57 protein-coding genes, 3 tRNA genes, 2 rRNA genes and 2 pseudogenes (2 of these 64 running past the window's edge) are annotated in these 56,252 nt (G+C 45.4%); 40 read left to right on the top strand and 24 right to left on the bottom strand.

Going from position 1 to position 56,252, the window contains the following annotated elements; genetic code table 11:
* The 3 genes from ubiD to PPIS_RS15535 all read left to right on the top strand — a co-directional run.
* Positions 1-410, top strand: the 3' end of a protein-coding gene (ubiD, locus tag PPIS_RS15545; RefSeq protein ID WP_010378157.1) for a 4-hydroxy-3-polyprenylbenzoate decarboxylase. Its footprint begins 1,063 nt before the window's first position; 410 of the gene's 1,473 nt are visible here — the last part of the coding sequence; its start codon lies off the left edge, out of view; the stop codon is at positions 408-410.
* Positions 411-487: 77 nt separating this feature from the next.
* Positions 488-1,201: an NAD(P)H-flavin reductase gene (gene fre, locus PPIS_RS15540; protein ID WP_010378155.1), complete on the top strand. Its 714-nt coding sequence runs from the start codon at positions 488-490 to the stop codon at positions 1,199-1,201.
* Positions 1,202-1,553: 352 nt separating this feature from the next.
* On the top strand, positions 1,554-1,964 hold the full coding sequence (locus tag PPIS_RS15535) for a CBS domain-containing protein (RefSeq protein WP_407873786.1): 411 nt from the start codon (positions 1,554-1,556) through the stop codon (positions 1,962-1,964).
* 20 nt (positions 1,965-1,984) lie between these two features.
* On the opposite strand, the gene add (PPIS_RS15530) is transcribed toward PPIS_RS15535, so the two are convergent.
* The gene (gene add / locus PPIS_RS15530; RefSeq protein ID WP_321527299.1) at positions 1,985-2,635 is read right to left on the bottom strand and encodes an adenosine deaminase; all 651 of its coding nucleotides are present in this window, start codon (positions 2,633-2,635) and stop codon (positions 1,985-1,987) included.
* A gap of 172 nt (positions 2,636-2,807) precedes the next feature.
* Here add (PPIS_RS15530) and PPIS_RS15525 point away from each other — a divergent pair, with 172 nt between their 5' ends.
* A complete protein-coding gene (locus PPIS_RS15525) occupies positions 2,808-3,218 on the top strand; it encodes a CBS domain-containing protein (RefSeq protein ID WP_407873786.1) in 411 nt (136 codons plus the stop codon).
* 20 nt (positions 3,219-3,238) lie between these two features.
* On the opposite strand, the gene add (PPIS_RS15520) is transcribed toward PPIS_RS15525, so the two are convergent.
* The 7 genes from add (PPIS_RS15520) to cyaY form a co-directional block, all read right to left on the bottom strand.
* Positions 3,239-4,234 carry an adenosine deaminase gene (add, locus tag PPIS_RS15520; RefSeq protein ID WP_010378151.1) on the bottom strand — a complete coding sequence of 332 codons (996 nt, stop codon included), beginning with the start codon at positions 4,232-4,234 and terminating at the stop codon, positions 3,239-3,241.
* A 132-nt stretch (positions 4,235-4,366) separates the two neighbouring features.
* Complete coding sequence (locus PPIS_RS15515) at positions 4,367-5,470, bottom strand: heme biosynthesis HemY N-terminal domain-containing protein (protein ID WP_010378149.1); 1,104 nt, start codon at positions 5,468-5,470, stop codon at positions 4,367-4,369.
* Positions 5,467-7,284 carry a uroporphyrinogen-III C-methyltransferase gene (locus PPIS_RS15510; RefSeq protein WP_010378146.1) on the bottom strand — a complete coding sequence of 606 codons (1,818 nt, stop codon included), beginning with the start codon at positions 7,282-7,284 and terminating at the stop codon, positions 5,467-5,469. The genes PPIS_RS15515 and PPIS_RS15510 overlap by 4 nt, the downstream gene beginning before the upstream one ends.
* A complete protein-coding gene (hemC, locus tag PPIS_RS15505; protein ID WP_010378145.1) occupies positions 7,285-8,223 on the bottom strand; it encodes a hydroxymethylbilane synthase in 939 nt (312 codons plus the stop codon).
* Positions 8,224-8,326: 103 nt separating this feature from the next.
* Positions 8,327-9,772 carry a DUF2914 domain-containing protein gene (locus PPIS_RS24915; protein ID WP_145957335.1) on the bottom strand — a complete coding sequence of 482 codons (1,446 nt, stop codon included), beginning with the start codon at positions 9,770-9,772 and terminating at the stop codon, positions 8,327-8,329.
* Between the two features lie 45 nt (positions 9,773-9,817).
* Positions 9,818-10,474 (bottom strand): alpha/beta hydrolase, encoded by a 657-nt coding sequence (locus PPIS_RS15475; RefSeq protein WP_010378143.1) that lies wholly within the window; start codon positions 10,472-10,474, stop codon positions 9,818-9,820.
* The gene (gene cyaY / locus PPIS_RS15470; RefSeq protein ID WP_010378141.1) at positions 10,474-10,794 is read right to left on the bottom strand and encodes an iron donor protein CyaY; all 321 of its coding nucleotides are present in this window, start codon (positions 10,792-10,794) and stop codon (positions 10,474-10,476) included. The genes PPIS_RS15475 and cyaY overlap by 1 nt, the downstream gene beginning before the upstream one ends.
* Before the next feature lie 155 nt (positions 10,795-10,949).
* On the opposite strand from cyaY, the gene lptM reads away from it, so the two are divergent.
* The 8 genes from lptM (at position 10,950) to PPIS_RS15430 (ending at position 18,285) form a co-directional block, all read left to right on the top strand.
* Entirely contained in the window at positions 10,950-11,126 is a 177-nt protein-coding gene (lptM, locus tag PPIS_RS15465) for an LPS translocon maturation chaperone LptM (protein ID WP_010378139.1), read from the top strand.
* Between the two features lies 1 nt (position 11,127).
* A complete protein-coding gene (gene lysA, locus PPIS_RS15460) occupies positions 11,128-12,381 on the top strand; it encodes a diaminopimelate decarboxylase (protein ID WP_010378137.1) in 1,254 nt (417 codons plus the stop codon).
* A gap of 127 nt (positions 12,382-12,508) precedes the next feature.
* Positions 12,509-13,339 (top strand): diaminopimelate epimerase, encoded by an 831-nt coding sequence (gene dapF / locus PPIS_RS15455; RefSeq protein WP_010378136.1) that lies wholly within the window; start codon positions 12,509-12,511, stop codon positions 13,337-13,339.
* Complete coding sequence (locus PPIS_RS15450; RefSeq protein ID WP_010378135.1) at positions 13,336-13,962, top strand: DUF484 family protein; 627 nt, start codon at positions 13,336-13,338, stop codon at positions 13,960-13,962. Before dapF ends, PPIS_RS15450 begins: the two co-directional genes overlap by 4 nt.
* Positions 13,959-14,882 (top strand): tyrosine recombinase XerC, encoded by a 924-nt coding sequence (locus tag PPIS_RS15445; RefSeq protein WP_010378134.1) that lies wholly within the window; start codon positions 13,959-13,961, stop codon positions 14,880-14,882. The genes PPIS_RS15450 and PPIS_RS15445 overlap by 4 nt, the downstream gene beginning before the upstream one ends.
* A 2-nt stretch (positions 14,883-14,884) precedes the next feature.
* The gene (locus tag PPIS_RS15440) at positions 14,885-15,586 is read left to right on the top strand and encodes an HAD-IA family hydrolase (RefSeq protein WP_010378133.1); all 702 of its coding nucleotides are present in this window, start codon (positions 14,885-14,887) and stop codon (positions 15,584-15,586) included.
* Between the two features lie 84 nt (positions 15,587-15,670).
* Entirely contained in the window at positions 15,671-16,990 is a 1,320-nt protein-coding gene (locus tag PPIS_RS15435; protein ID WP_010378130.1) for a peptide MFS transporter, read from the top strand.
* Between the two features lie 425 nt (positions 16,991-17,415).
* The gene (locus PPIS_RS15430; protein WP_010378129.1) at positions 17,416-18,285 is read left to right on the top strand and encodes a dTDP-4-dehydrorhamnose reductase family protein; all 870 of its coding nucleotides are present in this window, start codon (positions 17,416-17,418) and stop codon (positions 18,283-18,285) included.
* Positions 18,286-18,288: 3 nt separating this feature from the next.
* On the opposite strand, the gene PPIS_RS15425 is transcribed toward PPIS_RS15430, so the two are convergent.
* A complete protein-coding gene (locus PPIS_RS15425) occupies positions 18,289-18,594 on the bottom strand; it encodes a DUF6482 family protein (protein ID WP_010378127.1) in 306 nt (101 codons plus the stop codon).
* 81 nt (positions 18,595-18,675) lie between these two features.
* On the opposite strand from PPIS_RS15425, the pseudogene PPIS_RS15420 reads away from it, so the two are divergent.
* Positions 18,676-19,367 (top strand): annotated as a pseudogene (locus PPIS_RS15420) (pseudouridine synthase).
* Between the two features lie 23 nt (positions 19,368-19,390).
* On the opposite strand, the gene PPIS_RS15415 reads toward PPIS_RS15420, so the two are convergent.
* The gene (locus PPIS_RS15415; protein ID WP_010378123.1) at positions 19,391-19,777 is read right to left on the bottom strand and encodes an MAPEG family protein; all 387 of its coding nucleotides are present in this window, start codon (positions 19,775-19,777) and stop codon (positions 19,391-19,393) included.
* Between the two features lie 304 nt (positions 19,778-20,081).
* On the opposite strand from PPIS_RS15415, the gene PPIS_RS15410 reads away from it, so the two are divergent.
* A complete protein-coding gene (locus PPIS_RS15410) occupies positions 20,082-20,951 on the top strand; it encodes a DMT family transporter (protein WP_010378122.1) in 870 nt (289 codons plus the stop codon).
* Here PPIS_RS15410 and PPIS_RS15405 read toward each other — a convergent pair.
* From PPIS_RS15405 to PPIS_RS15395, 3 genes and pseudogenes are all read right to left on the bottom strand, one after another.
* Complete coding sequence (locus PPIS_RS15405; RefSeq protein WP_010378121.1) at positions 20,938-21,252, bottom strand: DMT family transporter; 315 nt, start codon at positions 21,250-21,252, stop codon at positions 20,938-20,940. The genes PPIS_RS15410 and PPIS_RS15405 overlap by 14 nt on opposite strands.
* Position 21,253: 1 nt before the next feature.
* A pseudogene (locus tag PPIS_RS15400) lies at positions 21,254-22,363 on the bottom strand (carbon-nitrogen hydrolase family protein); the annotation flags it as partial.
* 15 nt (positions 22,364-22,378) lie between these two features.
* On the bottom strand, positions 22,379-23,905 hold the full coding sequence (locus PPIS_RS15395) for a carbon-nitrogen hydrolase family protein (RefSeq protein WP_010378119.1): 1,527 nt from the start codon (positions 23,903-23,905) through the stop codon (positions 22,379-22,381).
* Between the two features lie 157 nt (positions 23,906-24,062).
* On the opposite strand from PPIS_RS15395, the gene PPIS_RS15390 reads away from it, so the two are divergent.
* Positions 24,063-25,133, top strand: coding sequence for a GGDEF domain-containing protein (locus PPIS_RS15390; RefSeq protein WP_010378117.1), 1,071 nt, complete (start codon positions 24,063-24,065; stop codon positions 25,131-25,133).
* 27 nt (positions 25,134-25,160) lie between these two features.
* Here the strand turns inward: PPIS_RS15390 and PPIS_RS15385 are convergent, their stop codons facing one another.
* Entirely contained in the window at positions 25,161-27,446 is a 2,286-nt protein-coding gene (locus PPIS_RS15385; protein WP_010378115.1) for a penicillin acylase family protein, read from the bottom strand.
* A 195-nt stretch (positions 27,447-27,641) separates the two neighbouring features.
* On the opposite strand from PPIS_RS15385, the gene PPIS_RS15380 reads away from it, so the two are divergent.
* The 6 genes from PPIS_RS15380 (at position 27,642) to folX (ending at position 34,335) form a co-directional block, all read left to right on the top strand.
* The gene (locus PPIS_RS15380; RefSeq protein WP_010378113.1) at positions 27,642-30,998 is read left to right on the top strand and encodes an ATP-binding protein; all 3,357 of its coding nucleotides are present in this window, start codon (positions 27,642-27,644) and stop codon (positions 30,996-30,998) included.
* Between the two features lie 95 nt (positions 30,999-31,093).
* Complete coding sequence (locus tag PPIS_RS15375) at positions 31,094-31,720, top strand: YceH family protein (RefSeq protein WP_010378111.1); 627 nt, start codon at positions 31,094-31,096, stop codon at positions 31,718-31,720.
* A gap of 60 nt (positions 31,721-31,780) precedes the next feature.
* A complete protein-coding gene (gene nadE, locus PPIS_RS15370; protein ID WP_010378109.1) occupies positions 31,781-32,617 on the top strand; it encodes an ammonia-dependent NAD(+) synthetase in 837 nt (278 codons plus the stop codon).
* A 70-nt stretch (positions 32,618-32,687) separates the two neighbouring features.
* On the top strand, positions 32,688-33,404 hold the full coding sequence (gene folM / locus PPIS_RS15365) for a dihydromonapterin reductase (protein ID WP_010378107.1): 717 nt from the start codon (positions 32,688-32,690) through the stop codon (positions 33,402-33,404).
* A gap of 6 nt (positions 33,405-33,410) precedes the next feature.
* Positions 33,411-33,965 carry a GTP cyclohydrolase I FolE gene (gene folE / locus PPIS_RS15360; RefSeq protein ID WP_010378105.1) on the top strand — a complete coding sequence of 185 codons (555 nt, stop codon included), beginning with the start codon at positions 33,411-33,413 and terminating at the stop codon, positions 33,963-33,965.
* A 7-nt stretch (positions 33,966-33,972) separates the two neighbouring features.
* Positions 33,973-34,335, top strand: coding sequence for a dihydroneopterin triphosphate 2'-epimerase (folX, locus tag PPIS_RS15355; protein ID WP_010378103.1), 363 nt, complete (start codon positions 33,973-33,975; stop codon positions 34,333-34,335).
* A 44-nt stretch (positions 34,336-34,379) separates the two neighbouring features.
* Here folX and PPIS_RS15350 read toward each other — a convergent pair whose 3' ends face one another.
* Complete coding sequence (locus PPIS_RS15350; protein WP_010378101.1) at positions 34,380-34,808, bottom strand: YqaA family protein; 429 nt, start codon at positions 34,806-34,808, stop codon at positions 34,380-34,382.
* A gap of 106 nt (positions 34,809-34,914) precedes the next feature.
* On the opposite strand from PPIS_RS15350, the gene PPIS_RS15345 reads away from it, so the two are divergent.
* The 3 genes from PPIS_RS15345 (at position 34,915) to PPIS_RS15335 (ending at position 36,452) form a co-directional block, all read left to right on the top strand.
* Positions 34,915-35,427 (top strand): TlpA family protein disulfide reductase, encoded by a 513-nt coding sequence (locus PPIS_RS15345; RefSeq protein WP_010378099.1) that lies wholly within the window; start codon positions 34,915-34,917, stop codon positions 35,425-35,427.
* A gap of 12 nt (positions 35,428-35,439) precedes the next feature.
* Positions 35,440-35,904: a DUF2721 domain-containing protein gene (locus PPIS_RS15340; RefSeq protein WP_010378098.1), complete on the top strand. Its 465-nt coding sequence runs from the start codon at positions 35,440-35,442 to the stop codon at positions 35,902-35,904.
* Between the two features lie 101 nt (positions 35,905-36,005).
* Positions 36,006-36,452 (top strand): c-type cytochrome, encoded by a 447-nt coding sequence (locus PPIS_RS15335; protein WP_010378096.1) that lies wholly within the window; start codon positions 36,006-36,008, stop codon positions 36,450-36,452.
* Between the two features lie 189 nt (positions 36,453-36,641).
* Here PPIS_RS15335 and PPIS_RS15330 read toward each other — a convergent pair whose 3' ends face one another.
* The gene (locus PPIS_RS15330) at positions 36,642-36,827 is read right to left on the bottom strand and encodes a PA3496 family putative envelope integrity protein (RefSeq protein ID WP_010604204.1); all 186 of its coding nucleotides are present in this window, start codon (positions 36,825-36,827) and stop codon (positions 36,642-36,644) included.
* A 288-nt stretch (positions 36,828-37,115) separates the two neighbouring features.
* Between PPIS_RS15330 and PPIS_RS15325 the strand changes: the two genes are divergently transcribed.
* Positions 37,116-37,901, top strand: a complete 786-nt coding sequence (locus tag PPIS_RS15325; protein ID WP_010378093.1) for a DUF2884 family protein — start codon at positions 37,116-37,118, stop codon at positions 37,899-37,901.
* A gap of 38 nt (positions 37,902-37,939) precedes the next feature.
* On the opposite strand, the gene PPIS_RS15320 is transcribed toward PPIS_RS15325, so the two are convergent.
* On the bottom strand, positions 37,940-39,499 hold the full coding sequence (locus PPIS_RS15320) for an aminotransferase-like domain-containing protein (protein WP_010378090.1): 1,560 nt from the start codon (positions 39,497-39,499) through the stop codon (positions 37,940-37,942).
* Here PPIS_RS15320 and PPIS_RS15315 point away from each other — a divergent pair.
* On the top strand, positions 39,498-40,412 hold the full coding sequence (locus PPIS_RS15315) for a DMT family transporter (protein ID WP_010378088.1): 915 nt from the start codon (positions 39,498-39,500) through the stop codon (positions 40,410-40,412). The two genes, PPIS_RS15320 and PPIS_RS15315, sit on opposite strands and share 2 nt — an antisense overlap.
* Before the next feature lie 41 nt (positions 40,413-40,453).
* On the opposite strand, the gene PPIS_RS15310 is transcribed toward PPIS_RS15315, so the two are convergent.
* The gene (locus tag PPIS_RS15310; protein ID WP_010378086.1) at positions 40,454-41,296 is read right to left on the bottom strand and encodes a diacylglycerol/lipid kinase family protein; all 843 of its coding nucleotides are present in this window, start codon (positions 41,294-41,296) and stop codon (positions 40,454-40,456) included.
* A 285-nt stretch (positions 41,297-41,581) separates the two neighbouring features.
* Here PPIS_RS15310 and PPIS_RS25155 point away from each other — a divergent pair, with 285 nt between their 5' ends.
* The 6 genes from PPIS_RS25155 to PPIS_RS15285 all read left to right on the top strand — a co-directional run bounded on the left by PPIS_RS25155 (position 41,582) and on the right by PPIS_RS15285 (position 44,122).
* Positions 41,582-41,728 carry a hypothetical protein gene (locus PPIS_RS25155; protein WP_017219379.1) on the top strand — a complete coding sequence of 49 codons (147 nt, stop codon included), beginning with the start codon at positions 41,582-41,584 and terminating at the stop codon, positions 41,726-41,728.
* Positions 41,729-41,952: 224 nt separating this feature from the next.
* Positions 41,953-42,043: transfer RNA gene (locus PPIS_RS15305), tRNA-Ser, on the top strand.
* Between the two features lie 18 nt (positions 42,044-42,061).
* Positions 42,062-42,154 (top strand) — tRNA-Ser (locus PPIS_RS15300).
* 127 nt (positions 42,155-42,281) lie between these two features.
* Positions 42,282-43,031, top strand: a complete 750-nt coding sequence (locus PPIS_RS15295) for an MBL fold metallo-hydrolase (protein WP_010378083.1) — start codon at positions 42,282-42,284, stop codon at positions 43,029-43,031.
* 121 nt (positions 43,032-43,152) lie between these two features.
* Positions 43,153-43,245, top strand: a tRNA-Ser gene (locus PPIS_RS15290).
* Positions 43,246-43,372: 127 nt separating this feature from the next.
* Positions 43,373-44,122, top strand: a complete 750-nt coding sequence (locus PPIS_RS15285) for an MBL fold metallo-hydrolase (protein ID WP_010378083.1) — start codon at positions 43,373-43,375, stop codon at positions 44,120-44,122.
* On the opposite strand, the gene PPIS_RS15280 is transcribed toward PPIS_RS15285, so the two are convergent.
* Together PPIS_RS15280 and PPIS_RS15275 are read right to left on the bottom strand one after the other, a co-directional pair.
* A complete protein-coding gene (locus PPIS_RS15280; RefSeq protein ID WP_010378081.1) occupies positions 44,119-45,231 on the bottom strand; it encodes an aminotransferase class V-fold PLP-dependent enzyme in 1,113 nt (370 codons plus the stop codon). The genes PPIS_RS15285 and PPIS_RS15280 overlap by 4 nt on opposite strands.
* Positions 45,218-46,405, bottom strand: a complete 1,188-nt coding sequence (locus PPIS_RS15275; RefSeq protein ID WP_010378079.1) for a PrnB family protein — start codon at positions 46,403-46,405, stop codon at positions 45,218-45,220. Before PPIS_RS15275 ends, PPIS_RS15280 begins: the two co-directional genes overlap by 14 nt.
* A gap of 116 nt (positions 46,406-46,521) precedes the next feature.
* On the opposite strand from PPIS_RS15275, the gene PPIS_RS15270 reads away from it, so the two are divergent.
* The 3 genes from PPIS_RS15270 (at position 46,522) to PPIS_RS15260 (ending at position 49,450) form a co-directional block, all read left to right on the top strand.
* The gene (locus tag PPIS_RS15270; protein WP_026001098.1) at positions 46,522-46,989 is read left to right on the top strand and encodes an Lrp/AsnC family transcriptional regulator; all 468 of its coding nucleotides are present in this window, start codon (positions 46,522-46,524) and stop codon (positions 46,987-46,989) included.
* Between the two features lie 63 nt (positions 46,990-47,052).
* Entirely contained in the window at positions 47,053-48,327 is a 1,275-nt protein-coding gene (locus PPIS_RS15265) for an alpha/beta hydrolase (protein ID WP_010378075.1), read from the top strand.
* Positions 48,320-49,450: a GNAT family N-acetyltransferase gene (locus PPIS_RS15260; RefSeq protein WP_010378073.1), complete on the top strand. Its 1,131-nt coding sequence runs from the start codon at positions 48,320-48,322 to the stop codon at positions 49,448-49,450. The genes PPIS_RS15265 and PPIS_RS15260 overlap by 8 nt, the downstream gene beginning before the upstream one ends.
* Here the strand turns inward: PPIS_RS15260 and PPIS_RS15255 are convergent.
* On the bottom strand, positions 49,430-50,020 hold the full coding sequence (locus tag PPIS_RS15255; protein WP_010378071.1) for a DUF938 domain-containing protein: 591 nt from the start codon (positions 50,018-50,020) through the stop codon (positions 49,430-49,432). The genes PPIS_RS15260 and PPIS_RS15255 overlap by 21 nt on opposite strands.
* Before the next feature lie 166 nt (positions 50,021-50,186).
* Here PPIS_RS15255 and PPIS_RS15250 point away from each other — a divergent pair, with 166 nt between their 5' ends.
* The 5 genes from PPIS_RS15250 (at position 50,187) to PPIS_RS15230 (ending at position 53,279) form a co-directional block, all read left to right on the top strand.
* Positions 50,187-50,369: a hypothetical protein gene (locus tag PPIS_RS15250; RefSeq protein WP_010378070.1), complete on the top strand. Its 183-nt coding sequence runs from the start codon at positions 50,187-50,189 to the stop codon at positions 50,367-50,369.
* A 117-nt stretch (positions 50,370-50,486) separates the two neighbouring features.
* Positions 50,487-50,897: a hypothetical protein gene (locus PPIS_RS15245; protein WP_010378067.1), complete on the top strand. Its 411-nt coding sequence runs from the start codon at positions 50,487-50,489 to the stop codon at positions 50,895-50,897.
* An 8-nt stretch (positions 50,898-50,905) separates the two neighbouring features.
* Positions 50,906-52,282 carry a class II fumarate hydratase gene (locus PPIS_RS15240; RefSeq protein WP_010378065.1) on the top strand — a complete coding sequence of 459 codons (1,377 nt, stop codon included), beginning with the start codon at positions 50,906-50,908 and terminating at the stop codon, positions 52,280-52,282.
* A 107-nt stretch (positions 52,283-52,389) separates the two neighbouring features.
* Positions 52,390-52,890 carry a hypothetical protein gene (locus PPIS_RS15235; protein ID WP_010378063.1) on the top strand — a complete coding sequence of 167 codons (501 nt, stop codon included), beginning with the start codon at positions 52,390-52,392 and terminating at the stop codon, positions 52,888-52,890.
* A gap of 8 nt (positions 52,891-52,898) precedes the next feature.
* A complete protein-coding gene (locus tag PPIS_RS15230) occupies positions 52,899-53,279 on the top strand; it encodes a hypothetical protein (protein WP_010378061.1) in 381 nt (126 codons plus the stop codon).
* Between the two features lie 17 nt (positions 53,280-53,296).
* On the opposite strand, the gene PPIS_RS15225 is transcribed toward PPIS_RS15230, so the two are convergent.
* The 3 genes from PPIS_RS15225 to PPIS_RS15215 all read right to left on the bottom strand — a co-directional run.
* The gene (locus PPIS_RS15225) at positions 53,297-53,482 is read right to left on the bottom strand and encodes a hypothetical protein (protein WP_010378060.1); all 186 of its coding nucleotides are present in this window, start codon (positions 53,480-53,482) and stop codon (positions 53,297-53,299) included.
* A 430-nt stretch (positions 53,483-53,912) separates the two neighbouring features.
* Positions 53,913-54,026 (bottom strand): 5S ribosomal RNA (gene rrf, locus PPIS_RS15220).
* 166 nt (positions 54,027-54,192) lie between these two features.
* A 23S ribosomal RNA gene (locus PPIS_RS15215) occupies positions 54,193-56,252 on the bottom strand (it continues 824 nt past the right edge of the window).

Genomic DNA, 56,252 nt, shown 5'->3' with positions numbered 1-56,252 from the left:
CAGAAGGCTGCTCATACCGCATGGCGGTCGTCACCATGAAAAAGCAGTATCCAGGGCATGCTAAACGCGTGATGATGGGCGTATGGTCTTTCCTTAGACAATTTATGTACACCAAGTTTGTCATTGTTTGCGATGATGATGTAAATGCTCGCGACTGGAATGATGTAATTTGGGCGATAACCACACGTATGGATCCCGCAAGAGACACCACCTTAGTTGAAAGCACGCCTATCGATTATCTCGATTTTGCTTCCCCTGTGTCCGGACTTGGTTCTAAAATGGGTATGGACGCAACCAACAAATGGCCGGGTGAGACCGACCGTGAATGGGGCGAGCCTATCGTTATGGATCCCGAGGTTAAACAACGCGTTGACGAAATTTGGGATACCCTAGGGATCACCATCAAATGACATATATCATCTAACATTGTGCACTCAGCTATGCTAGAGTGCACAGACTTTAGCCACGTGCTTAATAAAGGTAACACATGCAAGTATTAGCAGCAGAGGTTGTCTCAATTACACCTCTTACGGAATTTGTTCACAAAGTTATATTAAAACCTGAAGAAGCGGTGCAATTTGAAGCCGGCCAGTATCTGCAATTGGTACTTGGTGAAAAAGACAAACGTGCTTTCTCGATTGCCAGCAGTCCTTCAAAAACAGAGCAGTTAGAGTTACATATCGGTGCTTCTGGCGCTGACTCTTATGCCATGCAGTCACTAGATCACCTACGTAACGCTTTTGATACAAAGCAAACCGTTGCATTAGAAGTTGGTCTTGGCGTATCTCAGATCCGTGTTGATCAAGCGCGTCCACTAGTACTACTTGCCGGCGGCACAGGGTTTTCTTATGTCAAATCTATGGCCGATCACTTGGCTGAAACGGGTTACGACCAACCAGTATTATTTTACTGGGGTGTAAAAGAAGAAGCTGCGCTTTATGCAAAAGCGGAGATGGAAGCTTGGGCCGCCTCAAATAAACATTTCCAGTTTATTCCTGTGGTAGAAAATGCCAGTGAAGCATGGAAAGGCCATCGTGGTTTCGTTCATCAGGCTGTGATGAAAGATATCGTTTCTTTAGAGCCGTACAGCATCTATATGGCAGGCCGCTTTGACATGATTGGCATCGTGCGTGATGACTTTATCAATCATGGTGCTGAGCGTGACTTTATGTACGCCGACGCTTTTGCGTTTATTAAGTAACCTGAGCTGCGGATAATTAATGCCTTTCTAGCAGCCAGTTTTAGCGCTAACTGCGTTGAATTCACTTCCAATAGCCAGCTATTGGTGCGTAAATTCGCCTTGTTTTCCCTAAAACTCTCTGGCTAGACAAGGAAAAAACTAAGTTGTGCTTTAGAAACAATGAGTTGGAACATTCCTTATCCAAACCTCAGGTTAAGTAACTTAAGACAAGTTATTTAATAGCAATTTATCCAATGTGTGGCTGGTCTTTAGTCACACATTGGAAAAACAGAACAAACCAATCAAAACAATCCATTTTACCAAAGCAGTCTCACCCGCTACTCTCATATTACACACAAACACCGCGAGAAGTATGATGAGTAAACTCTATGTTCGTGACATTATGTCACCCGATTTCCCACTGTTAACCGCCGAGACCGAACTAACCGACGCAATTAGTTTGCTACAAAAGCATCATTTAATTGGTGCGCCAGTGATTGATGCACAGCGTCATCTTGTTGGATTTATTTCAGAGCAGCAGCTACTCAAGCCTTTGCTTAATTCCAGCTACTTTTGTGATGGTAAAGTACATCTGAGAGACTTACTGGCTACGCCTGCCCTCAGCATTGAAGCTGCAACAACCGTTGTCGACCTTGCACAACGCATGCAGCAAAATAGCCCTAAGGTTTATCCCGTACTCAATGAAGGCAAAGTGATTGGTATTGTGACGCGCAGCCAAGTCGTTGCGGCGCTAAAAGAGAGTTATCTTAGCTGTGCGGGATGATCCCACACAGCAACTTCAGCCTACGCTTTCTTAGCAAGCAACGCTTTTTTATCAGCTTCGCTTAAAAAGGCAATCTCAACCGCATTGCGCTGCGCTTGATGGATATCACTCAAATCTAAACCTGCCGCCGCAGCTGCATGGCTATACTCGTTATCCAACTCGATACCTTGAACCGCAGGGTCATCGGTATTGATGGTCGCCAATACACCATGATCTAAAAATGCTTTCAATGGATGCGTGGTTAAACTTTCGACAGTGCTTGTTTGGATGTTACTGGTTAGGCAAGACTCGATCCCAATACGATTATCACGTAAATAATCCATTAGAGCTGGGTCATGGATTGCTTTAACTCCGTGACCGATACGTGTTGCACCTAGTTCTTTAATGGCTTGCCAGATACTTACCGCGCCCTCAGCTTCACCAGCATGTACCGTCACACCAAGGTAAGCATCGCGAACCTGCTTATAATGCTCAATAAACAGCTCGCCCGGGAAGCCCAGTTCGTCACCCGCGAGGTCAATCGCAACCAACTGCTCTTTAAAGGCAAGTAGCGCGTCTAGTTCATATTGGCATTTCTCCACACCAAATGTGCGTGACATAATCCCGATCAGATTAACCTTGATGTCTTGACCCTTGACTGCACTTAAACAATGAGTTGGAACATTCCTTATCCAAACCTCAGGTTAAGTAACTTAAGACAAGTTATTTAATAGCAATTTATCCAATGTGTGGCTGGTCTTTAGTCACACATTGGAAAAACAGAACAAACCAATCAAAACAATCCATTTTACCAAAGCAGTCTCACCCGCTACTCTCATATTACACACAAACACCGCGAGAAGTATGATGAGTAAACTCTATGTTCGTGACATTATGTCACCCGATTTCCCACTGTTAACCGCCGAGACCGAACTAACCGACGCAATTAGTTTGCTACAAAAGCATCATTTAATTGGTGCGCCAGTGATTGATGCACAGCGTCATCTTGTTGGATTTATTTCAGAGCAGCAGCTACTCAAGCCTTTGCTTAATTCCAGCTACTTTTGTGATGGTAAAGTACATCTGAGAGACTTACTGGCTACGCCTGCCCTCAGCATTGAAGCTGCAACAACCGTTGTCGACCTTGCACAACGCATGCAGCAAAATAGCCCTAAGGTTTATCCCGTACTCAATGAAGGCAAAGTGATTGGTATTGTGACGCGCAGCCAAGTCGTTGCGGCGCTAAAAGAGAGTTATCTTAGCTGTGCGGGATGATCCCACACAGCAACTTCAGCCTACGCTTTCTTAGCAAGCAACGCTTTTTTATCAGCTTCGCTTAAAAAGGCAATCTCAACCGCATTGCGCTGCGCTTGATGGATATCACTCAAATCTAAACCTGCCGCCGCAGCTGCATGGCTATACTCGTTATCCAACTCGATACCTTGAACCGCAGGGTCATCGGTATTGATGGTCGCCAATACACCATGATCTAAAAATGCTTTCAATGGATGCGTGGTTAAACTTTCGACAGTGCTTGTTTGGATGTTACTGGTTAGGCAAGACTCGATCCCAATACGATTATCACGTAAATAATCCATTAGAGCTGGGTCATGGATTGCTTTAACTCCGTGACCGATACGTGTTGCACCTAGTTCTTTAATGGCTTGCCAGATACTTACCGCGCCCTCAGCTTCACCAGCATGTACCGTCACACCAAGGTAAGCATCGCGAACCTGCTTATAATGCTCAATAAACAGCTCGCCCGGGAAGCCCAGTTCGTCACCCGCGAGGTCAATCGCAACCAACTGCTCTTTAAAGGCAAGTAGCGCGTCTAGTTCATATTGGCATTTCTCCACACCAAATGTGCGTGACATAATCCCGATCAGATTAACCTTGATGTCTTGACCCTTGACTGCACTTTGTACACCATCTACTACGGCTTCAACAACGCCCTGCGGGTGTAGATTATGGGTTTTTGCCATGTAGTAAGGACTGAACCTTAGCTCAGTGTAATCAATACCTTGTGCAACTGCGTCGGCAACATTTTCAATCACAATACGGCGACAAGCATCGTAGTCACCCAGTACTTTTACGCCCCAATCTAGTTTTTCAAGAAACGCCATTAGATTGGGGGCATTATCCAACACTTGAACATGCGGGCGTAGACCTTCGAGATCCGTTGCCGGTAAATCCATATTAAACTGCTGGCCAAGTTCTAAAATCGTTGTAGCACGAACGTTACCATCTAAGTGGCGATGTAAATCTAATAGTGGGAGTGTGTTATTGATCATAAGAGACTCGATTTGCAGTTAAAATTTTTGGGATCATACGCACCTAAACTGAGATAGCAAGGACATATGTCAGAATTGAGTATAGCTAACTTTAATACAAAAAAGCCTGCACATTGCTGCGCAGGCTTTTCATTACGATTTTGCGATTAAATACGCTTTCTCGTAGGTATGCATTTTTTCGTAGGCGAGCTGAGCTTGCTTACTCCAGCGCGCTTCCCAAGGGTTAGCGCTTAAAGAATCAAAGATCTTCGCAGCAAGCTCATAGTCCCCCTCAGCATTGCAAAGGCAAGCCAATGAGAACAGCAGCTCCTTGTCATCTGGATGCTTTTTCAATTGCTGCTGCAGTGCTAATTTGAGTTCATTACTACTTTGCGTGCTGTGTTGCAGATAGTCGGCCAGCTGGTGATATTGACCTTGTTTGAGCAGCTTCTTGAGCTCCCCCAACACTTCCGCTATGCGCCCCTGTTGCAGCTTTACCTTATTAAGGGCTGGTATTGCATGCGCTTTTACTGCCTTAGGTAGCATATTGAACAAAGTATCTGCTTGCTCTGGGGCTATCACAAACATGCGCTCGAACACACTCTGCCACTGTGTATCACTCCAGTTGAGCTTTTTGTGCCACTTCGCGATTTGTGCAGCGGCCAGCTCGGGTTGCTTAGCCTGTAGGCAAGCTAAAATGTAACCGCTAAGCACCGCTGAAGTTGGTTTAGCCGCAGACATTTTATCATCAAGTAAAGCCAACGCCTGTTCACTATTATTTGCCTCTAGCCATAGTGCCGCAAGCTGCCCTTGGTTGTCATCTGATATAGCTTCTAGCTCCGTATTCGCTTTGACAACATCTCCTTGTTTTAACGCCGCTTTGGCTGCGATGGCACGCACATAGTCTTGGCGTTCATCCGGCTGCGGCGTTTTCGTCAACAAGGTTGCGGCTTGTTCCACTTCGCCGTTAATAAATAGCCACAAACTTTCGTTCCATGCTTGTTGCGCTTTTAGTTTACGCTTTCTGGAAAAATGACCTTTCGTATTGACTAGACGATGCCACGACCAACGCACTACCTTACCTAACAACACTAAAGCGGTGATGGCAAGCAACAACAAGATAGTGAAAGACACTATGCTGCCTTCAATCGTGGTTTGATTGAAAGAGATCAACACATAGCCTTTCTCATCAATGAGCAAATGACTGGCGGCTAGCGCGATAAAGATAAGCGTAAAGGTGATGATTTTTGCCATCATTTTAGCCACCCTTTTACTGCTGCTGGGGTGGCAAGCTCAATCGACTCTTGGCGCTGAACTTCACTGCGGCTCAGCTTGTTTAAAGCCTGCTGCATCGCGTTCACAGGCGCGTGTTGCGTATCAAAATAACGCGCCAACGTGTCGGCTGCACTATCAAGCGCACTGAAGTAAATGCTCGCTTGTTGATCTACTAATGCGGTTTGTGCTTGAGTTAAATAAGCACGCAGCTGCGTGCGTATAAGCAGCTGCTCGTTTTTATCTAGGAGTGGGTCTATCACTACTTCATCATGGTGACGTATGGTAATAAAGTCATCAACCAATCCCTGCCAAGAGCGCTTTAAGTTCGCTTGCCAATCATCAACCTGTTGCGATAGCGCAGCATCTTCACTCGCTGCTTTTTGCGGAATTTGCTTAGTTTTGATCGTTAGCGTATCAACTTGAGACAATAAACCATGAAGCTCAAAGTAAAGTGACTCCGTTTGCGGCTTAGGCAAGGCCTTCAAAGCGGCAATGTCTTTAGCAATCGCCTGCTTAACAGCTGCCGTGTTGGACTCAGACTCTAAGCTCTCTTGCAAGCGCTGCAGGATAGCAATTGCGCCAAGATAATCTTGCTCTGCCGCCACCTTAAATGCAGCAAGGCGCTGTAAATACAATGCCTCAGAGGCCACTGCACCGCTTACTTGCTGCTGCGCCTTGGCAAGCGTCTGCGTTAACTGGGTTTCCACATGTTGCTGCTGCTCAGCCAATCGCTTTGCGACATTGTCTTGCAGCGAATCAAGCACATTTTCTACTCGTTGAAGTTGCGACTTAGCACCACTCAGCTGCGTGTTTAATAGCTGATTTTCAGCGTTAATCGCTTGGTTAGCCAGCAACGCTTGTTGCAACTGTTGTTGCTGTTGCAAATAAACATAGCCAGCACCAGCGCCACTACCCAGTGCCACTAATAATGCAAGGAGCGCAACCTTACTCACACCAGCCTTCGCGTGATGTGGCGTTACGGTTTGCTCTACTGCTTTTGCAGCTTGCTGGGTATTTGTATTCTTTGTTTGCGATTCAGACTGAGTCATTTTGCGCCCTTGCTGCTTGGTATAGTCGATGATACTCCCTGCGATGGCACGATTATCAGGGCCATTACATACCACAATTTGAGACTGTTCGATGTTATAGGATTGCTGTACATGCTCAGCAATACGTTGGCTCACAACAAAGAAAGTGCGCTGAGCCAACCAATCTTTACTTGCTGACGACTGCGTATTAAAAATCGCATCCGCTGCACTATTACTGGTAATGACTATACCTTCAATCTGCTGGCTTCGCCAGTGGTCTAACCAGCCATCTGCATTGTCTTTTACGGCAACGCGTTCATAAACCACCAGACTGTCAAGGATGGCACCTCGCGCTTTTAAAGTTTGCGCAATGACGGGACGCCCGCCTTTCCCTTTGACCAACAATACACGCTTGCCCTCCACAGAGGACAGCTGCGGGAGTCCAAGCAAGCCTTCGGAATCAGGTTGTTTAGGGTATTTAGCCTTGATACTTAGGGTCTGCTGGATAGCATCGGCCGTGCCTTCACCAACAGCAAAAGCTGCGCAATGTCCGGCTAATGGAACTTCTAGTTGGTGAAAGTATCGCACCGCATCCGGCGAGACAAAAATTGCTAACTCGGCTTCGCTTATCATTGCTTTAGCGGTGTCACTCACTGCCACTTCGTTAAGCTGTAATACTGGGCAAATCACTGAGCTAATTTGCTGCTGTGTCAGTAACTCAGATAAAGACTCTGATTTGCCAACGGGTCGAGTTAGCACAACTTTCATTTAAGCGTCCCTATAAACCTCAGCAAGAATTTTATCTGCACCTTGCGCAAGTAAAGATTCTGCCAATTGAATTCCAAGTTGCTCAGCCTCTGCAACCGTACCTGAGCATTCGCCGCGCAAGATTTCGCTGCCATCGACAGCACCCACTAAGCCGCGCAAGTGCACCTGATCGCCCGAGACTTCTGCGTAAGCGCCGATTGGAACCTGACACCCTCCTTCCAAACGGCGGTTCATTGCACGCTCGGCAAGTACACGAATACGTGTATCAGTGTGTTCCAGTGGTGCGAGGAATGCTTTGGTTTGAGCATCATCGCTACGACATTCGATGCCGACAGCACCTTGACCATTGGCCGGTAATGAATCTTCTGGTTCAATATAACTTGCGATTCTATCCACCATTTCTAAGCGGATAAGTCCCGCGGCGGCCAAAATAATGGCATCAAACTCACCCGCATCTAGCTTAGCTAGGCGAGTATTCACATTGCCACGTAAATCCTTAATGAATAAGTCTGGGCGCGCTGCTCGAATTTGACATTGGCGACGCAGGCTTGATGTGCCAACCACAGCGCCCTCAGGCAACTCTACCAGTGAAGTATAAGTATTAGACACAAACGCGTCTCTTGGGTCTTCACGTTCACAAATAGTATGCAGCTCGAGCCCTTCAGGGAAATCAACAGGTACATCTTTCATTGAGTGCACTGCAATATCTGCGCGCCCTTCTAACATGGCCTGCTCAAGCTCTTTGACGAACAACCCTTTACCGCCAATTTTTGCCAGTGGCGTATCTAAGATCTTATCGCCTTTAGTCGACATCGGCACGAGCTCTACTTTTAGATTAGCATGGTGTTTTTCAAGCTCTGCCTTAACAAATTCGGCTTGCCATAGCGCCAAAGCACTTTTGCGCGTTGCAATACGTAATATGGAAACTTGTTCTGTCATGATTTGCCTTTCATTTATTGCAGCGTTATTGCCACTGCAAAGAGTTAACTGTGTGGTGATGGCAGTCAGTCGCAAGCTGCCATACACGATACTGCGAGTAAGATTATTGCTGACTATTATCCACAATGCGGAACGTCTTTTGGGCAAGCAGTTGCCCAGACTGCGTCACCACCTCAACACGCCAATCCCCGGTTTGACTCGGCATGACGTTCTTACTTGAATAAGTACGGTAGCGCGCGGCTTGGATCGGCAGCTCCACTTCTGCCATCAGCTCGTCTTGATGAAACCACAGGTGCGACACCACTTGATCTTGAAGCGCGTGTACTTCAGTGAAAAAGTAAAGCTTGTCACTAAACTGAGTGGTCGCAATTACGTCTTTCAACACGTTCGTTGGTTCGCGATCGTCAATCATAGTAGTGAGTACAGCACGACTGATAAATTGCGTGTCGATTTTTGCCCCTAGCGCGACACTGGCTATACGCGCTTCAGCATCAAATTGATTTTTAGCTTCAGCCCTTGTTTCTGTTTCTGTTTCTGTTTCTGTTTCTGTTTCTGTTTCTGTTTCTGTTTCTGTTTCTGTTTCTGTTTCTGTTTCTGTTTCTGTTTCTGTTTCTGTTTCTGTTTCTGTTTCTGTTTCTGTTTCTGTTTCTGTTTCTGTTTCTGTTTCTGTTTCTGTTTCTGTTTCTGTTTCTGTTTCTGTTTCTGTTTCTGTTTCTGTTTCTGTTTCTGTTTCTGTTTCTGTTTCTGTTTCTGTTTCTGTTTCTGTTTCTGTTTCTGTTTCTGTTTCTGTTTCTGTTTCTGTTTCTGTTTCTGTTTCTGTTTCTGTTTCTGTTTCTGTTTCTGTTTCTGTTTCTGTTTCTGTTTCTGTTTCTGTTTCTGTTTCTGTTTCTGTTTCTGTTTCTGTTTCTGTTTCTGTTTCTGTTTCTGTTTCTGTTTCTGTTTCTGTTTCTGTTTCTGTTTCTGTTTCTGTTTCTGTTTCTGTTTCTGTTTCTGTTTCTGTTTCTGTTTCTGTTTCTGTTTCTGTTTCTGTTTCTGTTTCTGTTTCTGTTTCTGTTTCTGTTTCTGTTTCTGTTTCTGTTTCTGTTTCTGTTTCTGTTTCTGTTTCTGTTTCTGTTTCTGTTTCTGTTTCTGTTTCTGTTTCTTCAGAAGCTTGTTGCTGTTCCTGGTCTAACGCAATGACTTGAGCGACCTCTATTGAGGTCGTCGCGGCACCAGCAGGAGTGAGTTCGGGTGTCGTTAAAACGCTATCGGCTGAGGTATCCGCACTTAGCTGCTCACCCTCATGTTCCTCATTAGAGACTACTGATGCAGGAGAATCATTCAGCGATGTATCGGTTTTCGCTATGGTGGCATGTATAGGTACTGCCACTTGGACATCGTCTTCGTCTGCGTTGACGTTATCCACGACACCATAAACACCCGCGGTTGCAATGCCAGCAAATGCTGCCGTTGCCATAAAAATGCGTTTCCAGTGCCATTGATAGGTCACCGCTGAGGGCTCTGAGGGTTGCTTACTCACCGACGTTTTTATGACAATCTTTTGTGACATTGCTTTGCTCCTGTATCTGTCACCAGTACCTTATACCACTTAATATTAATCGCTCAGTCTCGTTATTAACCAAGCGCGAATGGCTTTTAACTCTTCAAGACAGACCTGATGCTCCATTGGGTAGTCTTGCCAGCTCACTTCATAGCCTTGCTGTTGTAACGTGTTAAATGCGTGCTCACCTGCAAACATCGGCACGACAGGATCAGCACTGCCATGCGCCATAAAAATAGTGAGCTCGCTTTGCTGTGCTTCTGCGCTGAGCTTTTCAGGCACACACATATAAGTTGATAGTGCCATGACACCGGCCAATTTAACAGTTAAACGCGGTGCAAGATGGAGCGCAATCACTCCCCCTTGAGAAAAACCAGCTAGGATAATACGGTTAGCTGGAATACCTTTATCTAACTGTGCCTGAATTAACGCTTCGACCTGAGCTGATGAGTCTCGCACACCTTGCTCATCCGCTCTTTTATCCAGATCAAATGATTTAATGTCATACCAAGCACGCATCACCATGCCACCATTTATGGTGACCGGCTGCTGTGGTGCATGTGGGAAAATAAAGTGTGCACCCAATTCGTCAGGCAGGTTTAACTCAGAGGCAATCGGTAAAAAGCCGTTACCTGAATCGCCTAAACCATGGAGCCAAATAATACTCGCTTTATGTCGTCCTTTGGCAGGATAATCTACAAATTCCAACATTAATCGTGCTGCCACTCTATTGCGATATTTGCCTGTTTAGTCGCCGCGTCGCTCATAAACTGCCAAAACTCAGCACCTGAGCGATTATCAATCCACTGATCGCCACGCAACTCAAAGTGATGACCATTAAACTTAGTCGCCACCCAGACTTGGTGCAACGGTGCTTGTTTGTTGATAACAATTTTGCTCTTGTCAGGGAAAATAATCTCTAGAATTCCCGATGCTGATTCGTAATCTAAATCAGCGTCACAATCATCGATCTGCTCTTCAATAGTCAACATTAGCGCATCGGCTAACTCATGATATTCACTTTCTGTCATCGTGATTTCCTCTTACTGACGCACTGCGGCATGGTGCCTAAGCTTAACTCGCTATTTGAGCAATTTGATGAAGACGAAATTTCAATAGCGAAAAGCTGCTTTTTTTATCAATTCTGTTACTCTGCGATTATAAAGGCACTGACACGAATTATCTAATGAAAGCGACACCTTATAAATTTAGCGTAACGGCACTTGTTTTTACTACTTTAATCGGATTATCGGGTTGCGGTCAAAGCGGTCCGCTTTATTTGCCTGAACAACAGGCTAAAAAATCAAACCAACCGAAAGCAGCACAAGCAAAGCAGCCTGAAGCAGAACAACAGGAGCGTTAAAATGGATTATTTCAATTATCAAAATGGCGAGCTATTCGCTGAAGATGTCGCCATAACCACAATCGCCGAGCAATATGGCACTCCCTGCTATGTCTACTCGAAGAAGACTTTAGCGCGGCATTATCACGCTTTTACGGATGCCGCAGCCGGTCATCCCCACTTGGTGTGCTACGCAGTAAAGGCGAATTCAAATATTGCCGTGTTGAACGTCTTGGCTCAGCTTGGCTCTGGCTTTGATATCGTGTCGAAGGGCGAACTTGCGCGAGTGCTAAAAGCAGGGGGAGATCCCCAAAAAGTCGTTTTTTCTGGTGTTGCGAAAACGGAAGATGAAATCGCGTTTGCGCTTGAGACTGGTATTAAATGCTTTAATGTTGAGTCGATTGCAGAGCTTCATCGGATCAGTGAAGTGGCAACCAGACTAGATAAGATTGCGCCAATTTCATTGCGTGTAAACCCAGATATCGATGCAAAAACTCACCCTTATATTTCAACTGGGTTAAAAGAGAACAAATTTGGTATTGATATCAAAGCCGCATTTGATGTTTACCAACTCGCTTATGCCCTACCGGGTTTAAAAGTGGTTGGGATCGACTTCCACATCGGCTCTCAGTTGGTTGAGGTTAATCCATTTTTAGCGGCGTTAGATAAAGTGCTGGCGCTAATTTCTCAACTTGAAAAAGCGGGAATTTACTTGCATCACCTCGATATCGGTGGCGGTCTTGGCGTGCCTTATGACGGTGAAAAACCGCCGCATCCGAGTGCTTACGCTGCAGAGATTAAAGCACGATTGGCGCAGTTCAATGATCTAGAACTCATTTTTGAGCCTGGTAGAGCGATTGCCGCCAATGCCGGTGTGCTGGTGACTAAAGTCGAATTTATTAAGCCAACCGAGCATAAGCATTTTGCCATTGTTGATGCCGGCATGAACGACATGTTACGACCATCGCTTTATCAGGCTTGGCAAAATATCGTACCAGTCACACCGCGAGACGACGTTGACGCGATAAATTACGACGTGGTTGGTCCAGTATGTGAAACGGGTGATTTTCTAGGTAAAGACCGAGTACTTAAAATTAAGGCGGGCGACTTATTAGTACAGCGTAGTGCAGGCGCTTATGGCTTTACCATGAGTTCAAATTACAACTCACGCCCCCGCTGTGCAGAAGTCATGGTTGATAACAACCAACACCATCTAATCCGCCAAAGAGAGCCGTTAGAATCTCTGTGGCAATTTGAGCAACTACTGCCACAATAATCCGACTTGGATACGTCCTAGGGATGCAAAACAAGGCTTAATGCCAAGCAGCTTCCCTAGCCGAGGTATCCATGGCAAAGTATTAGCAAAGTGAGGCCATGGTTTTATACCAAAAGATAACCACTCTATGTTTATAAACTTTTCAAAAATGCATGGTTTAGGCAACGACTTTGTGGTGATAGATAATGTCACCCAAAATGTGTTTTTGTCTCGAGACCAAATTAAGAAGTTAGCCGATCGCCACTTTGGAATTGGCTTTGATCAGCTGTTGATGGTTGAAGCGCCTTATTCCCCGGACTTAGATTTTCATTATCGTATTTTCAATGCCGATGGTAACGAAGTTGAGCAATGTGGTAACGGTGCTCGCTGTTTTGCTCGTTTTGTGCGCATGAAGGGCTTAACGAACAAACACAAGGTTTGTGTCTCTACAAAGGGCGGCAATATCACCCTTTATACCGAAAAAGACGGCCAAGTTACCGTGAATATGGGCAAACCGAACTTTAACCCACAAGCCATTCCGTTTCGTGCAAACAAACAAGAAAACACCTATATTTTAAGAGCCGACGAACATACGGTGTTTTGTAGCACGGTTTCTATGGGCAATCCTCATGGCGTGATTATTGTCGATAGTGTAGAAACCGCTGAGGTAGCTACACTCGGACCACTCCTTGAACACCATGAACGTTTCCCACAAAAGGCCAATATTGGCTTTATGGAAGTAGTGTCTCGTGAATACGTTAAGCTACGTGTTTGGGAGCGCGGCGCTGGCGAAACGCTTGCATGTGGTACTGGTGCATGTGCCGCCGTAGTTGCAGGCATAATGCAAGGCAAGTTAGAAGAAACCGTTAGGGTCGACCTACCAGGTGGTAGTCTTCAGGTGCGTTGGGGCGGTCAAGGTCAAGTAGTGAAAATGACCGGACCGGCGGAGCATGTTTTTGATGGGCAAATCGCAATATGACCATAAAAGAAGCAAATTCAACTGAACAATTAGTCATTGAGTACCTGCGCAAGCATCCTGATTTTTTGCTCAGACACCCTTATGTGCTATTGGATTTGCAGCTACACCACCAGCAGCAAGGGCTCCCAAACCTTGCTTTGCACCAACAGCGGATGCTCCGCGAGGAAGTCAACTCACTACAGCAACAGATAGAAGACATGGTCCATTATGCAAAAGCCAACGAGCTGGTTTTCAAGCAATTGAGTGAATGCCAATTGGCTATCATGCGTTGTACTGAGTTGAGTGCTATCAATCATACGTTAACACAGCGCTTTGAGGACCACCCGGACATCCAAGCATGTAAACTCATCAACATCGATGACACGCTTTTGGAACTAGTGTCAACTAAACTGAGCGGTAACAACAGCTACTTAGGACGCCTCAGTCAGTCACAAGCTGAACTCTTGTTTGCCGATATTGAAGTGGGCTCGGTAGCACTTTACCGCGTTGATGCGTCGGACAAAGGTCGCTTTATTCTGGCCTTTGCCAGCCGCTCACCAGAACACTTTTCGCCACAACATGACAATATGTTGATCACGGCTTTTATTCAAACATTATCGCTTAAGCTCGAAGCGCTGGCATGAGCCTAACACCACTATCGGAAGACTGGACGCAACCAGTAACCGCCTTTATGGCGCACTTGCGCCACGAAAAGCACTACTCCGAACATACGCTAACCCAATACAAAACTCAGCTTATCCAAGCAGCGCAGTACTTTTGTGAACACGCCCCCTCTTGGCTTGAAGTCAGTGGCGAGCAAATCCGCCGCTACAGCATGAAGCTTCGCGGTCAAAATTACAGCCCAAGAACCATAAACCTTAAACTCAGTTGTATTCGGAGCTTATATAAATTTCTTAAGCTCAAGTCACAATCGCAACAGGCTGTCATCAATCCCGCGCAAGGGATCCGAGGGCCTAAGTTTCAAAAACCACTCCCAAAGAACCTTGATGTTGACCAAATGGGTCAACTTCTCGAAATTCAGGCAGATGATGCGCTTGCCATTCGTGACAAAGCCATGATGGAATTAATGTATTCCAGTGGTTTGCGATTAAGCGAATTGGTTGGTGCAAACCTATTGGATGTCAAAGATGGTGAAATACGCGTGCTTGGTAAAGGCGGCAAGGAGCGTGTTGTGCCTGTCGGCGGCAAAGCGCTAAACGCGCTAGCTGATTGGCTCAAAATAAGGTCGCAATTTGCAACGTTGGAAGAACCTGCGCTTTTTGTGAGCAAATTAAAGCGCCGGATCAGCCCTCGCCATGTCCGCGCAAGAATGAAAGAATGGGGTCTAAAGCAAGGGGTTAGTACACCTATTCATCCCCATAAACTGAGGCACTCGTTCGCCAGCCACATGCTAGAATCCAGTGGTGACTTGCGCGCGGTACAAGAAATGCTTGGCCATGCCAGCTTATCCGCCACTCAGGTCTACACCCATTTAGATTTTCAACATTTAGCAAAAGTGTATGATAGCGCTCACCCAAGAGCGAAAAAGCAAAAAGACGAGTAACAATGCGATTCAATAAGCCCATTTCAGACATTGCCGCCATCAGTTTTGATTTAGACGATACGTTATACGACAACAAGCCTGTTATCATTGCGGCCGTTAACGCCATGACAGCGCACCTGAATACTATTCCCGAGTGGCAAGCGAAAGGGGGATCATTTTGGTCTCAGTGTCGAAACGAAGCGCTCAAACAAAACGGTGCGCTTGCAGAAGATGTGACAAAGTGGCGTCAAGTGGCACTTGAGTGGGGCTTTTCTGCACTGGGGTTTGATGCCGTAACAAGTAAACAGCACGCACTACGTGCCTACCAAGCCTTTGCCGATGCTCGCAGTAATATCATGGTCAGCGACGCCGTCATCAACCTGCTGGCTCAGTTACGCAGTCAATATCACATCATTGCCATCACCAATGGTAATGTCGAGATAGATAAATTTAATCTTCGCGATAGTTTTGATTTAGTGCTTCGCGCCGGAATTGATGGCCGCGCCAAGCCTCATCCAGAGCTTTACCAGCTTGCCTGTCAGCATTTTAACCTTAAACCACATCAACTTTTGCATGTTGGCGATAGCTTAGATACCGATGTGCAAGGAGCACACCGTGCCGGCTGCCCCAGTGTTTGGCTTCGCAATCAATTTGCGCCATACCAGTACAAAGGATTGGCCAATGTGGAAATCGATGACATACAAATGTTAAAAAAGATGATGTAATGTTTCCTTTCATGCGGTTGCATTCAGTGCTTGAATAACGTACTAATATTGACTTCCAAAAAACGATAATAATGGAAGTGAAATATGTCATCACAGGATACAACAAGTGATACAGGCTTTTTTGGTCATCCAAAAGGCCTGCAAACTTTGTTTCTCACCGAGATGTGGGAACGAATGAGTTATTATGGCATGCGTGCCATGTTAGTACTTTTCATGACGGCCACCTTACAGCAAGAAGGTCTTGGCTTCACCGTTGCCTCCGCCGCCGCAATATATGGCCTCTATACTGGCTCGGTTTATTTCTTAGGTCTACCGGGAGGTTGGATAGCAGACCGTTTATTGGGTGGCCAACGTGCGGTTTGGTACGGCGGCATTATCATCATGTGCGGCCACATCATTCTTGCCATCCCAAGTCAATTTTCCTTTTTTGTTGGCCTTATCTTTGTTGCCAGTGGGACAGGTTTATTAAAACCCAATATTAGCGCTATGGTTGGCCAGCTTTATAACGATGAAGATAACCGCCGCGATAGTGGCTACGCGATTTACTATATGGGGATCAATCTAGGGTCTGTGATCGGCTATGCGGTATGTGGTTACTTTATGGAAAACGTTGGTTGGCACTGGGCTTTTGGTGCAGCCGCGGTAGGCATGGCAATCGGTTTAGTCAATTATCGCCTAACAGACAAACACATCGCTACCGTTGGCAATGCGCCAACCAACCCAATGACGGGTAGTCAAAGTGCTAAAGCTTGGGGTGCGATAGCTTTAGTCATTGCGGTTGTTGCAGCAATAACGGCAACGGCATTTGCAGGTGTTTTTGTGATTAATCCTGTAGAACTCGCAAAATATGTCGCGATTGCTTTTACTGTTACATTCTTTTTGTATTACGGTTATATCTATTTTGGCGGTAATCTTGATGCCGATGAAAAGCGCCGGATGTGGGCACTCTTTTTGGTTTGCGTTGCGTCCACCTGTTTTTGGTCTGGTTTTGAACAAGCAGGCTCATCGCTTAATCTATTTGCCCGCGATTACACCGACAGATTAATCGGCAGTTTTAGTATTCCAACCGCTTGGTTCCAATCAGCCAACGCTTTTTTCATTATCGTGTTATCCCCTTTCTTTGCTGCACTTTGGATTAACTTGGCTAAGCGCATGATCACGCCAACCTATAGCGTAAAATGTGCGATTGGCCTTATCATCATGGCGAGCGGATTTATTGTAATGTTTTTCGCTTCTCAATATGCAGCCCAAGGCCTACAAGTAGCACCAATGTGGTTGATCACCACTTACTTTCTGCACACCGTGGGTGAGCTTTGTTTAAGCCCAGTGGCGTTGAGCGCAGTAAGTAAGTTATCTCCCAAACGTTTTGCTGGGCAAATGATGGGGGTTTTCGTACTCACTTAATCAATTGGTAATATCTTCTCGGGTCTGCTCGCTGGTAGCTTTGATCCTAATAATATCGAAGACTTACCAAATCTATACCTACAAATTGCGCTATTTACTATCGGTATTGGTGTATTTGTCGGTGTACTTGGTCTAAAAACCAAGCATTGGGAAAAGCAATCTGAAAAGCCGCTGACAGAGCAAACGGCTTAAACGAATTGGAGATGTAGGAGTGATGACTTCTACATCTTAAATTCAGCTGAAATCGGCACGCCCATTACCGCTTGGTGTCTATATCAACAAAAACACATACGGTTCAATAAACTTTTATTATTCATTTCTGTAGCTCGATTCCTTGTACAAAATAGGGTTACACAATACAAATCTGTAGTTTTTCGTCCAACTTTGCTACTGTACTTGCTCTTTTAAAAAGGATGCTGTTTTCTATGTCTAAAGTCATGATCACTGGTGCAACGGGCTTACTTGGCCGCGCACTTTGCCAAGAGCTAAGTAGTACCCACGAGATTTTAGGATGTGGCTTTAGCCGAGCAGCCGCGCCACTTCACAAACTTGACTTGGCTGACCACAATTCGGTTTTAGATTTCTTAGATAATCACAGCCCAGAGGTACTGATTCACGCAGCAGCAGAGCGTAGGCCAGAGCAATGTGAGCGAGATCAAGCGGCCACGCTTGCGCTCAATGTTGCGGCAACCGAGTTCTTAGCCCAAGCCTGCCGCGAAAGAGATATTCGATTTTTCTTTATTAGTACTGACTATGTGTTTGACGGCACCTCAGCACCTTATGTTGAAACGGATATCACTAATCCTGTGAACTTCTACGGCCAAACCAAGCAAGCTGCGGAACGTGCCATACTGGCGGATAGCGCATTACACACCATAGTACGAGTGCCAGTATTATACGGCGAGGTAAAAACGCTGGAAGAATCTGCGGTAACCGTTATTGCAAAACAGCTGTTAGCCAACCCCGCTTCCAGTCACGATCATTGGGCCATTCGCTACCCCACCCACGTCAATGATATTGCGCTAACGCTCAAAGATGTTATCGCACAGCCTAGTCTTAGTGGGATTATTCATATCAGTGGCAATCAAGCATTAACTAAGTATGAAATGGCGCTGGTCATGTCACAGGCTTTGCAGCTACCGACGCAAGATCTCGTGCCGCTGAACCAACCGAGCGACGATGCCACAAGACCACAAAATTGTGCTCTAAAAGACACCAGATTGATTAACATGGGGATCGCTCACCACCGCGATTTTGCAACCGCGGTGAGTGAAGTACTCACAAAACACAGATAACGCTTAAAACAGGTTATTACGACCGAAGGGCACTTCTAGTGTATTGTCATTGGCTGAAACTGGGTGCCCTACCATCTCGTCATAAGCGCTTTGATGCCTAATCACCATTTCTATGTAGCTAATATCAAGCAGGCGTTTTTGAATTTGCAGCGGGTTATGTGCTTTTAAAAACTCGCCATTTTCTTCCGTGACATAATATTCCACATTATTAATAAGCACACTGACTTGATAAAGCGCTAAATCAATGGAATGCACTATTACCTTTTGCAGCGGTTGATGTTGTTTTAACTTTGAAAACGCAATGGCCATTGATATTCCCCATACATAGATCCAAACAGTCTGTTGCCCTACAATACGTGCTGTTATCTCTTTTTGATCATGTGAATGTCTATGTCCTATCCGATGCGTTTGGCCAAATATCTCAGCCACTGCGGTGTTTGCTCTAGGCGACAAGCGTCTCGCTTAATTGATAGCGCAAGAGTGACCGTAAATGGCCGCTTGGCCAATCACATAGATCACATCAATTTGACCGATTGCATTATGGTCGATGGTGAACCGGTCGCGCCGCCGCAAGCGAGAAGACTTTTTGTTTACCATAAACCTGTTGGTATAGACTGCAAAGTGAATCCAGATGACCCTGCCAGTATCTACCATGTACTTCCAGAGTCGTGTCGTGTGTATCCGATAGGTCGGCTAGACAAAGACAGTCGAGGCTTACTACTACTTACCAATGATGGGGCACTGTGTCAGCAGTTAATCCACCCTGACCATCATCAAGAGAAAGAATATGAGGTGCAAGTTGACAAGCCTCTGGACCCAGATTTTTGCCTTAAAATGGCAGCCGGCGTGCCAGTGAAGGGCCAAATAACCCCCCCTGTACCGTTGAGCAAATCGCACATGACCGCTTTAGAATAGTGTTACGACAAGGCCTCAATCGCCAGATAAGAAGAATGGCACATCACTGTGGTTATCGGGTTATCGATTTATATCGAGTGCGTATCGCAAACTTAGCATTGGCACAGTTGGAGGTTAACTCTGCTGAAGTGAAAGAGATTTCAGCAGAGTTAATTAAATTAGCCTAAGTGTAGAGTCACGCAAAGGACGACTATACACCACACACCACAATAATGGCGATAGCACAGCCGAGCCCTAGCGCCCATACGATGGAGCGCAGCACGTCAATATTCGCCCAATACAGCACACAATATAATGCTCGAGCGACAATATGGCCTATGGCTAGCCATTCGACTAGAGAAGTGTAGGTTTGGGTGCCAAACGCAACGGCTAAGGCGACAGCAAACACGGATAATGACTCAAAACAGTTTTGATGCGCGGCCAGCGCTCTTGCCCCCAGCCCAGTCAGTTTCTTTTGCTGTTCACGCGGGTGCTTGTTGTCATAGCCCCCTTCTTTGTTCATCGCCACTGCCACAGGAATTTTGGCAAAATAAGGTAGTAAGATGGCAAGAATTGCACAGATAATTAGTATACCCACAAGATACTCCTTCAACCTTTTGATTATTCAACTCAGTAGAGCAGAATAGCGTTAAAAAGAAAAGCCATAAGTGAATACGTAATACCCTAGCCTATGGCCCAATCTTGTAGCATCGACGTCAATCATATCGTGATACTGAAAATTGAACATGTGGCAAATTGTCGCAGTACGCCAACCACAAGAGTGCTTCTGTAGCACCTTGAATACACATTGAATTATTTTCACTATCACGATAATTCATTTATTCAGACTCGCTCCTATCCGGTATGCTGATACACATTCGAGCATTGTAGAGTCACCTCTCATGTGGATTTTGTTCACCTTACTAGCTGCTTTTTCTCAGGCTTGGCGAAATGCTTTTCAAAGCAAATTGAGTGAAAGCGCCTCCACAGCCAGCGTCACCCTCGCAAGATTTATTTTAGCCAGCCCACTTGCGGGGTTATATCTTTGGAGCCTTTACCAGATTGCTCCCGCAGAGCCGCTCGCCATTAACGATGACTTTTTAGCCTTTGTGCTGGGTGCCAGTATCATGCAGATCATCGCGACGGGGTTAATGGTGGTGCTGTTTAAGCAAAATAATTACGCCATAGGCGCTGGACTTGCGAAGAGCGAGGCACTCGTGGCGGCGATTTTGGGCGTACTCTTTTTTGGCTCAAGCTTAACTTTACTCGGTTGGTTTGGTGTCTTTATCGGCGCCATCGCGGTGTTGTTATTGAGCGGTTTTAGCCTACGTGCTTTCAATGGTAAAACTGCACTAGTGGGACTTGCCTGTGGAACAAGCTTCGCGCTTACTTCTCTTTGGGTGCGTGAAGCCAGTATCGCATCGGGCCTACCTTTTCCTCACAGTGCAGCATGGGTGCTACTGTTGGTGCTGGTTTGCCAAACTGTGATGCTGAGTATGTATATGACGATACGAGAACCACACTCTTGGCGGGTACTTTGGCAACGTCGCAAACTGACAGTAGCAATTAGTGTCAGCAGCTGTATCGGTTCTATAGGTTGGTTTAGCGCAATGAGCCTTGAGCATGTAGCTTACGTGAAAACACTCGGCCAAATCGAAGTGTTTTTTACTTTGCTTATCTCATTCTTATGGCTCAAAGCGCCGGTGAAGAAGCGCGACTCAATGGGACTCTTACTCATCGCCATCGCGGCGATTTTGGTTATGCTAACTTAAGTACCACAACCCCACTGATGATAAATAATACGCCCAAGTAGCGCATAAAACTACTTGGGTCACCGTAAAAGAAGATACCCACTAAGAATGTGCCTGCCGCGCCAATACCCGTCCACACGGCATACGAGGTACCCAATGGAATTTGCTTTTGCGCCAGCCATAGCATCCAGCCGCTCAAGGCCATAAAACCAACGGCTATCACTATGCCTAACCAACGAGTATCGGCTTGTTGCGCCATTTTCAGACCAACGGGCCAACCTATTTCAAACAGGCCAGCCATAATTAAATAAACCCACGCCATACTATTTTTGTTTCAACTCCACGGAATACAGGTCTTTTCTTCGGTCTCGTAAATTACGCACCGTCCCTTCACTATGCAATATTTTGAGTTTATCTAAGTCTAAGTCACTAAATAACAGCATTTCCGTATTTGGTGTTGCTTCGTTGAGCGCGGCATCATGAGGAAAAGCAAAGTCCGATGGCGTCAACACCGCTGACTGCGCGTACTGTACATCTAGGCTTTCTACCTGAGGTAAGTTGCCAACACTGCCTGCAATAACGACGTAGCATTCGTTTTCAACCGCACGGGCCTGTGCACAGTGCCTTACCCTTAAGTAGCTGTTTTTCGTATCAGTCCAAAATGGTACAAACAAAATATCCAGCCCTTTTTCAGCCATGATCCGCGATAACTCTGGAAACTCCACGTCGTAGCATACTTGGATCCCTACTCGGCCCGCGTCCGTATCGAACACCTCTATTTTATCACCGCCTTTGATAACCCAATCGTAGTCTTCGTGAGGGGTGATATGAATTTTACGTTGTTCATCCACTTTGCCAGAGCGGTGACATAAGTAACTGACGTTATAGAGCTTGTCGCCCTCAAGTAGCGGCATAGAGCCCGTGATAATATTGGCATTGTACTCGATCGCCATTTGCGACATAGCGGCTCTAAACTGCTCGGTATACGTTGCCAATGCACGAATAGCTTCGGTCTGATTTCTATAGCTTCCGAGCCCCATTAGTGGCGCGTTGAAGAATTCAGGGAACAGGATAAAGTCACTTTGGTAATCCGAGACCGTGTCCACGAAATACTCAACCTGCTTCATTAACTCCTCTACCGATTCCACCCGGCGCATCTGCCACTGCACGGCCCCCACTCTGACGATGGTTTTCTTACTTTCGATCACGGTATCGGTAGGCTCGAAGAGAATGTTATTCCACTCAAGTAGGGTCGCATAGCCTTCTGAGTCCTGATCTTCCGGCAGATATTGTTTAAGCAGTCGCTTTACTTGGAAGTCGTTGGCAAGTTGGAAGCTTAGAATGGGGTCGTGTAATTCTTTATGATCGACTTTGTTTATATATTCCATTGGCGACATACTGCCACGGAATTGCTTATAAAGCGGGATACGACCTAAACCCACGCCATACTATTTTTGTTTCAACTCCACGGAATACAGGTCTTTTCTTCGGTCTCGTAAATTACGCACCGTCCCTTCACTATGCAATATTTTGAGTTTATCTAAGTCTAAGTCACTAAATAACAGCATTTCCGTATTTGGTGTTGCTTCGTTGAGCGCGGCATCATGAGGAAAAGCAAAGTCCGATGGCGTCAACACCGCTGACTGCGCGTACTGTACATCTAGGCTTTCTACCTGAGGTAAGTTGCCAACACTGCCTGCAATAACGACGTAGCATTCGTTTTCAACCGCACGGGCCTGTGCACAGTGCCTTACCCTTAAGTAGCTGTTTTTCGTATCAGTCCAAAATGGTACAAACAAAATATCCAGCCCTTTTTCAGCCATGATCCGCGATAACTCTGGAAACTCCACGTCGTAGCATACTTGGATCCCTACTCGGCCCGCGTCCGTATCGAACACCTCTATTTTATCACCGCCTTTGATAACCCAATCGTAGTCTTCGTGAGGGGTGATATGAATTTTACGTTGTTCATCCACTTTGCCAGAGCGGTGACATAAGTAACTGACGTTATAGAGCTTGTCGCCCTCAAGTAGCGGCATAGAGCCCGTGATAATATTGGCATTGTACTCGATCGCCATTTGCGACATAGCGGCTCTAAACTGCTCGGTATACGTTGCCAATGCACGAATAGCTTCGGTCTGATTTCTATAGCTTCCGAGCCCCATTAGTGGCGCGTTGAAGAATTCAGGGAACAGGATAAAGTCACTTTGGTAATCCGAGACCGTGTCCACGAAATACTCAACCTGCTTCATTAACTCCTCTACCGATTCCACCCGGCGCATCTGCCACTGCACGGCCCCCACTCTGACGATGGTTTTCTTACTTTCGATCACGGTATCGGTAGGCTCGAAGAGAATGTTATTCCACTCAAGTAGGGTCGCATAGCCTTCTGAGTCCTGATCTTCCGGCAGATATTGTTTAAGCAGTCGCTTTACTTGGAAGTCGTTGGCAAGTTGGAAGCTTAGAATGGGGTCGTGTAATTCTTTATGATCGACTTTGTTTATATATTCCATTGGCGACATACTGCCACGGAATTGCTTATAAAGCGGGATACGACCACCTGCTAAAATCGCACGTAAGTTGTACTGACGACAAAGCTCTTTACGGGCATCATACAGTCGTCGACCAAGACGTAGACCACGATGGCTTTTGGCTATCACTACGTCCAGCCCGTACAGCGCATCTGCATTACTATCACTAAAAATTCGGCTATGCGCGTCGACAATGTCTTCATAGGTATGCGGGTTAGAAAAGGTTTGATAGTCAACTTGAACACTCAGCGCAATACCGACAAGACGCTCACCGTCTTTGACACCGATCTGTCCCTCAGGAAACTGGTCAATCAACCTAAATATCGTATGACTAGGCCACGCACCACCGAGATCAGGGTAGGCTTCATCCATTAAAGATTTAACCTGATCGTAGTCAGACTTTTCTAGGTTACATAGCGTGATCCGCGCTTTTTCTACAGACATATCAACTCCAAAGCTTTTATTATCTACCTATCTCTCACTCTACTACAGCGAACCTTGCTGGATGCTGAGCGAATAACCAGAGCTTAGGTCAAATAGACGGCAAATCACAATAGAGCTTCTATACTTATTTTATTGTGAATACCACAAGAGCTTACGTTTGACTAAATACCACCCTTATAGCAAACCAGACCAAGTAGAAGCATTAAAATTTGCATTATTACGACGCGTGGCCGCGTATTGCATGTGGTTACACGCCGGCCTCATTGTTGTCTTTTGGCATTTAGAGGTGAACATGCTTGCTTTGGTAAACGTGGGTAGTGTACTGATGTGGTACGCTGGCATTAAACTCATTGATGCGAGTAAACCCTCTATTGCACTGCGGGTTTTCTGCCTTGAAGTCGCCATACATGCGACGCTGGTGTGTGCCTATCTCGGCATGTCACTTGGATTTCAGTACTATCTCTGGACAGTGTCTTGCCTCATACTGCTAGATTACCAACTCAGATTACGTAATGCCGTAATTTATTCCGTTGTGTTAATCACGCTATTCGCAGTCTTAGAATTATTGTTTGGTGATATTGCCTATCAATATCGCTATCAACAGTTAATTCCCTATGTGCATTTTGCCAATGTGCTCATATGTGGTATTCCGATGATCTACACGATCAGCCACATACGTAAAATGACGGTGCAACAAAGAGACAAATTAGAAGAGCTCGCTGCACACGACCCGCTCACACAAATGTTCAACCGTCGCTATGCGCGCGAGTTAATCACCCATGCTAAAGAAAACTGTATCTCTACTCACTCTCCTTTATGTTTGGTAATGGCGGATATCGACCACTTTAAAAAAATCAATGACACCTTTGGCCATGACAAAGGAGATCAAATTTTAAAAAGTGTGGCCGAAACAATCAAAGCACATATTCACCCTGCAGACATTGCAGTTCGTTGGGGTGGTGAAGAATTTTTAATCGTGCTGGCGCCTTGTTCAATTGGAGAAGCAATACAGCGCATGGAAAAATTACGACGAGCCGTAGAGACCACCAGTTTTGAAAACGACATTCTTAAAGTCACTATGAGTTTTGGCGTTGCAAATTGGGATCCTAGCCAAACTTTTGAGGTCGTCATTCAACACGCGGATGCCGCACTTTACGACAGCAAACATTCAGGTCGGAACCGTGTTACCGCTGCACCGATTTTGCGTGTATCGGAGGGTGTAAGTTAACCCTTCCGATACGTCCAGTGCAAAGCATTACTTAGGTGAAATGACTATCTGGTGAGTTAATTCACCAGGTAGCAAGGGGGTATTCTCCCCTTCGGCATAATCAGCAAATCCAGACCGATAAAACGGCGATAACGGATGTCCACTTTGGCCACCAGCAACCGTTAAAATTGCATTTTGTAAATGACCCGGTTGTGCGATAAAGCGCTGCGATGCGCCGAAAGATTTACCCTGCACCGCAGGCATAAAGGTATCACCAAAAGCTTGTGCGGTTGGCATATCTAACAAACCACTCAGCATTGGCATTTGTTTTGAAAAAGGATGCTGCACCTTAAGTGCATTGACATCCCCCCAGCGCCAAGCAGCCATATTACTGCCATATCTTTCGCTAAGTTGCTGCTTGGCAAGCTTGTAAGCAGCCAACTCTAACTCAACCCAAGAGCCATGCTCGCCCAACCAGCTATTTGGCTGCTCGGTTAAGAGCTGCCAGAGTCCGGGTTCAAGATAACGCTTAACCGGCTTTAGCGACAATTTTTGCGTGTTTAAGTGCTGCTCCAAGGGTGCGAAAAGAGTGTCGATCAGTGCATTGCGGTAGGCTTTCACTAAGGTGTAACCGACTGAATCGGCACACGCACAGCCCTGCCAGTCATTAAGGAGCGAAATATCATTTTCAAAAGATGCGGAATGTTGGTTTTGCAATAGGGATACTAAGTGCTCGTGCCACGGCGCTAAAAACTTAGCGCGATTGTCCAATTGCAGCTGATAGAAATCCGCTTCCGTAAACTGCTGCTGAGCTAAAAGTCCATCGCGGATCTGCACGGCACGTGCACCTAACGCATAGCCGCCATCACCAAACCTTTGATTATCTGCAACTGAAACCACGCGAGAGTTAGCCGTCCACAATTTACCGTTTTCAGGGTTTTGCACAACCGGGCGAACTTGTTCGTTGTTCTGCCACGCTTGCTCATATTGCTCTGTATTCAACGCCGTGTTATGAGTCATTTTACGTGCAGGAATAGCCCCCATCGGCGTCCAAGCAGCTGCTCCTTTACTGTCTACCACCATCAAATTTTGTACAGGGATCCCTACCTTTTTGGCATGCTCTGTTGCTTGCTGAACTTCGGTTAAGCACTCAAGTTGCACAAGCTCTAGGTTTACGGCATAGGGTTGATGAGCAACCCAACTCAGCGCTAGCTTCTTATCTCCAAGTTGTTTAACGGGACCAAATGTACTCATTTCTAATTGATAGGTATGACTTTTGCCATCAGGCAATTTAATTTCTTCAGCAATGAACTGCGTCTTGGTGTCTGCGTCAAGCTCAATCCAATCGGCTGTATCTAAATAACCATTGGTGAATCCCCACGCTATGCGATTATTGCTTCCAACCACAATGGCTGGAGCGCCTGGTAACGACACCCCAGTTACCTGAATTGCATGGCCCTGATCCTGATAATTAAGCTGGGCACGATACCAAATTGACGGCACATTTAAGCCAAGGTGCATATCGTCGGATAACATTGCCGATCCTGTCTTTGTAAGCGCACCATTTACGGCCCAATTATTACTGCCGTAAAGCGGCACATCAGCAATATGTGATGGCTGAGCTTGCACGATTTGTTGCTGTAATGCAGGAATAGTAACTGGCGATGCCGTAAGTACACTGTTATCCAAAGCAGCCTGATATTGACTAGGCTGCAAGATAAAATCGAGCATATCTTGACCATATTGCTGCTTAAGCGCAATTAGGGTTTCATCGCGCTCATAAGTACCTGCTTGCAAGTCTAGATACATGCTAAAAATAGTGAGTAAGCTGTCTTCTGGCTGCCATGGTGCAGGAGTTGCACCTAGAAGCAGGTATTCAAAACTGGTGAAGCCAGATTGTACTCGCCCATCGTTCACCCCTTGTGTATAACGCTCAAGGATTTGTCTATGCGCTTCAGGTAAGGACATCACGATAAGCTTTGCTCGTTTTCTGAATTGATGGAAACGCATGCTTTCATCAAGGCCAATGGCCGCCGAGCCAAATAACTCACTCAATTCACCTGCGGCATTGCGACGCAGCAGATCCATTTGAAAAAAACGGTCCTGACCATGTGCAAAACCCAATCCATACGACGCATCTGCTCGGGTGTCAGCCGACACCACAGCTTGCCCCATGGCATCGCGTGCTACCGTTACTGTATTATCGATCTCCGATGTACTACCTTTACCATCCAGTGCGGGCAAACTTAGCGCAAGTAAGCCATATATACTTGCAGTACCAAGCAATACCAGTAACAGCAGAGCGACAACAATTCGTTTAATCCAAGTAAGCATGACCATCCCTTAACAATGTATCTAGCGCTAATTTATGCCTAGAAGATATAGCATGTCATTGGCTAATAAACCAATATTCTCGACTTTGTCACAGTTATAAGACAATCAAGTTAAAGCATTTTATTTTGGTTAATTAGATTTCGCTTTGCGAGGACTGAACTATAGTTAAATCATCGTCTTCAACACAGAAGCACCATGATCTCTGAACTATCGACATCACCACTTAAATTTCGCTTTGTGAAATATAGCTTCTGGCTTTTGCTAGTCGTGATCATCGCAGTGGCATGGTATGTTGATCAAGTAAACTATCGCCGCTTAATCGCGATAGAAAAAAGCCGCTCGACCGAGGAAGTGAATGTCTACCGCACTAAAATAGAAGGTATTCTGGCAAAAAATGTACAACTTGTCAGAGGGCTAGGCGTTGCCCTTTCTGGTCAATCCGAGCTCTCTCAAGCTCGCTTCGAACAGCTCGCAAAACCCCTATTCGATAGTAGCCAAATCCTTCGTAATATCGGAGCAGCTCCAGATATGCGGCTCGACTATATTTACCCATTGAAGGGCAATGAAAAAGCCATAGGCTTGGACTACCAAACCCATCCGACGCAAAAATACGGCGCATTACTCGCCAAAGAAAGTCGCGAAATCGTGATGGCAGGTCCACTGGAGTTGCTGCAAGGAGGCACAGGTTTAATCGCAAGAGTTCCCGTTTACACAGACAAAACTCATTTCTGGGGTTTACTCTCTGTCGTGCTCGATATGGATAGTCTGTATCAACAAGCAGACTTTACCGCATTAGAAAGTCAATATCTGATCGCGATTCAAGGCGTTGATGGTAAAGGCCAAGACGGAGATTACTTTTATGGCAATAGTAATATTCATTCGCTTGCCCCCATCGCATTTAGTGTCAACGTGCCCTCAGGTGAATGGGAACTCTACGCTGTGCCTCGCATTGGTTGGCAACCAGCGGCAACTGCAGTGTGGCCTTTTCGCTTAGCTATCATCGCGTTGATTATCATCTTTATTGCCGCATTTATCTTCATCACTCGACTGCTATCGCAACTGCAACGTAATGCTTTGTCACTGACCAATATGGGCATACTCGCAGAAGTTGGTGCATGGGAAATTAACGTCAAAACACGCGATATTATTTGGTCGGACGTCACTCGTAGCATTTTCTGCGTACCGAGACAATTTCAGCCCACTTGGATGAATACAACAGAGTTTTTCAAAGCAGGTTTGCACAGAAAGCGTTTGCAAGACTGTGTTGATGAACTTATAAAAACAGGACATGAGTTCGAAGAAGAATTTATTATCCAAACTCAAAATCTGGATGACTTATGGGTGCTAGTGAAAGCACGCTCTATTCGCAGTGGCAAACGCACTAGCCACATTTTTGGTTCCATTCAAAACATCCATAAACGCAAAATCATGGAAATGGAACATGATAAATTCGCCAAAAATAATGAGCTCCTTGCCCATTTGAGCTCTCACGAAGCCATCTTAAATAACCATCTCAACAAAGCACTCACACTCTGTGCAGATACCTGTAGAAAAGGAGTGGAGGTGAATAAAGTGAGTATTTGGCAATTTAATGAGGATAAAAACCAGCTGATCCCAGTGTGTTTTTCAAATGCAGCGATGGATAACTTAGAGCACTTTCCTCCTTGGCGAAAAGCAATAGCGCCGGCATTCTTTAGTGAAATTGAGAGTGGCCAAATAATTGCGGCGGAACAAGCTGAAAACCACCCTGCAACAATGGCTCTCACCACAACGTACCTTGAGCCTTTTGAAATTAAGGCGATGCTTTGCTGCCCTATCAGTCATAAAAACCAATCCCTAGGCGTTCTTTGTGCAGAGTACGATGTTGTAAGTCCAGTTTGGGGTCAAAGCGATCTCCGTTTAATGAAATCTATCGCCGCCATATTAGGAAGCCTTTTTATTAATAAAGCCCATCAAAAGGCAAAAAATCAAGCCATCATTGATAAAGACTTAGCAGAACAATCCGCTAAAATGAAAGCAGAGTTTTTAGCCAGTATGAGTCATGAAATACGCACTCCACTCAATGGCGTAATGGGCATGGTTGAGCTTGTAATGCACTCACAACTCACTTCGACCCAACACCACCAGCTCTCTTTGGCACATAGTTCAGCGAAATCCTTGCTCACCATCATTAATGACATTCTCGACTTTTCCAAAATTGAGGCTGGTAAGCTAACGATAGAATTTGTTGAGTTCGATCTTATCGAAATGCTAAGCAATATGCTGTCAGCGTTTGTGCGCGCCGCTGATGCCAACAATAACCGGCTACATATCGATTTATCGGGCATGAAAGTCCATACCGCGCAAACGGATCCAAATCGCCTCAAACAAATCCTTAATAATTTGCTAAGCAATGCGATTAAGTTCACCCATGATGGTTCAGTGACATTAAGCTGCCATACCGAACAAACGGGCGATCAAACTCGGTTATGGTGCAGTGTAGAAGATACCGGTATTGGTATTTCAAAAGAAAAGCTCAATAAAGTTTTTGATTCATTTACCCAAGCAGATTTATCAACCACTCGACAATATGGTGGTACTGGGCTTGGTCTCACCATTGCAAAGCAATTGTCTCAGTTGCTCGGTGGTGACCTACAAGCATTTAGTAAAGAACACGTTGGCAGCACGTTTTCCTGTAATGTACTACTAACAGCAGCTAAACCCATTACCGTACATGAAAAGTCTGATAACTCAACGTTATATATATTAAGCGAAATCAATGAAGACTACGGTAAACTACTGAAGCCTTGGCATATCACGTGCTTACACGTGCAGCAACTTGATATGCTCATGACACAACTGCAACAACCGTCCTCACATCTTGCTGTTATTTTGGATGCCAAATTACTCAATGCCGCCCCGCGGAAAAAGCAACAAGCCCTCAAAACGCAGCTAACACAACAACAGATCGTTCATGTGCTTGCCGTTGAAGAACAAAGTAGCGAAACGCTCTCGCTATTTTCCTCTTGCGAGCGGGTGTACTATCCCATCACGCCATATGCAGCACTTCAGGTGTTCAACTCTGATTATCAAGACCCAGACAAGCCGAAATCAGTCAAAACCAACTCACAGGTCAGTGCTGATCCTCTGTTAGCATGCTCAATCTTATTGGTGGAAGATAATCGGATAAACCAAACCGTTGCGATGACGATGTTAGAGCGTTTAGGTGCAAAAGTAGTCTGCCAAGAAAATGGCGAGTTAGCACTTACACACTTACAATCAACTAACAAACCTTACGATGTAATTCTAATGGATTGTCAAATGCCAGTAATGGACGGTTATCAGGCAGCACAGCAGATCCGCCAAGGTGTTGCCGGAAAAATCCATCAGCATAGCGTGATCGTTGCACTCACCGCCAACGCGATGCAAGGTGATAGAGAAAAATGCCTTGATGCTGGAATGGATGATTACCTCACCAAACCCATTGACTTTGATGAGCTAAAAGCCAAACTTCTGCAAATAAAACCGCAGCAAACAATGCAAGCACCTTCGTCTACGGCCCAACAAAGTTAGCTCGCACACTTTGCTACAGTAAATATTGGTATTATATTGCTACTATCAAGATGATGTTATACATCTCATCAGCAACAACAAAAATAAGGAAAGTGATGCAATTAGATACTCAAGAGCAACGCGTACTGGGTAGCTTAATCGAAAAGCAAGTCACCACCCCAGAACAATACCCCATGTCACTCAACGGCCTCACCAATGCGTGTAATCAAAAGTCGAATCGCGAGCCGGTGATGGAACTCTCTCAAAATGATGTGTTAGACACACTGACTCGCCTACAAGAAAAACGCTTAATTACCTGCGACGAAGCACTCTCTGGTCGCGTCGACAAGTACAGCCAGCGTTTTTGTAACAGTGATTTTGGCCACCTTAAAGTCAACGCGAAACAAAAAGCGATAATCTGTTTGTTGTTACTACGTGGACCACAAACGCCAGGTGAACTGCGTACCCGTAGCAGCCGCCTCGCAGAGTTCAGCTCCGTACAGGATGTTGAATCGACATTAAGTGCGATGCAAGAACATGATTATGTAGTTAAGCTTGCCAGAGAACCTGGAAAACGAGAAAGTCGTTATCAACACTTGTTTGGTGACCAAGTCGTTGAACCAACAGCGCCTGCAGAACCCATAACCTGCACCCAAAATGACAGCGAAATCGAAAGCTTAATTGCCGAGATTAAGCAATTAAAGCAAGAGCTCGCCACCATCAAAGCACATTTAGGGCTTTAAAAAGCGCGTCAGCACCAACATAATAGAAGTTTATCGCCCCGATAGTATTGAGGAACCAGTATGCGTGAAGCAATCATGGCTGAAATGAAAGTTCAGCCAATTATTGACCCAGAATTTGAAGTCAAACGACGTGTCTCATTTTTAAAAGCACGATTACAAGCCTCTGGCTGCTTCACCCTTGTGCTTGGCATAAGCGGAGGAGTTGATTCGTCAACCTGTGGACGCCTATGCCAGCTAGCTATCAATGAACTCAATGCTGAACATGGTACTGGGGCTTATAAATTTATTGCCATGCGCTTGCCGTATGGCGTTCAAGCTGATGAAGATGAAGCACAACTTGCACTCGAGTTTATCCAACCTAGTCAGCGCTTAACAGTCAACATCAAGCCTGCGGCCGATGCCATGCACGAGCAAGCACTTGCTGCCATGGCGGGTGGAAGCGTGCCACTGCCTTCACAAGCCAGCGTGGATTTTATTAAAGGAAACGTAAAAGCACGCCAGCGCATGGTAGCACAGTACGAAATAGCAGGCCTGACTCGCGGTTTAGTAGTCGGCACCGATCACAGCGCTGAAAACATCACGGGCTTTTATACCAAGTTTGGTGACGGCGCCTGCGACTTAACGCCCTTGTTTGGCTTATCAAAACGCCAAGTTCGCGCACTAGCGGCTTTTCTCGGGGCACCTGCCGGACTAGTACATAAAGTACCGACAGCCGATCTTGAATGCGACCGTCCAGGCCTTTCCGATGAAGAGGCGCTGGGACTAAGCTATGACAATATTGATGACTTCCTTGAGGGTAAGCCTGTTAGCAGTGAAGTGAACGACAAACTTATTACCATCTATCAGCGCACCCAACACAAGCGTCAGCCAATTCCTACGGTATACGACGAACAATAATATTGTTGGCAGGAGATAATTAATTATTCACCCTGCCCCCTAATCTCTCAATTCACAAGGTGATGAACTTATGAGCCCAGCAGCCGCACCTATTTTAATTACTGGTGGCGCACAGCGCATTGGACTTGCTTTGGTGAAACACTTTCTCGCTAAACAGCAAGCCGTCATATTGACGTATCGCACCAAACACCAAGTTATCAATGAACTCGAATCGCAAGGTGCTATTTGTATCAAGGCTGATTTTGACGAGCCAGAAGCAATCACGCAACTCAACAACCAAATTCGTGCCCATACCGACGCACTCAGTGCCATCATCCACAATGCATCGAGCTGGGATTGTGAAGCCAACAACCCTGACTTTTCAGCATTATTCGACAATATGATGCGGATCCACGCTAAAGTCCCTTATTTGATCAATCATGCCTTGAGCGACTTATTGACAGCTAGCAATAACGTCAGCGATGTGATCCATATTACTGACTATGTAGTAGAAAAAGGCAGTCCAAAACACATTGCCTATGCCGCAAGTAAAGCTGCATTAGATAACTTAACACGGTCATTTGCCGCTAAGTTTGCACCTAACATCAAAGTGAATAGCATTGCACCTTCTCTTATCATCTTTAATCAAGACGATAGTGACGAGTACAAGGCAAAAACCTTGAAAAAGTCTATTATGGGAATTGAGCCTGGTAGCAAAGAAGTTATCAATAGTGTCGACATGATACTCTCTAGCAACTATATGACAGGACGCACGGTACAAATCGACGGTGGCCGCCATTTGAGGTAACGCATTATGCAAGACAAATTACAACAGAGTTATAAAACGATTATTGAAGCCGTGGGTGAAGATGCAGACCGCGAAGGATTATTAGATACGCCAAAGCGCGCAGCGAAAGCGATGGAATATCTGACTCAGGGCTACCGTCAAACACTGGATGAAATCACCAATAACGCGGTATTCAGCTCGGATGCCGATGATATGGTGCTGGTCCAAGATATAGAGTTGTACTCTATGTGTGAGCATCACCTTCTACCTTTCGTTGGTCGTTGTCACATCGCTTATATACCTAATGGTAAAGTGCTTGGCTTGTCTAAATTTGCCCGCATTGTTGATATGTTTGCCCGACGTTTTCAAATCCAAGAGCAGCTAACTCATCAAATCGCCAAGGCCGTTGAGGAAGTCACCGGCGCAAAAGGCGTTGGCGTGATCGTTGAAGCCAAACATATGTGTATGATGATGCGTGGGGTTGAAAAACAAAACTCTAGTATGCGAACTTCTGTGATGCTTGGTAACTTCAGAAGCGACCCCAAAACCCGCAACGAATTTTTACAGTTAGTGAAAGGATAAGCACGCTATGTCGAATGCCATTATTAAGGTGACGAATTTAAGACTACGTACCTTTATTGGTTTTAATCCCGAGGAGCGGGAAAAAAAGCAAGATGTCGTGATCAATATTGAAATTCACTACCCAGCGGATACGGCATGTTTAGATCATGATAACGTGGCTCACGCGCTCAATTACAAAACAGTGACCAAAGCTGTCATCACACTGGTAGAAGAAGGGCATTTTTTGTTACTTGAGAAATTAGTGGCTGACATACTTGCTGAATGTCATCAACATCAAGACGTGACGTATGCAAAAGTCACCGTAGATAAACCGCACGCTTTACGGTTTGCTGACTCAGTGTCACTCACGCTTGATTGGTACAGAAGCTAAACTAAGAGATAAGACTCTGATATTCACTTCCTTGCCTTCTGGTGTTAAGAAATCACCTGTAAGGCAAGGTAAATCACCAGTGCATAACGAGCGCCTTTACCGAGCGCGACTAACACAAAAAACCACCCAAAAGAGGTCCGTAGAGATCCCGCTACCACGGTCAAAGGATCTCCAACTATGGGGAGCCAAGCAAATAGCAATGAAAACTTGCCGTAACGATTAAATAGTCCACAAGCCTTATCATATTGCTGTTGAGAAACCGGAAACCAGCGCTTATCCCGCCACTTAGCGATAAACCAGCCAAGATAATAGTTGACACAGCTACCAAGTAAATTACCCGTTGTCGCAGCCAGCCATAACCAAACTAATTCGCCTTGTTGTTTCACAACGAGCCCACTCAGCGCCAGTTCCGACGACGCAGGTAATAAGGTTGCGGCAATAAAAGCAAGCCCAAATAAAGAAAGGTAAATCATATCAACGGCTATAAGAAATTGGACTTTAAGAAATCATCTAAGTGGGGCAATATACTGAAATGCGCGCAAGACTTCAAAAACACTGACATGGAATCAAGGGATAGGCATGAAAACAACAATAAAAATGTTACTACTTAGCACCGTACTCACCACCGGATTAAGCGGCTGCAAGGCCTCTAACGAAGCGCTACCACAAGCAGACGATGGCTATCAGACCTATATCCACACCGGCGACTCCTTTAAACATTTGCAATTTACGGATATCAAAAACCAAGCCGTTAGGTTCGATGCTAATCACAAAAAGCTGGTGATTTTATTCGCGACGTGGTGCTCTGATTCACAACGTTTATTAAGTGAACTAAAACAATCAGAATTACTCACCCAAGCCGAGTTAACCATCGTTGCCATTGGTCGAGAAGAAACTAACACTACGCTTGAGCAGTTCAACGAAACCATGCAATTGCCCATCCATTTTGTTGCCGATCCCAATCGAGATATTTACAACACGTATGCCAATAAAGGCATTCCTAGAGTCATCTTGCTTGATGAACGCAACCGAGTGATGCAAACCCTCATCGGTGAGCAACCCAACACCTTATCAAAACTAAACTGGAATTAACGAGGTAACTATATGAATCCAGAAGTCGTTAGCATTCTCACGATGGCCAAAGTTATCCAAACCGCCGTTGCCCCTGTATTTTTAATTACGGGTATTGCTGCGACCTTAGGGGTACTATCAAACCGCTTAGCACGGATCACGGATAGGGCGCGTTTACTTGATCGCAAGATCAATACTACGCAAGATGAAGAGCTCAAAATGCACTTTAGCCGTGAAATGCGCGCACTATTAAAACGGTCTCGTTTTATTCACGTTGCATTTAGCATGAGTGTACTCAGTGCGTTGCTTGTGTGTGCAGTGGTTATACTGCTGTTCATGTCACACTTGTACAGTATGCCATTGGGCATTACGTTATCGTCTTGTTTTATCGCCGCTATGGTGCTGCTTATTGGCGCGTTTGTCTCTTTGCTTGGAGAAATTTTTCTGGCCACCCGCAGTATGCGCAGGGGCATGATATTCAAAGACATCGAGAGTTGATTATTTAAAACTAGTTGCTTCCGTCACAGGGCACTTATCGCAATTGTTTGATTATATTTGTAATTTACATTGAAAATAGGGAAAAATATTAGGGGTTTACTATGAAGAAACTACTTACCGTCACACTATTTAGCTGTCTTGCAGCAACAGCGCAAGCTAACACTATGTTTGAATCGGCTGAAGATGCAATTGAATACCGCCAAGCGTCTTTCCAATTGATCCGTTTCCAGATTGGCAATATGGGCGATATGCTAAAAGGCAAAGTACCATTTGATGCTGAAGTATTTAAGCAACGTGCTCACAATGCTGCGCAATTATCGCAAATGCCTTGGGAAGCATTTATCGACGGTTCTGACAAAGGCAATACTGATGCCCTACCAGCCGTTTGGTCAAACAGAGCTGAGTTCGATGGTAAAGCCAAGCAATTTGCCGAGTATGCTCAAGCACTGGCTGTTGCAGCTGACTCTGGCGACAAAAAGCTGATTGCTTCTGCATTTAAAGATTGGGCAAAAGGCTGTAAAGACTGCCATAAATCTTTTAAAGATTAATACCAATCGTATAAAAACAAAACAGCCGCATATTTGCGGCTGCTTACTATCTGAATATCTCGTCACTTGCTTGGCTATCACCAACGACACAGTAATTCAGACATCGCACTGAGTAACCCACAGCCCTGCTTAATCACACAGCCAAATTGAATTACTGTCAGTGCTAGACTCGTAGATGACCTCTAGTGATCAATCATCAATATAGTCGAAATCATCATCGCCTAGATTTCTACGTAGGCGTTTTTGCTCTAAGTAGTCGTCTAGCTTTCTTTTGACTTTACGCTTTTGCTTGTCATGTTGGTTACGACCCAACTTTTCGAATTCATCGTCTGCAAAATCATCATCAAGCGCATCGTAAGAGAATGTCTTACCCACAACTAACTCCAAAATAAAATAGTCATTAATAAAATGAGAGCCGTCTCTCAAGATCACTATTTAGCGCTAAATTGTCATTCTGAAAAGTGAGAGTTTCTTATCCTTACAATAAAAATTTTTTATTGCCTAATTCATTTTGACAAAAACAACTATATTTTAGTCAATTTCATCACTTTTAGAGCACATTAACTTTCAACAATAAAATACAATATATTGATTTTATTTGAGTTTATATTTGGCATTGTTCTTGTAACAATAATCATGCAACTGAGCCAATAAGGATCGACCATGAATAAAATTTTACTACTAACAGCAGCAACAATGATGACAACCACCGTCGCTGCACACGAAAAAAATAACATCACGTTTAGCGGTGACAATTGTGAAGTAGAATTTCAAAATGACGTTAGGATCACGCCTGATAACTTGGTGATCACAACAGCCAAAAACAAAACAGCTGAGATCAACAACCTTGGCGAACTGACACTCAATGGCGAGCGCATCGCACTTAATACACAGCAAAAAACGATGCTCACGCAATACGGTGATGAACTAAGAGGCCGCCTACCACAAGTGGCTGATATTGCTTTTGAAGGCATAAAACTAGCGGGCGTTGCCCTTAATGAAGTGGCGCAAACCTTTAATTTAACCAGTTTAGATAGCATCCATGCTGTGATCGATGACCTCGAAACAGAAGTGCAAAATACGTTTTATCAGCAAGGTGCGTTTGTGATGGGCAAGCAAACCTTTGATGAGTTTGGCCAAAATTTCGATAATCAGTTTGAAGAAAAAATCGAGACTGCAGTACAAGGTGCCATGATGCAATCGATAGGTAGCTTACTGGTTGCGATTGGCAACGAAATGTCAGATGCAAACGGTGATATGAGCAGCTTTGAACAGCGTATGGAAAACTTCGCAACACAAATCGAAACCAAAGTTGAACAACAGGCAGAATCTATTGAGAAAAAAGCAGACGCACTGTGTGGCGACTTTGAACAAATAGCGAAAAACGAAGCCATTGTCGCAAAGTCTATTCCCGCAATGTCAGAGTACCAACTGTTTAAATTTAAATAATCTGACGTTGGCATAACTTACTTTTAATTCAGGATACGTTATGCCAACCCTTTCCTTTGTGCATCAGCCAACTCCCCCAGCGTTTTAATCGCTTGCTCTACCGACGCATCCCACGGCAAACCATAACTGATACGTATACAATTTTGATACTTTTTGCTGGCACTAAATAACGTACCAGGCGTAATACTGATCCCGCACTCCAAGGCTTTTTGGAACAACAAGGCACCATCAACGTGCTTACCTAAGTCTAGCCACAGCACACAACCGCCTTGCGGGCGACTGACTCTTACCTCACTACCAAATGCAACATTCACCGCTTGGATCATACGATCTCGATTCTCAATTAACCGTTTACGGACCAACTTTAAATGGCGCTCGTAGCCTCCGGAGCTGAGAAAGTCCGCCAGAGCCCATTGATTCATTAAAGATGACGAACAACTCAACGCACGTTTTATGCGCTTTGCTTTTGCACTAAATTGACTGGCGACCATCCAACCCACTCGATAGCTGGGCGCTGCGGTTTTTGAAAATGACGCACATGTGATCACTAAGCCCTTTTGGCTAAATGCTTGTGCCGGTATGCCGCGCTGCTCGGTAAAATATAAATCACCATACACATCGTCTTCTATCAACACCACGTCACGTTGCTCTAATAGCGCCACCAGCTGCGCACGTCTCGTATCTGGCATAAAGCTACCAAGCGGGTTACTAATACTGGTAGAAAACACACACGCTCGAATATCATGCTTTTCAAGTGCCCGTTCAAGGTCGCTCAGCCAAATGCCATCATCCGGGCAAACAGGTATTTCAATGGCCTTTAACCCTAAGTTTTCAGCCAGTTCAACAATGCCAAAATAACAGGGAGATTCAATCGCTATCACGTCTCCGGGCTTGGTTACCGCTTGTAACGCAATCGCCAATGCTTCTTGCGCGCCATTGGTGATCACCACTTCATCCATGTCTATTGCTAAGCCCATATCCAAATAACGCCGCACGATTTGCTTTTTTAAACTATCTAAACCGTCCATAGGGCCATAATTAATGAGTTCATTCCCTGCTTCTTTCATTGCGCGGCGCATAATTTTGGCAAGAACCTGCTCAGTACCAGCAATGGCGATGGGGTTAGCGATACCTAAGGGGATTGCATGCGGCTGATGGATCCCCTTATACACTTGTTCAATCAGCGCCTGCTTGTTAACCACTACAGGTTTGGCGGGCAATCGTGCACGCTTCGGAGAGTCGTTGTGCGAAGCTCTGTGGCATAAAAAGTAGCCGGATTTCTCTTTGGCAATGACTTTTCCTTGATCTTCAAGTGCTTGATAGGCCTGCTTTACCGTTGGGATACTGACATTTAAGTTTTGCGCCATAACACGCAATGAGGGAAGCTTTTCGCCCGGTAAAATGGACTCTTGTTCTGCCATCGACAAGATCATTTGGATCACCTGCTGATAGAGAAAGGCGGAATGTTGGCGTTGAATAACGGTACTCATAAGCAATAATCTGTATAGGTATAAATTAGTAAATTCTGTATATAGCTTATACAGAATAACAGCGTAAACTACATACTTCCACTGCTGTTTGAATCTAGAGCCGATCATGAAAAATCTATTTCTTTACGCCATCACTGTGTTGATTTGGGGATCAACATGGCTTGCCATTGAATACCAACTTGGCAGCATCAACGAGTTTGTGTCGCTGTTTTACCGCTTTGGCCTCGCCGCGGTTTGTATGTGGGCGTTTGTCATCTATAAGCGTGTGCCAATGCGATTTTCTCGCCGAGATCACGGCTTTTTCATCCTCTTAGCGCTGTGTAATTTTGGTGCTAACTATCTCTTCTTGTATTGGGCTCAGGCACATTTAACGTCAGCGATGGCATCAATTGCGTTTTCATTATTATTGGTCGTTAACATCGTCAACACTAAGTTGTTTTTTGCCAAACCTATTGCAAAGCGAATTTACTTTGGTGCATCACTGGGCACGCTTGGGATAGTCAGCTTGTTTTGGCACGATTTGGTCGCATTTGATTTGCAAAGCGAGGCCTTCTTGGGATTATCATTAGCTCTATTAGGAACAGTGGTCGCGTCACTCGGTAATATGGTGAGCGTACGCAATTCCAATCAGCAAATTGATGTTATGGCGGGAAATGCGTGGGGCATGCTTTACAGCGCTGTCATGTTAGCAACCTATGTCGCCTTTAGTGAACATCAGTTTATCAACCAAGCGCCGGCATCATATTGGTGGTCTCTGATTTATCTCAGCGTGTTTGGCACCGTCATTGCCTTTGGTTGTTATTTCTCACTACTCAAGAATATTGGGCCTGAGAAAGCGAGTTATTTGATAGTGTTATTTCCTTTTGTTGCCGTGGTCTTGAGTACCTTATTTGAAGGCTTTGAGTGGCAGCAAAATACATTTATTGGGTTTATTTTGGTCACCCTAGGTAATGCGATTGTACTCACGCCTTTAGATCGCATCTACGCTTGGTTGTCCATTCGGTCCCCAGTTAGAAGTTGAAGTCTTACCAATGCTTTAGCTTCTTACTTTTCAGCGCCATTTTATAATGGCGCTTTTTTTATGCTCAGAGCTTGGCGGCAGCAGGTTATCGTCGCAGGCGTGCGCCCAACAATCTCACCATCAGCCTCAATGTCATAACCCTCTTGTTCGATAAAAAGCTCTGCAATGCGGCCGTGGTGCACATTTCTTGTACCCATATGACGTTTAAGTAGCATATTGACAAACAATACCATCCGCTGCCAATGCGTTTGCGGCGTGAACCATAGTAGCTCCAGCTGACCGTCATCAAGGCAAGCCATAGGAGCAGGAGTTAACCCTGCCCCAAAGTGTTTGCCATTCGCAAGTAACAACATCATACCCTGCTCAGGCCACGTATTGCTGTGATAGCGAATGAGTTTGGCAGTAAATAGCGACATTAATCCCGCATAGGTATAGCTCAGCTTTCCTAGCCGTTTGGTTTGTCCTAAGTTATTCATGACATGCGCGTTAAAGCCAATCCCAGCAACATTGACAAACCAGCGCCCGTCCACTTTACCCAAATCAATAGTTGTGACCTGATCTGCAAATACAGCTGCTCGCCACTGTGCTTTGGAATAATGAAACTGCCGAGCAAAATCGTTGCCAGTCCCCGCTGGCAGCAGCGCAAGCGTGTTATCCCGTTCAGCAATGGCATTGGCGACTAGGTGCAACGTGCCATCCCCCCCAATCACCACCACGCTAACTCCCGCCGTAGCAGCTTGAGCAATTGCGTCCCTATCTGCGACAAAGTTTCCAGTGGTATTAAACCAAGTTGCCGTCAACTGTTGTTGTGTTAATTGTTGCTTTAACCATGCAATTTGCGCTTTCCCCTCAGCACCCGCTAAAGGGTTGACCACCACCAGCATAAAAACCCTTAAATACAAAAACTCAACTTATATGAATAAAAAACCAAAACTAAAACCAAAAATCAAAAACAAAAACCACAAACACACATATTAATTGGGCTACAGCCTAATCAAGACAATCGCAACCATGCATAAACATGCAAAGAACCCATTAAAACAAAAATGAACAAACCATTAATTCATTAGTTATTTTTATCCGAAAACATCAATTTTTATCGTTTTAAATTTAAACAAATTGCGTGCAAAATAGCCTTGTTTTCAATCATAGCTTATTAGGAGCCAGACATGCTTAATTCAGCTGCACCTTGCAGCCCATCACAAAACACGTTTAACCAAACACAACCAACTAAACAACGTCGTATCAATTGGACGAAGTGGTTGGCAGTATGTGGTCAACACTTAGCGTTAAAAGACGTGATTATGTATAAGTAAGTCTGCACAGAGCATGGCGCCCCAACCCGCCATGCTCTCGTCAGCATTTGTTTCAATAGACCATAAAAGCACCACTTCAACCAGCATTTTTGTACAAAACCTCTTCGTCAAACCGCTAATTTCTAGCACAATTTTAAAAAAACCTCACTTTTAGCACATTTTTTAAGCAAACAGTTTAAAAACGGTTTACAGCGCCTAAATCGCTAAGTATTATCTTTGCCCATGGAGAGATGGCTGAGTGGTTGAAAGCACCGGTCTTGAAAACCGGCATACGTTAATAGCGTATCTAGGGTTCAAATCCCTATCTCTCCGCCATTTTTAAAGTATTGCGCCGGAGAGGTGGCCGAGTGGCTGAAGGCGCTCCCCTGCTAAGGGAGTATAGGGTTTGTAGCCCTATCGAGGGTTCGAATCCCTCCTTCTCCGCCATCACTTATAAGAAAACCGCTTAATTGCGGTTTTTTTATGTCTGCGATTTATCACTTCCACACACAACTGGTCAGATGTCTTTAACCTATGCTATGTTGAGATCTGATTGGGGAAATGAGTGTGACTAATGAAAATCCATGTCTTAGAAGGCTATATTCAACATATTTATCTGGTTGAACACGAAACGGGCCTGCTGTTACTCGATGGTTGCTGTCGTGCCGATGTTGAGTTGGTCTGCAACTACATCCAACAACTGCAAAAGCCACTAAGCGCACTCAAGCTGATTGTGGTCACGCATATGCACCCAGATCATGCCGGTGGCGCGCACAAACTCAAAAAACTCACGGGCGCAAAGATTGCGGCCGCAAATGCCCCCAGTCAGTGGTATCGTGGTATTGATGGGGTCATGATGCACCTCTCCGATATGGCACTGGCACTTTGGGTTGCAGGGAGAAAGCGCAAGGCCAAACGCAATCTTTGGTACCCAAGACAATTATCACCAGACTTTTACCTAGCCGATGGTGATAGCTTGCCCCACTTTAACGAATGGCAAGCGATACACACACCCGGTCATACGGATAGAGATTTGAGCTTGTATCATCTCCCCAGTAAGCGCATCTATGTGGCGGATTTGACGGTAAAAGTGAAAGGGCAATTTGTTGCGCCTTTTCCGGTATTCTATCCACGCTTGTATCGCCAATCTCTTGCCAAAGTAAAGGCACTACAACCCAACTCCGTGCTCTTGGCGCATCAAGGAGAGGTACTTGCAGAAGAAATTGATTTCAACGCACTGATAGCGCGCGCGCCCAAGCAGCCAATGACACATTGGCGCTCGGTGAAGAAGAAGACCAAAAAAGCACTAGGATTAGGAAACTAGCTTTCGTTGATAACCTGCACCAACTGCGCGATGTCCTCCTGACTATTATAAATATGTGGTGAGACACGAATACCGTAGCGACGATTATCCACAGCAATGCCTGTTTTTAAAGTATTGCGCCGGAGAGGTGGCCGAGTGGCTGAAGGCGCTCCCCTGCTAAGGGAGTATAGGGTTTGTAGCCCTATCGAGGGTTCGAATCCCTCCTTCTCCGCCATCACTTATAAGAAAACCGCTTAATTGCGGTTTTTTTATGTCTGCGATTTATCACTTCCACACACAACTGGTCAGATGTCTTTAACCTATGCTATGTTGAGATCTGATTGGGGAAATGAGTGTGACTAATGAAAATCCATGTCTTAGAAGGCTATATTCAACATATTTATCTGGTTGAACACGAAACGGGCCTGCTGTTACTCGATGGTTGCTGTCGTGCCGATGTTGAGTTGGTCTGCAACTACATCCAACAACTGCAAAAGCCACTAAGCGCACTCAAGCTGATTGTGGTCACGCATATGCACCCAGATCATGCCGGTGGCGCGCACAAACTCAAAAAACTCACGGGCGCAAAGATTGCGGCCGCAAATGCCCCCAGTCAGTGGTATCGTGGTATTGATGGGGTCATGATGCACCTCTCCGATATGGCACTGGCACTTTGGGTTGCAGGGAGAAAGCGCAAGGCCAAACGCAATCTTTGGTACCCAAGACAATTATCACCAGACTTTTACCTAGCCGATGGTGATAGCTTGCCCCACTTTAACGAATGGCAAGCGATACACACACCCGGTCATACGGATAGAGATTTGAGCTTGTATCATCTCCCCAGTAAGCGCATCTATGTGGCGGATTTGACGGTAAAAGTGAAAGGGCAATTTGTTGCGCCTTTTCCGGTATTCTATCCACGCTTGTATCGCCAATCTCTTGCCAAAGTAAAGGCACTACAACCCAACTCCGTGCTCTTGGCGCATCAAGGAGAGGTACTTGCAGAAGAAATTGATTTCAACGCACTGATAGCGCGCGCGCCCAAGCAGCCAATGACACATTGGCGCTCGGTGAAGAAGAAGACCAAAAAAGCACTAGGATTAGGAAACTAGCTTTCGTTGATAACCTGCACCAACTGCGCGATGTCCTCCTGACTATTATAAATATGTGGTGAGACACGAATACCGTAGCGACGATTATCCACAGCAATGCCTGCTCGCTTAAGCTGCTCCATCACTGCCTCATGCCGCGAGCCAAAATGCAAAATAGCGGTCCCCGAGCAAGCACTCTGTGCTGTAGGAGAGCGATAAAATTCAGGCAATGCCGCTTGTAACTCAGATAACAAAGCAAAGTTGTACGCTCTTACTTGCTCAATCCCAAGCTCGGCAAAATAGCCAAGGCTGTGCCCCGCATAGATATAAGGTGCCACACTTGGTGTACCGCCCCAAAAACGCAGCGCACTTTCACTCAGCGCAAAATGATGAATATCAAACTCGAATGGATTTTGATGCGAAAACCAGCCAACATCTTTTGGCTCGCAATAAGGCAAGACATCTTCATTCACCCAAATAAAACCGGCGCCAGGGCCACCGCAGCTCCATTTCACACAAGAGCCGATAACGCAATCCGCGCCCCACTCGCTTAAATTTATTGGTAATACACTAAGTGACTGAGCAATATCAATAATGCTTCGACAGCCATATTGGTTAGCAAGGCTAATGATGTCAGCGACAGGCGCCTGCTGACCGCTGTTCGAATAAACATGACTGACAAATACCCAGTCAATTTGCTCGTCAATATATTGCTGCCACACACTTAGGTCGTGCATATTCATCGCTTCGGGAATATAAACAATCTCAATATTGTCCAGCGCGTTTTGTAACGCAAATCCCATACTGGGGAAGTCTTGCTCACTCATCAATACGCGTACTTTGCGAATGCCACTTTCGGGCAAACTCATCGTCCATTTCGTTAAACCACTGGAAAGGTTTGTTTGCGGACAAAACAGGCGCGCATCTGTGTGTAATAGGGAAGCTAGGGCTGAAGTAAAGCGATCAATTCCACTTAGCCACTGCTGCCAAGGCTCTTGATTTTGTTGTTGCCACGGCACCATAAATTGCTGATGAAAATCTTCCGCTGCAGATTTCAACACACGACCAACGGAATGGCTCAATAAATAGTGACCCGTAGGCAGGTGAAAATCATCCCTATACTGCTTCATGCTTAACCCCTATTGCTTGGCGTATTCGTTTTAAGTCATGATGCCGAGTGAAGATATCATCGCGCTCGGCAGCGGCTCGCCTATCTCTTAAGTCCGCGAGTTCTTTGAGTAAGACTTCAATCGGTGGACCACTGGCGGTCACTTTGCTTAAGTGCTGTTGCTGCATTGCCTGCGAAGGTTTGGCGATATACTTTTCGACGAGTTGATTGTGATGTTGTATGGCCGTATCTCCATGCAGCTTACACACTTGTATAAACAAGCTACAGGCAGGGCCAAACCAATCACTTTTCGGCCCTTTCAATGCTCTCAGAAACGCATCCATTAAATTAGGCGTACGCATACATTCACGCAGGGTTGCTTGGTCTTCTGGCATCATATAGAGGAATTTTTCCACCAGCATTTGACCGTAACTAATATCATTAGCCGGGCATAACCCCAACATCATATCGATAACATTGATACCCGCAAAATCTCCAGCGTTTGCACCACGATAGACCTCTTTACCAACTCGGTAAGGTTTGTAATAGGGTCGTACAACGTAAAAGAATGCCTCGGTATCCAGTTCCTTAAATAACTCTCGATTAGACTCTATCACCTCAAGCAGCGCTTGCTTAACTTGTTTGAGTAGCACCAATGACATGGGATGAGAAATTCCCAAATGATGTACCTTCATTAGCGATTCGGACGCTCGTTTATAGGCAAGAATGGCCTGAGTATTGTAGTCGATGAATAAGCGCTCTGCCGGATGAGAGGTAAAGCGCTTATACACGCCGTTGATTGCGCGGTTGTGTGTGGTGAGATGAGCCGTTGCGAAGCGCGGCGTAACTCCCAAAGAGGCACCGATGTGCATGGCCAGTGCCGATGCTTGTGTTAGTGGAGACACCCTTTCACGGCTTGGCTCGGTAATTTCGTGGCGTCTGCATGCAGCCATAAATAGACCAACGTTACCGAGTAAGTCGAATGCTTGCTCAAAGCCTTCGTCGGTATTACCTTCTTCTAGCAAGGCTTGGATCAGTTGATTACCTTCTTCTAATAACTGTGCTTTTAGCGTTTCACCAACGCCTTCAACGTTTGCTTTATCCTGTTGCTGCCAATAAAGATGTTCAAGCTTGTCGTTAAGGTCAACAAACGGGCCTCTAATCCAAGCGTCAAATTGTACGGCTAATGGACTCATTATTACTTCTCGTGATTATTCCACAGTTAAGGCTAGCAAATCACCACGAGCATAATTTGCCAATTTTCTCTAAAAGTTTAATACTGATTAGCAAGAATCACTCTTTTATTTGGTTTATGTCGGTAAATCTAGATGCCAAGGACAAATTGCTCCTTAACGCCTTGCAACATAATGCACGGTTGAGTAATGCCTCACTCGCCGAAAAGGCAAACCTTTCCGATACTCCCTGTCTTCGACGCGTAAAACGCTTGCAAGATACAGGAGTAATTTCAGGCTATCATGCGGCACTGGATAGAGCGCAAGTTGACCTAAGTATTCTTGTTTATGCATTTATAAAACTCAGTGAAAATACCGCAACCGCAGCGCATTTATTTGAACAACACGTGGAATCTGAAGATCAGGTGATCAGTTGTTCGGTGATCTCCGGAAGTCATGATTACCTATTGGAAATCGTAGCAAAGGATTTGCCCAGCTATGAACAATTTGCCAAACATCAACTGGGCGCCTGTAAGGTGATTAGCGGGATTGAATCAACGATTGTCCTCAAGCAAACTTTTGCGAAACGCATATTACCGATCCGCTAACCATTTTTATCGTCACCTGTTCTCGCTATACTGCATGTGATTTTATGCTCATAAGGACCGACTATGCGCCACTACCTTACCTCCACAGTACTTGCTTTTAGCCTGCTTGGCTCACCTTTGATCATCGCACAAGACTGTGTTACCCAAGTGAGTGATATGTCGCTATTCACCGAGAGCAAAGCATCGGGATTATTCCGCAAAGCAATCGATAAAGGCCCTGTCACCGTCGATATAGCGAATATAAAAAACTATAACGATTATATTCGTTCGACTAAGCAAATTATTGAAAGCCGCAATCCCCGCGCAACACTGCCGTGCCCGTTAATGACGCCCACTGCAACATTACTCAACCTGACAACCCCTAAGGTAAGTGACTTAATTGCGCCATTTTCACTTGAGCATGACAACAGAGATCACGCCATTTTACTTATCCATGGTCTGACCGATTCTCCTTTTACTTTTCACTACCTTGCGGCAGCGCTCTATGAAGCGGGATACAATGTCAGAACCATGTTACTGCCAGGCCACGCGACTGCACCAAGCGATTTAACCGAAGTTGATATTGACGATTGGCAAACTCATACGGATTATGCCATCGCACAGACGAGCCAAGATTTTAAGCATTTTTCCGTACTTGGTTATTCCACTGGTGCCGCCATAGTGCTGAGTAGCATAGCGAAGCACAAGCCCAATAATTTAGGCTCTGTTGCACTTATCTCACCCGCTACGGAGCCACATAATAAGAACGGTTGGCTAGCCAAATGGATTGATTACGTGCCATTTGTCAATTGGATAGATGAAGACGCAGATTTGGATTTCGCCAAATATGAATCTTTCCCATGGCATGGCGCAACGTTAGCCCATCAGGCTATGGCGCCACTCAAATCACTCACCACTTTGCCAGATGTACCGATGTTTATCAGCTATAGCGATGTCGATACCACCATAGACAATCATGCAACGGCAAAGCTGCTAGAAAAGTGGCAACCTAAGTCAACGTTGACCCAATTTATCTATTCGGAAACGCCATCGACTAAGCAAGGTGTGAATTATCGGAGCGTGAAAGCCGACAACATTGTCGATATGTCTCATATTGGTATTTTGCAGCCGCCTGAACATATTTTTTACGGCCGCAAAGGGCCTTATCGTAATTGCACCAGTTACCACTTAGAAGACCAAGCCTTCATCAACTGCCGCACAGGTAAAACCGTTCATTTTGGCGAGCGTCACGAGAAAAGCATGATGCAATACACCGCTCTTGCGCGGATCACGTTTAACCCTGATTACGGCAACTTTGAGCAAGCACTGCTCACATTTTTTGACCGCCACAATGACTGAGTACCAACACAGGTTTATTCATTCTCTGACTGAAGTGACAGCAGCACAGTGGGACTGTGTTTCACCATCACATGTATTTACGAGCTACGCGTGGCTGCTTGCATTAGAGTTGAGCGGCTGCACCAGCAAAGAGACTGGCTGGATACCGCATCACTTAATGATTGAACGCCAGGGCGAGTTGATTGCAATTTTACCAGGCTATATTAAATCGCATTCTTATGGCGAGTACGTTTTTGATTGGGCTTTTGCTGAAGCCTACGAGCGCCATGGATTTGATTACTATCCGAAATGGCTGTGTGGCGTCCCCTTTACGCCAACTCAAGGGCCAAGAATATTAACTAAACGTCTATCTTCTTGCTTGCTTGAATATATTGACGCTACGCTCACGAGCCTCGCCCAACTAGGCATTAGTGGAGTCCATATTAATTTTTGTCGTGAAAGCGATTTTCTCACTCAAAGTCATTTAACGATGCGCCGCAATGTGCAATTTCATTGGCATAATAGAGGTTACGCCGAGTTCGATGATTTTCTCGCACGACTCACATCAAGAAAGCGTAAAATGGTCATGAAAGAACGCCAAGCTGTGACCGCCCAAGGTATTAACATAAGCTGGACTGTTGGCAGAGAAATAAGCACAGCACAACTTGATGCGTTTTTTCTCAGCTACCAACTCACCTACCTTAAACGTTCGCGACACCACGGCTATCTCTCTCGCGATTTTTTTCAGCAAGTTATCACCTCGATGCCAGATAAGCTTCGTCTTTGCTGCGCTTACTTAAACCACGAAATTATCGCCACCAGTTTATATCTTGTGGATGGCGATACCTTGTATGGTCGCTATTGGGGCGCAATTGAGGATAGTTACGACTTTTTGCATTTTGAGCTGTGTTACTATCAAGGCATAGAGTACGCCATTGCTAATCAGCTTGCAGTCTTTGACGCGGGCGCTCAAGGTGAGCACAAGTTAGTGAGGGGTTTTGAGCCGGTGTGGAGGCAATCGTATCACCGCTTATTTCAACCTGACTTTCAACAAGCCCTTGAGGATTTTACCAAGCGCGAAGCTGACGCACTCGGGCATTACTTTACCGAGTGCCAAGCAAAACTACCGTTTAAACACCAATAAGCGATTATTAGCCGGCATCGCATAGTCTTGCTGTAGTGTAAGTCCTTGCTCTGCCGCAAGCGCCAATACCCATTCTTGATCGCGAATGCCACTCTCTTTGTCTTGCGATTTTAAATACGCATCAAACTCTCGGTTACTCTCGCTGGTAAATTCACCTTGATAATTAAACGGCCCATAAACTATCAGATAGCCGCTTTCTTCAAGATGTCGTCCTACTCCTGTGATTAAGCGCTCAACGAGCGTTGATGACACAATGTGCAAGGTATTAGCGGTATAGATCACATCATAACGCTGATTAACAGGCCACGCATGGTGTAAGTCTAGCGCCAATGGCGGTAAAGTATTTTCTAATTCTGAATCATCAAGCCACGCTTGAATACCTGCGTGATTAATCTCCCTGTCCGCCGTCTGCCACGTTAAATGCGGTAACGCCGCAGCAAAGTGCACAGCATGCTGACCCGTACCAGAGCCTACCTCTAGCACTTTCAACGGTTTATTTAGATAGGGAGTGAGCTTTTCTAATATTGGCCGTTTATTGTTTTCACACGCTTGAGAGTAAGGTTTTGTCATTTCGTTTGCACTATTTTGATCGATTTATGCGCCTCATTGAGGCAAGAATTTATCTCAATTGCAAGGCAAATAGCTAAAACTTCTACTAAGCAATTAAAATTAGAAAAGAAATTTATTTTGGTACAACTTCTGCTAAGTTTAAAGAGTACTAAGAGGAGAAGCGAGCATGAAAATTTCAGAGATCACCCAAATGCCAAGCCAACTTAAAAGCGAAGGACTTGTTCTGAAGAAGCGTAAAAATACCTTCACGAAAAGTCGCGCTTACCGACAAGAAGTCGCCAACCTGATGCAACTCGAAGAACAAGAGAAAGAGCATTCAGAACAGCAATATCTCCTCGGCTATAATTAAGCTCAATCACACTTTCTTAAATTCATTTCAGACTCATAGTGAGCTGCTATGGTGAATGCTAAACAAATTGTTTGGCAGTGCGAATACTAAAGCTTGAATTGCCAACCAAACGATGTAATGATAACCATTATCATTACATCGTTTGGTTTTGTATTTATGCAGCTAGCTACTTTATTACAAACTTATCGTGCGAAGCTTAATCGCCACTGCCAGCGACCACAACTCGAGGCGCCGCTCTTGGTTGCGGAATATATTTCGGCAGGCATAAGCATGGCAAAATGGTACGAGCGCCATAATAACCCGCTGCTGCAAGAGCTTTATCTTAAAAATACATTGTCCGAACTGTTAGAACAGATTGCCGATCCACTCGTTGATACCGCCATACGTAAACAATGCATGGATCAATTATTTAAGCCTTTGTTGGCACTAAAACGGTTTTATAAACATCACCATACTTCGTCACAGCAATTTTTGAAGCTCCAGCGAGATGCGTGCCAAACCTGCCAGCAGTTTAACCCTTTTTATTAGGAGCAACGATGACTACATTTCGTCAAGAATCCGATAGTATGGGAACATTAGATGTTCCTGAGCATGCGCTCTACAAGGCGCAAACACAGCGCGCTGTAAATAACTTTCCTATTAGCGGGATCACAATGCCTGGTAGCTTTATCAAAGCATTGGCCTACATCAAACAAGCCGCAGCAGAAACCAATCAATCCCTTGGTCATCTATCAAGTGATAAAGCAAAAGCAATCGTGAGTGCCTGTCAGCAGCTAATTGATGGCAAACACTTAGATCAATTTCCAGTGGATGTCTTTCAGACTGGCTCTGGTACCAGTTCAAACATGAATGCCAACGAAGTGATAGCTACTCTAGCGACTGAATTAAGCGGTGTCGCAATTCATCCTAATGATGACGTTAACATGGGCCAAAGCTCAAACGATGTGATCCCAACAGCGATTCACGTGAGTAGTGCAATCACAGCAGTGTATGACCTTCTGCCTGCACTAAAACACTTATCTAGTAGTATTGAACAAAAAGCAGAGCAAGTTGGCCATCACGTCAAAACTGGCCGTACGCACTTGATGGATGCAATGCCGGTGACCTTTGCACAAACATTAAGTGGCTGGCAAGCGCAAGTAGATAACGCCTGTCAGGGCATTGTTCATTCCTTAGAAAAAGTCTACGAGTTAGGTCAAGGTGGAACAGCGGTCGGCACAGGTATTAATGCCGATCCACAGTTCGCTAAGTTATTTAGCCAAAACCTGAGCACTAACATCGGGATCCGCTTCAGTAAAGGCAATAACTTTTTCTATCATATCGGTTCACAAGACGCGATTGTGGGACTTTCAGGCCAACTTAAAACCTTTGCAGTAGCACAAATGAAGATAGCCAATGACTTACGCTGGATGAATTCAGGACCGCTTGCTGGCCTAGGTGAAATCGAACTTGAGGCGCTACAACCAGGCTCTTCAATCATGCCAGGTAAAGTAAACCCTGTTATTCCAGAAGCGGCTGCAATGGCCAGTGCTCAAGTGATAGGTAATGATGCAACGATTAGTGTTGCAGGCCAGTCTGGCAATTTTGAGCTGAATGTTATGTTGCCGGTGATTGCATTAAATATTTTGCAAAGCATTGAGATCCTCTCAAATACCGCGAGGCTACTTGCGGACAAAGCTATCTCAAGCTTTAAAGTAAATGAGCAGAATATTCAAAAGGCACTGGCTAAAAACCCGATTTTAGTTACCGCGTTAAATCCTGTGATCGGGTATGAAAAAGCAGCACAAATTGCCAAGCTTGCCTACAAAGAAGGACGTCCAATCATTGAGGTCGCTGCTGAGCAAACCGATCTGAGTGAAGACGAACTTCAATCATTACTCGATCCGCAAAAACTCACCAAAGGCGGTCTATAGCGCCGTCCTTCAAAGCCTGCAATCACATATAGTGTATGCAGGCTGCAGAGCTTGCTATTCCTTAAGGACTTGCGTAGTTTAATTAGCAAACATTAGGAGAGCATATAATGAACAAGATGATCCCCACTTTACTGACAACCTTTTTGCTGTTTGGTTGCCAAGAAGAAGTAACTAAAAAAGAAACCACAGAACAAAAAGCACAGGAAACCAGAACTGTAAGCGAAAAGCACACCGAAATTAAAGAATCAAAAGAAGCAAGCTTGCCTATTCAACAAGATGGTAAAAAGCTCGATACCTCTGATATCAAAACCCATAAACAATCATTGGAAAACATCGTGGCCGACAAAAGCTGTGATAACGATACCCATTGTAAAGTCATTGCCGTTGGCGATCGTGCCTGTGGTGGCCCTTCTTCTTATCTAGTGTATTCAACAAGATCAGCAGATGAGGCCCAAGTTAAGCAGCTAGCGGAGCAAATTACTACATTAGAGCGCGCCTATAATATGCAAAATCAGATGATGAGTATCTGTCAGCATTTAATTGAACCCGCAACACAATGCGTTGAAAATAAGTGTGTTAAACTAGAAAATAGTCGTCCTACATACTAGAGGCAATAATGAAGTTAGCTATTTCTCTCGCTTGCATCGGCACACTAATTGCGGCGTTATCTGGCTGTGAAATGACACCAAGCGATGCAACAAGTCGCTCGAATGCTACACATACACTCAGCGATATAAGAGCAAATATAGGATGTGATGCAAGCTATCAGTGTAAAGTAATTGGAGTAGGTGAGCGATTAACCTGTGGTGGACCAAGAGAATACCTGATCTATTCAACGAAGCATACTGATGAGCAAGATGTAGAAGCAGTAGTTAGCGCTATTACAGAGCAAGAAAAGCTGAGTAACAAAGGAAAAGCGCCAGCGGTTAATTGTGAACCTGTGATGCCAATACAAACACTATGTATTGCCCATACCTGTCAGGCTGTGCCTCTATAGGCTGATGAGCACTCAGGTTATCGGATAAGCTCATTGATCACTGAGATCACCATCACTAACAGCGCACAAATACTCGCATTAATAATGTACTTCACTTCAAGCTGCTTCTTAATCCAATAGCTATACATAAAGCGAATTAGGTAAGTGGCTGAAGTACCAAACAATGCAAATATTACCAACAGTGCAATTAAATGAAATGACACGCTAAATCCCCTTTTTTTAGCCCATCATATCGTTAATTGACCCTTCCTTATAGCCCTTATTGCATAAAACCATATAGCTGCTCCTTGCTTGTAAATGCTCGGCGGATAAACCACCTCGCACCATATTTCACTGTGCTGATACTGTGGTGGGAGCGATTTCACCTCGTGAGGTTTCTATATCCCAAACAACATAAAATCCGTCGCATTGCTGCAACGGGTTTTGTTATACATGGGTGTTCCATACTATTTTTAGGTCGAAATTTTCATTGCAAACCATCGGCGGGTAAACCACCCCCCACCATGCTGCCCTTTGCTGATACTGTGGTAGGAGCGAGTTTACCTCGCGATGTGTTGATTGGCTTGCGAGGTTTTCTATACCCCAAACAGCAAAAAACCCGTCGCATTGCTGCAACGGGTTTCTCTTATTTGGCCCTGGCGATGTTCTACTTTCACATGGGTAATCCACACTATCATCGACGCTGTTTTGTTTCACTTCTGAGTTCGGCATGGGGTCAGGTGGGTCCAAAACGCTATAGTCACCAGGAAATTCTGTTCATCAATGAAGTCTCCCTCATTAATGTAAATCCGGAAAAAGCTATTAAATTCTTTGTCTACTTTAGTCTATTAACTTCTGTTAGCTAAGGCCTCCATGGATGGAGGTCATGCTAGGAATTGTCTGGAACAATTCTAGTAAACCACTTTGGCGTTGTATGGTTAAGCCTCACGGGTAATTAGTACGAGTTAGCTTAATGCCTCACAGCACTTCCACATCTCGCCTATCAACGTTGTAGTCTTCAACGGCCCTTCAGTTGACTCTAAGTCAAAGTGAGAACTCATCTCGAGGCCTGCTTCCCGCTTAGATGCTTTCAGCGGTTATCAGTTCCGAACGTAGCTACCGGGCAATGCAATTGGCATCACAACCCGAACACCAGCGGTTCGTCCACTCCGGTCCTCTCGTACTAGGAGCAGCCCCTCTCAATTCTCAAACGCCCACGGCAGATAGGGACCGAACTGTCTCACGACGTTCTAAACCCAGCTCGCGTACCACTTTAAATGGCGAACAGCCATACCCTTGGGACCGACTTCAGCCCCAGGATGTGATGAGCCGACATCGAGGTGCCAAACACCGCCGTCGATATGAACTCTTGGGCGGTATCAGCCTGTTATCCCCGGAGTACCTTTTATCCGTTGAGCGATGGCCCTTCCATTCAGAACCACCGGATCACTATGACCTACTTTCGTACCTGCTCGACGTGTCTGTCTCGCAGTTAAGCTTGCTTCTACCATTACACTAACCGTACGATGTCCGACCGTACTTAGCAAACCTTCGTGCTCCTCCGTTACTCTTTGGGAGGAGACCGCCCCAGTCAAACTACCCACCAGGCACTGTCCTCAACCCCGATTCAGGGGCCTAAGTTAGAACATCAACACTACAAGGGTGGTATTTCAAGGTCGGCTCCACAGAAACTAGCGTCTCTGCTTCAAAGCCTCCCACCTATCCTACACATGTAGGGTCAATGTTCAGTGCCAAGCTGTAGTAAAGGTTCACGGGGTCTTTCCGTCTAGCCGCGGGTACACAGCATCTTCACTGCGATTTCAATTTCACTGAGTCTCGGGTGGAGACAGCGTGGCCATGGTTACACCATTCGTGCAGGTCGGAACTTACCCGACAAGGAATTTCGCTACCTTAGGACCGTTATAGTTACGGCCGCCGTTTACCGGGGCTTCGATCAAGAGCTTCGCCTAAGCTAACCCCATCAATTAACCTTCCGGCACCGGGCAGGTGTCACACCGTATACGTCATCTTACGATTTTGCACAGTGCTGTGTTTTTAATAAACAGTCCCAGCCACCTGGTCACTGCGGCTCTCGTTTGCTTACAGAGCAAGTCCTTCACAAACAAGAGCGTACCTTCTCCCGAAGTTACGGTACAATTTTGCCTAGTTCCTTCACCCGAGTTCTCTCAAGCGCCTTAGTATTCTCTACCTGACCACCTGTGTCGGTTTAGGGTACGATTCAGTATGAACTGAAGCTTAGAGGCTTTTCCTGGAAGTAGGGCATCAACAACTTCACCACCTTAGTGGCTCGTCTCGACTCTCAGCCTTGGCAACCCGGATTTTCCTAAGTCACCAGCCTACAGCCTTTCACATGGACAACCAACGCCATGCTTGCCTAGCCTGCTCCGTCCCCCCATCGCATTCATACCGAGTACGGGAATATTAACCCGTTTCCCATCGACTACGCTCTTCAGCCTCGCCTTAGGGGTCGACTCACCCTACCCTGATTAACATGGGATAGGAACCCTTGGTCTTCCGGCGGAGGAGTTTTTCACTCCTCTTGTCGTTACTCATGTCAGCATTCGCACTTCTGATATGTCCAGCATGCCTCCCGGCACACCTTCAGCCACTTACAGAACGCTCCCCTACCCCGCGAACAAAGTTCGCAGCCGTAGCTTCGGTGGTATGTTTAGCCCCGTTACATCTTCCGCGCAGGCCGACTCGACTAGTGAGCTATTACGCTTTCTTTAAAGGGTGGCTGCTTCTAAGCCAACCTCCTAGCTGTTTTAGCCTTCCCACATCGTTTCCCACTTAACATACACTTTGGGACCTTAGCTGACGGTCTGGGTTGTTTCCCTCTCCACGACGGACGTTAGCACCCGCCGTGTGTCTCCCGGATATTACTTTACGGTATTCGGAGTTTGCAAAGGGTTGGTAAGTCGGGATGACCCCCTAGCCTTAACAGTGCTCTACCCCCGTAAGTATTCGTCCGAG

The organism is Pseudoalteromonas piscicida (assembly GCF_000238315.3).
GTDB lineage: Bacteria > Pseudomonadota > Gammaproteobacteria > Enterobacterales > Alteromonadaceae > Pseudoalteromonas > Pseudoalteromonas piscicida.
Note: the sequence above shows the minus strand (reverse complement) of the source record. Positions and strands in the feature narration are given on the sequence as shown.

What these genes read in the sequence shown, in the direction of transcription:
- PPIS_RS15510 (WP_010378146.1), bottom strand. Translation starts at nt 7,284, where the DNA reads ATGAAAGTTGTGCTAACTCGACCCGTTGGCAAATCAGAGTCTTTATCT.
- hemC (WP_010378145.1), bottom strand. Translation starts at nt 8,223, where the DNA reads ATGACAGAACAAGTTTCCATATTACGTATTGCAACGCGCAAAAGTGCT.
- PPIS_RS15255 (WP_010378071.1), bottom strand. Translation starts at nt 50,020, where the DNA reads ATGACAAAACCTTACTCTCAAGCGTGTGAAAACAATAAACGGCCAATA.
- PPIS_RS15395 (WP_010378119.1), bottom strand. Translation starts at nt 23,905, where the DNA reads ATGTCTGTAGAAAAAGCGCGGATCACGCTATGTAACCTAGAAAAGTCT.
- dapF (WP_010378136.1), top strand. Translation starts at nt 12,509, where the DNA reads ATGTTTATAAACTTTTCAAAAATGCATGGTTTAGGCAACGACTTTGTG.
- PPIS_RS15340 (WP_010378098.1), top strand. Translation starts at nt 35,440, where the DNA reads ATGAATCCAGAAGTCGTTAGCATTCTCACGATGGCCAAAGTTATCCAA.
- PPIS_RS15515 (WP_010378149.1), bottom strand. Translation starts at nt 5,470, where the DNA reads ATGATGGCAAAAATCATCACCTTTACGCTTATCTTTATCGCGCTAGCC.
- PPIS_RS15335 (WP_010378096.1), top strand. Translation starts at nt 36,006, where the DNA reads ATGAAGAAACTACTTACCGTCACACTATTTAGCTGTCTTGCAGCAACA.
- cyaY (WP_010378141.1), bottom strand. Translation starts at nt 10,794, where the DNA reads ATGACAGAAAGTGAATATCATGAGTTAGCCGATGCGCTAATGTTGACT.
- PPIS_RS15345 (WP_010378099.1), top strand. Translation starts at nt 34,915, where the DNA reads ATGAAAACAACAATAAAAATGTTACTACTTAGCACCGTACTCACCACC.
- fre (WP_010378155.1), top strand. Translation starts at nt 488, where the DNA reads ATGCAAGTATTAGCAGCAGAGGTTGTCTCAATTACACCTCTTACGGAA.
- PPIS_RS24915 (WP_145957335.1), bottom strand. Translation starts at nt 9,772, where the DNA reads ATGTCACAAAAGATTGTCATAAAAACGTCGGTGAGTAAGCAACCCTCA.
- PPIS_RS15235 (WP_010378063.1), top strand. Translation starts at nt 52,390, where the DNA reads ATGAACAAGATGATCCCCACTTTACTGACAACCTTTTTGCTGTTTGGT.
- nadE (WP_010378109.1), top strand. Translation starts at nt 31,781, where the DNA reads ATGCGTGAAGCAATCATGGCTGAAATGAAAGTTCAGCCAATTATTGAC.
- PPIS_RS15385 (WP_010378115.1), bottom strand. Translation starts at nt 27,446, where the DNA reads ATGCTTACTTGGATTAAACGAATTGTTGTCGCTCTGCTGTTACTGGTA.
- PPIS_RS15475 (WP_010378143.1), bottom strand. Translation starts at nt 10,474, where the DNA reads ATGTTGGAATTTGTAGATTATCCTGCCAAAGGACGACATAAAGCGAGT.
- lptM (WP_010378139.1), top strand. Translation starts at nt 10,950, where the DNA reads ATGAAAGCGACACCTTATAAATTTAGCGTAACGGCACTTGTTTTTACT.
- PPIS_RS15380 (WP_010378113.1), top strand. Translation starts at nt 27,642, where the DNA reads ATGATCTCTGAACTATCGACATCACCACTTAAATTTCGCTTTGTGAAA.
- PPIS_RS15245 (WP_010378067.1), top strand. Translation starts at nt 50,487, where the DNA reads ATGATAACCATTATCATTACATCGTTTGGTTTTGTATTTATGCAGCTA.
- PPIS_RS15435 (WP_010378130.1), top strand. Translation starts at nt 15,671, where the DNA reads ATGTCATCACAGGATACAACAAGTGATACAGGCTTTTTTGGTCATCCA.
- PPIS_RS15325 (WP_010378093.1), top strand. Translation starts at nt 37,116, where the DNA reads ATGAATAAAATTTTACTACTAACAGCAGCAACAATGATGACAACCACC.
- PPIS_RS15320 (WP_010378090.1), bottom strand. Translation starts at nt 39,499, where the DNA reads ATGATCGGCTCTAGATTCAAACAGCAGTGGAAGTATGTAGTTTACGCT.
- PPIS_RS15270 (WP_026001098.1), top strand. Translation starts at nt 46,522, where the DNA reads ATGTCGGTAAATCTAGATGCCAAGGACAAATTGCTCCTTAACGCCTTG.
- PPIS_RS15535 (WP_407873786.1), top strand. Translation starts at nt 1,554, where the DNA reads ATGATGAGTAAACTCTATGTTCGTGACATTATGTCACCCGATTTCCCA.
- PPIS_RS15250 (WP_010378070.1), top strand. Translation starts at nt 50,187, where the DNA reads ATGAAAATTTCAGAGATCACCCAAATGCCAAGCCAACTTAAAAGCGAA.
- PPIS_RS15240 (WP_010378065.1), top strand. Translation starts at nt 50,906, where the DNA reads ATGACTACATTTCGTCAAGAATCCGATAGTATGGGAACATTAGATGTT.
- PPIS_RS15450 (WP_010378135.1), top strand. Translation starts at nt 13,336, where the DNA reads ATGACCATAAAAGAAGCAAATTCAACTGAACAATTAGTCATTGAGTAC.
- PPIS_RS15440 (WP_010378133.1), top strand. Translation starts at nt 14,885, where the DNA reads ATGCGATTCAATAAGCCCATTTCAGACATTGCCGCCATCAGTTTTGAT.
- lysA (WP_010378137.1), top strand. Translation starts at nt 11,128, where the DNA reads ATGGATTATTTCAATTATCAAAATGGCGAGCTATTCGCTGAAGATGTC.
- PPIS_RS15525 (WP_407873786.1), top strand. Translation starts at nt 2,808, where the DNA reads ATGATGAGTAAACTCTATGTTCGTGACATTATGTCACCCGATTTCCCA.
- PPIS_RS15280 (WP_010378081.1), bottom strand. Translation starts at nt 45,231, where the DNA reads ATGAAGCAGTATAGGGATGATTTTCACCTGCCTACGGGTCACTATTTA.
- PPIS_RS15375 (WP_010378111.1), top strand. Translation starts at nt 31,094, where the DNA reads ATGCAATTAGATACTCAAGAGCAACGCGTACTGGGTAGCTTAATCGAA.
- PPIS_RS15445 (WP_010378134.1), top strand. Translation starts at nt 13,959, where the DNA reads ATGAGCCTAACACCACTATCGGAAGACTGGACGCAACCAGTAACCGCC.
- PPIS_RS15260 (WP_010378073.1), top strand. Translation starts at nt 48,320, where the DNA reads ATGACTGAGTACCAACACAGGTTTATTCATTCTCTGACTGAAGTGACA.
- PPIS_RS15285 (WP_010378083.1), top strand. Translation starts at nt 43,373, where the DNA reads ATGAAAATCCATGTCTTAGAAGGCTATATTCAACATATTTATCTGGTT.
- PPIS_RS15315 (WP_010378088.1), top strand. Translation starts at nt 39,498, where the DNA reads ATGAAAAATCTATTTCTTTACGCCATCACTGTGTTGATTTGGGGATCA.
- folM (WP_010378107.1), top strand. Translation starts at nt 32,688, where the DNA reads ATGAGCCCAGCAGCCGCACCTATTTTAATTACTGGTGGCGCACAGCGC.
- PPIS_RS15295 (WP_010378083.1), top strand. Translation starts at nt 42,282, where the DNA reads ATGAAAATCCATGTCTTAGAAGGCTATATTCAACATATTTATCTGGTT.
- PPIS_RS15230 (WP_010378061.1), top strand. Translation starts at nt 52,899, where the DNA reads ATGAAGTTAGCTATTTCTCTCGCTTGCATCGGCACACTAATTGCGGCG.
- PPIS_RS15430 (WP_010378129.1), top strand. Translation starts at nt 17,416, where the DNA reads ATGTCTAAAGTCATGATCACTGGTGCAACGGGCTTACTTGGCCGCGCA.
- folE (WP_010378105.1), top strand. Translation starts at nt 33,411, where the DNA reads ATGCAAGACAAATTACAACAGAGTTATAAAACGATTATTGAAGCCGTG.
- PPIS_RS15350 (WP_010378101.1), bottom strand. Translation starts at nt 34,808, where the DNA reads ATGATTTACCTTTCTTTATTTGGGCTTGCTTTTATTGCCGCAACCTTA.
- PPIS_RS25155 (WP_017219379.1), top strand. Translation starts at nt 41,582, where the DNA reads ATGCTTAATTCAGCTGCACCTTGCAGCCCATCACAAAACACGTTTAAC.
- PPIS_RS15265 (WP_010378075.1), top strand. Translation starts at nt 47,053, where the DNA reads ATGCGCCACTACCTTACCTCCACAGTACTTGCTTTTAGCCTGCTTGGC.
- PPIS_RS15405 (WP_010378121.1), bottom strand. Translation starts at nt 21,252, where the DNA reads ATGGCGTGGGTTTATTTAATTATGGCTGGCCTGTTTGAAATAGGTTGG.
- PPIS_RS15275 (WP_010378079.1), bottom strand. Translation starts at nt 46,405, where the DNA reads ATGAGTCCATTAGCCGTACAATTTGACGCTTGGATTAGAGGCCCGTTT.
- add (WP_010378151.1), bottom strand. Translation starts at nt 4,234, where the DNA reads ATGATCAATAACACACTCCCACTATTAGATTTACATCGCCACTTAGAT.
- PPIS_RS15310 (WP_010378086.1), bottom strand. Translation starts at nt 41,296, where the DNA reads ATGCTGGTGGTGGTCAACCCTTTAGCGGGTGCTGAGGGGAAAGCGCAA.
- PPIS_RS15410 (WP_010378122.1), top strand. Translation starts at nt 20,082, where the DNA reads ATGTGGATTTTGTTCACCTTACTAGCTGCTTTTTCTCAGGCTTGGCGA.
- folX (WP_010378103.1), top strand. Translation starts at nt 33,973, where the DNA reads ATGTCGAATGCCATTATTAAGGTGACGAATTTAAGACTACGTACCTTT.
- PPIS_RS15425 (WP_010378127.1), bottom strand. Translation starts at nt 18,594, where the DNA reads ATGGCCATTGCGTTTTCAAAGTTAAAACAACATCAACCGCTGCAAAAG.